50 protein-coding genes, 2 tRNA genes and 1 riboswitch (1 of these 53 running past the window's edge) are annotated in these 57,671 nt (G+C 60.2%); of the genes, 35 read left to right on the forward strand and 17 right to left on the reverse strand.

Annotated features, from left to right (window positions below; genetic code table 11):
• Positions 1-714: 714 nt before the first annotated feature.
• From DDF78_RS08375 to DDF78_RS08420, 10 genes are all read left to right on the forward strand, one after another.
• Positions 715-1,143, forward strand: coding sequence for a PTS sugar transporter subunit IIA (locus DDF78_RS08375; RefSeq protein ID WP_152580115.1), 429 nt, complete (start codon positions 715-717; stop codon positions 1,141-1,143).
• Entirely contained in the window at positions 1,143-1,634 is a 492-nt protein-coding gene (locus DDF78_RS08380; protein ID WP_152580116.1) for a PTS sugar transporter subunit IIB, read from the forward strand. The genes DDF78_RS08375 and DDF78_RS08380 overlap by 1 nt, the downstream gene beginning before the upstream one ends.
• 27 nt (positions 1,635-1,661) lie before the next feature.
• Entirely contained in the window at positions 1,662-2,480 is an 819-nt protein-coding gene (locus DDF78_RS08385) for a PTS mannose/fructose/sorbose transporter subunit IIC (RefSeq protein WP_152580117.1), read from the forward strand.
• A 9-nt stretch (positions 2,481-2,489) separates the two neighbouring features.
• Complete coding sequence (locus DDF78_RS08390; protein WP_152580118.1) at positions 2,490-3,365, forward strand: PTS system mannose/fructose/sorbose family transporter subunit IID; 876 nt, start codon at positions 2,490-2,492, stop codon at positions 3,363-3,365.
• A gap of 295 nt (positions 3,366-3,660) precedes the next feature.
• Positions 3,661-4,050, forward strand: a complete 390-nt coding sequence (locus DDF78_RS08395; RefSeq protein ID WP_152580119.1) for a hypothetical protein — start codon at positions 3,661-3,663, stop codon at positions 4,048-4,050.
• 116 nt (positions 4,051-4,166) lie between these two features.
• Positions 4,167-4,868, forward strand: a complete 702-nt coding sequence (locus DDF78_RS08400) for an HAD family hydrolase (RefSeq protein WP_237564615.1) — start codon at positions 4,167-4,169, stop codon at positions 4,866-4,868.
• A gap of 375 nt (positions 4,869-5,243) precedes the next feature.
• Positions 5,244-6,827, forward strand: coding sequence for a Re/Si-specific NAD(P)(+) transhydrogenase subunit alpha (locus tag DDF78_RS08405; RefSeq protein ID WP_152580120.1), 1,584 nt, complete (start codon positions 5,244-5,246; stop codon positions 6,825-6,827).
• A gap of 5 nt (positions 6,828-6,832) precedes the next feature.
• A complete protein-coding gene (gene pntB, locus DDF78_RS08410; protein WP_152580121.1) occupies positions 6,833-8,209 on the forward strand; it encodes a Re/Si-specific NAD(P)(+) transhydrogenase subunit beta in 1,377 nt (458 codons plus the stop codon).
• Between the two features lie 191 nt (positions 8,210-8,400).
• Positions 8,401-8,709, forward strand: a complete 309-nt coding sequence (locus tag DDF78_RS08415) for a type II toxin-antitoxin system RelB/DinJ family antitoxin (protein ID WP_152580122.1) — start codon at positions 8,401-8,403, stop codon at positions 8,707-8,709.
• Complete coding sequence (locus tag DDF78_RS08420) at positions 8,706-9,014, forward strand: type II toxin-antitoxin system RelE/ParE family toxin (RefSeq protein ID WP_152580123.1); 309 nt, start codon at positions 8,706-8,708, stop codon at positions 9,012-9,014. Before DDF78_RS08415 ends, DDF78_RS08420 begins: the two co-directional genes overlap by 4 nt.
• A 12-nt stretch (positions 9,015-9,026) precedes the next feature.
• Here DDF78_RS08420 and DDF78_RS08425 read toward each other — a convergent pair whose 3' ends face one another.
• Together DDF78_RS08425 and tgt are read right to left on the reverse strand one after the other, a co-directional pair.
• Entirely contained in the window at positions 9,027-9,830 is an 804-nt protein-coding gene (locus DDF78_RS08425) for a nitroreductase family protein (RefSeq protein WP_237564616.1), read from the reverse strand.
• A gap of 93 nt (positions 9,831-9,923) precedes the next feature.
• On the reverse strand, positions 9,924-11,279 hold the full coding sequence (tgt, locus tag DDF78_RS08430) for a tRNA guanosine(34) transglycosylase Tgt (protein WP_152580124.1): 1,356 nt from the start codon (positions 11,277-11,279) through the stop codon (positions 9,924-9,926).
• Between the two features lie 261 nt (positions 11,280-11,540).
• On the opposite strand from tgt, the gene DDF78_RS08435 reads away from it, so the two are divergent.
• Positions 11,541-13,643, forward strand: coding sequence for a trypsin-like peptidase domain-containing protein (locus tag DDF78_RS08435; RefSeq protein WP_152580125.1), 2,103 nt, complete (start codon positions 11,541-11,543; stop codon positions 13,641-13,643).
• 104 nt (positions 13,644-13,747) lie between these two features.
• Here DDF78_RS08435 and pdxR read toward each other — a convergent pair whose 3' ends face one another.
• The 3 genes from pdxR to pdxS form a co-directional block, all read right to left on the reverse strand.
• On the reverse strand, positions 13,748-15,286 hold the full coding sequence (pdxR, locus tag DDF78_RS08440; RefSeq protein ID WP_152580126.1) for a MocR-like pyridoxine biosynthesis transcription factor PdxR: 1,539 nt from the start codon (positions 15,284-15,286) through the stop codon (positions 13,748-13,750).
• A gap of 461 nt (positions 15,287-15,747) precedes the next feature.
• Complete coding sequence (locus tag DDF78_RS08445) at positions 15,748-16,473, reverse strand: pyridoxal 5'-phosphate synthase glutaminase subunit PdxT (RefSeq protein WP_152580127.1); 726 nt, start codon at positions 16,471-16,473, stop codon at positions 15,748-15,750.
• The gene (gene pdxS / locus DDF78_RS08450) at positions 16,473-17,348 is read right to left on the reverse strand and encodes a pyridoxal 5'-phosphate synthase lyase subunit PdxS (protein WP_152580128.1); all 876 of its coding nucleotides are present in this window, start codon (positions 17,346-17,348) and stop codon (positions 16,473-16,475) included. Before pdxS ends, DDF78_RS08445 begins: the two co-directional genes overlap by 1 nt.
• Positions 17,349-17,908: 560 nt before the next feature.
• Here pdxS and DDF78_RS08455 point away from each other — a divergent pair.
• The 4 genes from DDF78_RS08455 to DDF78_RS08470 all read left to right on the forward strand — a co-directional run bounded on the left by DDF78_RS08455 (position 17,909) and on the right by DDF78_RS08470 (position 23,433).
• Positions 17,909-20,224 carry an HAD-IC family P-type ATPase gene (locus DDF78_RS08455; RefSeq protein ID WP_152580129.1) on the forward strand — a complete coding sequence of 772 codons (2,316 nt, stop codon included), beginning with the start codon at positions 17,909-17,911 and terminating at the stop codon, positions 20,222-20,224.
• A 179-nt stretch (positions 20,225-20,403) separates the two neighbouring features.
• Complete coding sequence (locus tag DDF78_RS08460; RefSeq protein WP_152580130.1) at positions 20,404-21,411, forward strand: zinc-dependent alcohol dehydrogenase family protein; 1,008 nt, start codon at positions 20,404-20,406, stop codon at positions 21,409-21,411.
• Positions 21,412-21,630: 219 nt separating this feature from the next.
• A complete protein-coding gene (locus DDF78_RS08465) occupies positions 21,631-22,956 on the forward strand; it encodes an MFS transporter (RefSeq protein WP_152580131.1) in 1,326 nt (441 codons plus the stop codon).
• A gap of 75 nt (positions 22,957-23,031) precedes the next feature.
• A complete protein-coding gene (locus DDF78_RS08470; RefSeq protein ID WP_152580132.1) occupies positions 23,032-23,433 on the forward strand; it encodes a VOC family protein in 402 nt (133 codons plus the stop codon).
• A gap of 385 nt (positions 23,434-23,818) precedes the next feature.
• Here the strand turns inward: DDF78_RS08470 and DDF78_RS12215 are convergent, their stop codons facing one another.
• Together DDF78_RS12215 and DDF78_RS08475 are read right to left on the reverse strand one after the other, a co-directional pair.
• A complete protein-coding gene (locus DDF78_RS12215; RefSeq protein ID WP_272869811.1) occupies positions 23,819-23,950 on the reverse strand; it encodes a hypothetical protein in 132 nt (43 codons plus the stop codon).
• A gap of 232 nt (positions 23,951-24,182) precedes the next feature.
• A complete protein-coding gene (locus DDF78_RS08475; protein ID WP_202613250.1) occupies positions 24,183-25,325 on the reverse strand; it encodes an ROK family protein in 1,143 nt (380 codons plus the stop codon).
• A gap of 430 nt (positions 25,326-25,755) precedes the next feature.
• On the opposite strand from DDF78_RS08475, the gene DDF78_RS08485 reads away from it, so the two are divergent.
• The 5 genes from DDF78_RS08485 to htpX all read left to right on the forward strand — a co-directional run bounded on the left by DDF78_RS08485 (position 25,756) and on the right by htpX (position 32,002).
• Positions 25,756-26,277 (forward strand): DUF2269 family protein, encoded by a 522-nt coding sequence (locus tag DDF78_RS08485; protein WP_152580133.1) that lies wholly within the window; start codon positions 25,756-25,758, stop codon positions 26,275-26,277.
• A gap of 638 nt (positions 26,278-26,915) precedes the next feature.
• Complete coding sequence (locus DDF78_RS08490; protein ID WP_152580134.1) at positions 26,916-28,382, forward strand: FAD-dependent oxidoreductase; 1,467 nt, start codon at positions 26,916-26,918, stop codon at positions 28,380-28,382.
• A 72-nt stretch (positions 28,383-28,454) separates the two neighbouring features.
• A riboswitch (Fluoride riboswitch) is annotated at positions 28,455-28,528 on the forward strand.
• A gap of 57 nt (positions 28,529-28,585) precedes the next feature.
• Positions 28,586-29,095, forward strand: a complete 510-nt coding sequence (locus tag DDF78_RS08495; RefSeq protein ID WP_152580135.1) for an inorganic diphosphatase — start codon at positions 28,586-28,588, stop codon at positions 29,093-29,095.
• A gap of 175 nt (positions 29,096-29,270) precedes the next feature.
• A complete protein-coding gene (gene eno / locus DDF78_RS08500) occupies positions 29,271-30,560 on the forward strand; it encodes a phosphopyruvate hydratase (RefSeq protein WP_152580136.1) in 1,290 nt (429 codons plus the stop codon).
• Between the two features lie 491 nt (positions 30,561-31,051).
• Positions 31,052-32,002, forward strand: coding sequence for a zinc metalloprotease HtpX (htpX, locus tag DDF78_RS08505; protein ID WP_152580137.1), 951 nt, complete (start codon positions 31,052-31,054; stop codon positions 32,000-32,002).
• A 186-nt stretch (positions 32,003-32,188) separates the two neighbouring features.
• Here htpX and DDF78_RS08510 read toward each other — a convergent pair whose 3' ends face one another.
• The 5 genes from DDF78_RS08510 to DDF78_RS08530 form a co-directional block, all read right to left on the reverse strand.
• Complete coding sequence (locus DDF78_RS08510) at positions 32,189-32,920, reverse strand: DUF3021 domain-containing protein (protein ID WP_162000655.1); 732 nt, start codon at positions 32,918-32,920, stop codon at positions 32,189-32,191.
• A 2-nt stretch (positions 32,921-32,922) separates the two neighbouring features.
• Positions 32,923-33,378: a LytTR family DNA-binding domain-containing protein gene (locus tag DDF78_RS08515; RefSeq protein WP_152580139.1), complete on the reverse strand. Its 456-nt coding sequence runs from the start codon at positions 33,376-33,378 to the stop codon at positions 32,923-32,925.
• Entirely contained in the window at positions 33,341-34,342 is a 1,002-nt protein-coding gene (locus DDF78_RS08520) for an ABC transporter permease (RefSeq protein ID WP_162000656.1), read from the reverse strand. Before DDF78_RS08520 ends, DDF78_RS08515 begins: the two co-directional genes overlap by 38 nt.
• The gene (locus DDF78_RS08525) at positions 34,339-35,412 is read right to left on the reverse strand and encodes an ABC transporter ATP-binding protein (protein ID WP_162000657.1); all 1,074 of its coding nucleotides are present in this window, start codon (positions 35,410-35,412) and stop codon (positions 34,339-34,341) included. Before DDF78_RS08525 ends, DDF78_RS08520 begins: the two co-directional genes overlap by 4 nt.
• A 476-nt stretch (positions 35,413-35,888) precedes the next feature.
• Complete coding sequence (locus DDF78_RS08530; RefSeq protein ID WP_202613251.1) at positions 35,889-36,752, reverse strand: shikimate 5-dehydrogenase; 864 nt, start codon at positions 36,750-36,752, stop codon at positions 35,889-35,891.
• A 177-nt stretch (positions 36,753-36,929) separates the two neighbouring features.
• Here DDF78_RS08530 and DDF78_RS08535 point away from each other — a divergent pair.
• The 12 genes from DDF78_RS08535 to DDF78_RS08590 all read left to right on the forward strand — a co-directional run bounded on the left by DDF78_RS08535 (position 36,930) and on the right by DDF78_RS08590 (position 51,338).
• Positions 36,930-37,000, forward strand: a tRNA-Gly gene (locus tag DDF78_RS08535).
• Between the two features lie 102 nt (positions 37,001-37,102).
• Positions 37,103-37,900, forward strand: coding sequence for a YoaK family protein (locus DDF78_RS08540; RefSeq protein WP_237564624.1), 798 nt, complete (start codon positions 37,103-37,105; stop codon positions 37,898-37,900).
• A 125-nt stretch (positions 37,901-38,025) separates the two neighbouring features.
• The gene (gene mvk, locus DDF78_RS08545) at positions 38,026-39,222 is read left to right on the forward strand and encodes a mevalonate kinase (RefSeq protein ID WP_152580143.1); all 1,197 of its coding nucleotides are present in this window, start codon (positions 38,026-38,028) and stop codon (positions 39,220-39,222) included.
• A gap of 183 nt (positions 39,223-39,405) precedes the next feature.
• Entirely contained in the window at positions 39,406-40,581 is a 1,176-nt protein-coding gene (gene mvaD, locus DDF78_RS08550) for a diphosphomevalonate decarboxylase (protein ID WP_202613252.1), read from the forward strand.
• 233 nt (positions 40,582-40,814) lie between these two features.
• Entirely contained in the window at positions 40,815-43,199 is a 2,385-nt protein-coding gene (gene fni / locus DDF78_RS11995) for a type 2 isopentenyl-diphosphate Delta-isomerase (protein WP_152580144.1), read from the forward strand.
• A 309-nt stretch (positions 43,200-43,508) separates the two neighbouring features.
• Positions 43,509-44,144 carry a DNA-3-methyladenine glycosylase gene (locus DDF78_RS08560; RefSeq protein WP_152580145.1) on the forward strand — a complete coding sequence of 212 codons (636 nt, stop codon included), beginning with the start codon at positions 43,509-43,511 and terminating at the stop codon, positions 44,142-44,144.
• A gap of 491 nt (positions 44,145-44,635) precedes the next feature.
• On the forward strand, positions 44,636-45,634 hold the full coding sequence (locus tag DDF78_RS08565) for a LacI family DNA-binding transcriptional regulator (RefSeq protein ID WP_152580146.1): 999 nt from the start codon (positions 44,636-44,638) through the stop codon (positions 45,632-45,634).
• 255 nt (positions 45,635-45,889) lie between these two features.
• The gene (locus DDF78_RS08570; RefSeq protein ID WP_152580147.1) at positions 45,890-47,413 is read left to right on the forward strand and encodes a sugar ABC transporter ATP-binding protein; all 1,524 of its coding nucleotides are present in this window, start codon (positions 45,890-45,892) and stop codon (positions 47,411-47,413) included.
• A 1-nt stretch (position 47,414) separates the two neighbouring features.
• Entirely contained in the window at positions 47,415-48,413 is a 999-nt protein-coding gene (locus DDF78_RS08575) for an ABC transporter permease (protein ID WP_202613253.1), read from the forward strand.
• Positions 48,414-48,643: 230 nt separating this feature from the next.
• A complete protein-coding gene (locus tag DDF78_RS08580) occupies positions 48,644-49,594 on the forward strand; it encodes a D-ribose ABC transporter substrate-binding protein (protein WP_152580148.1) in 951 nt (316 codons plus the stop codon).
• 189 nt (positions 49,595-49,783) lie between these two features.
• Complete coding sequence (gene rbsD / locus DDF78_RS08585) at positions 49,784-50,179, forward strand: D-ribose pyranase (protein ID WP_152580149.1); 396 nt, start codon at positions 49,784-49,786, stop codon at positions 50,177-50,179.
• A 31-nt stretch (positions 50,180-50,210) separates the two neighbouring features.
• Entirely contained in the window at positions 50,211-51,338 is a 1,128-nt protein-coding gene (locus DDF78_RS08590) for a ribokinase (protein WP_152580150.1), read from the forward strand.
• 78 nt (positions 51,339-51,416) lie between these two features.
• On the opposite strand, the gene DDF78_RS08595 is transcribed toward DDF78_RS08590, so the two are convergent.
• Positions 51,417-51,502 (reverse strand) — tRNA-Leu (locus DDF78_RS08595).
• Positions 51,503-51,665: 163 nt separating this feature from the next.
• Between DDF78_RS08595 and DDF78_RS08600 the strand changes: the two genes are divergently transcribed.
• A complete protein-coding gene (locus tag DDF78_RS08600) occupies positions 51,666-52,523 on the forward strand; it encodes a DsbA family protein (RefSeq protein WP_152580151.1) in 858 nt (285 codons plus the stop codon).
• Between the two features lie 401 nt (positions 52,524-52,924).
• Positions 52,925-54,094, forward strand: coding sequence for an AbiH family protein (locus DDF78_RS08605; protein ID WP_152580152.1), 1,170 nt, complete (start codon positions 52,925-52,927; stop codon positions 54,092-54,094).
• A 189-nt stretch (positions 54,095-54,283) separates the two neighbouring features.
• Here the strand turns inward: DDF78_RS08605 and DDF78_RS08610 are convergent, their stop codons facing one another.
• The 4 genes from DDF78_RS08610 to DDF78_RS08625 form a co-directional block, all read right to left on the reverse strand.
• Entirely contained in the window at positions 54,284-54,688 is a 405-nt protein-coding gene (locus DDF78_RS08610) for a hypothetical protein (RefSeq protein ID WP_152580153.1), read from the reverse strand.
• Between the two features lie 157 nt (positions 54,689-54,845).
• Positions 54,846-55,163 carry a holin gene (locus tag DDF78_RS08615; protein ID WP_152580154.1) on the reverse strand — a complete coding sequence of 106 codons (318 nt, stop codon included), beginning with the start codon at positions 55,161-55,163 and terminating at the stop codon, positions 54,846-54,848.
• A 9-nt stretch (positions 55,164-55,172) separates the two neighbouring features.
• Positions 55,173-55,964, reverse strand: coding sequence for a C40 family peptidase (locus tag DDF78_RS08620; protein WP_152580155.1), 792 nt, complete (start codon positions 55,962-55,964; stop codon positions 55,173-55,175).
• A gap of 186 nt (positions 55,965-56,150) precedes the next feature.
• Positions 56,151-56,567, reverse strand: a complete 417-nt coding sequence (locus tag DDF78_RS08625) for a hypothetical protein (RefSeq protein WP_152580156.1) — start codon at positions 56,565-56,567, stop codon at positions 56,151-56,153.
• 56 nt (positions 56,568-56,623) lie between these two features.
• Between DDF78_RS08625 and DDF78_RS08630 the strand changes: the two genes are divergently transcribed.
• Positions 56,624-57,671, forward strand: partial view of an acyltransferase gene (locus DDF78_RS08630; RefSeq protein WP_152580157.1) — the 5' portion only. 5 nt of this gene lie beyond the right edge of the window; the window shows 1,048 of its 1,053 coding nt (coding positions 1-1,048); it begins with the start codon at positions 56,624-56,626; its stop codon lies beyond the right edge, outside the window.

Here is a 57,671-nt window from a genome sequence, read left to right on the forward strand (position 1 = left end):
CAACGCGGAGCGCATCAGGCAGGGCCTGGGCTACCAGAGCCCCGACCAGCACCGGCGCTCTCACGGCCTCATGGCATAATCACACGCAAGCAACAAAAAGCATCTCCAACATTCCGTCCGCACCCCCGACCCCTGCCGTGCACAATGTAACGTTCAATGGCAGTTTTGCGTAGCCTTTTATACGGTAGGGCCGCGTTAGCGTGTAAAACGCAACGGTTATGTGCTTTTCGCGTTACGCAAAACACACCGAATGCCTTGCAGGTTGCGAGCTGATGTTAACAAGGTTTATGATGACTTTTGATTTCAGTCTTGAGCTTCCCTGCTCTATCGTTGTGGCTCCCAAAGTCGGGGGTAAAGGTAGAGAGCGGAGGTCCTTGATTGGGATTGCATAGTTACTTACATGTGTTGTGTGTGCGGATGTGCTGTTCGTTCCCAGTGCTGGGTCGAGAAGCTGTCGGCGCGGGCGCAGCGCACTGCAGGAAAGAGGCAATGTATGCTCAAGGTTTGATGCCTTAGGGGCTCTGATGCCAACGTTGCCATAATGTGGGCTATAGGTCATATGTGGTTGCGGGCGGCGGTGAGCGAGCAGGTGCCCGTATAGGCTGCCAAGCCAAGTTTTACTGAACTTACTTAGTACAATGTTGTTTATGCCGGTTTTCACTGGCATGGGCGATGACGATGATGTCAGATCGCATCATACAAAAGGAGTGAGCAATGGTTGCTCTCATAATCGCTGCACATGGCGAATTAGCGCCGGCTTTGCTGGCTTCAACCCAGATGATCATGGGGCCTTTGGACAATGTGGAGGCGGTGGATTTCACCAAGTCCGAAGGGCCTGACGATCTTCTGGCCAAATACGAGGATGCGTACAAGCGGGTTGGCCCAGATGTGCTGTTCCTGGTTGACCTGTTTGGGGGAAGCCCCTTCAACGCGGCTGCCAGATTCGCGGCCGTCCACCCGGGAGTCGATGTGGTGACCGGAGTAAGCCTGCCGATGCTCATCGAAGTGAGCGCTGGCATGAACGGCGCTGATGTTCCGACGCTTGTCAAGGCTGCAATTGCGGCTGGCGGTTCGGGCATTCGCACGTACAGCCAGATGCAGACCACAGTTTCAACAGCAGATGAAGAAGGAGATGAACTGTAATGAAGATTAAATTACTGCGTATCGATTCGCGCTTGATCCACGGGCAGATCGCCAATAATTGGGTGGGTACTGTCGGCGTGCAGACGATGATTGCGGCTTGCGATAGCGCGGCCCATGATAACCTGCGCAAGACACTGCTCATGCAGGTCGGTCGCGAGCCCACGAAGACTTTCGTGCTCGACATCGCGAAGACCCTTCGCGTGTACAACAACCCGAAGTACGCCGATCTCGATGTACTCATGGTGGTGGAGACTCCGCAGGACGTCATTCGCCTGATGGATGGCGGCATTCCCGTCACCGAGGTGAATGTGGGCGGCATCACCTACAAGGAGGGGATGACGCGAGTCACTGAGTCCGTGTCGGTCGGCAAGGCTGAAATCGAGGCGTTCCAGGAGCTCCATCGTCGTGGCATCAAGCTAGAGGTTCGCCAGCTGCCCAGCAGCTCGCACTCCGACATGATGGACGATCTCAAGGCCAAGAACCTCATTTAAGAGAAGATCTAAGAGAAGGATAGGGATATGTCCGCAGTACAAATGGTGCTCGTCATCCTCGTCTCGCTGGTCGCCGGCATGGCGAGCGTATGCGACGAACGCCAATTTCATCGTCCGCTGGTAGCTTGCGCCCTTATGGGTCTGGTGCTCGGCGACTTGTCGACTGGCGTTGCGCTGGGTGGTTCTTTGGAACTTATCGCGCTTGGCTGGATGAACGTCGGCGCCGCTATGGCACCTGACGCTGCCTTGGCTTCGACCATCGCGTCCGTCGTCGTCATCTCCACCCACCAGAGCGTGGGCACTGGCATCGCCATCGCGGTCCCGCTGGCCGCAGCCGGTCAGGTGCTTACGATCTTCGTGCGTTCGATCGCGGTGTTCTTCCAGCATCAGGCAGACAAGTTCGCTGAGCAGGCCAACTTTAGAGGCATCGAGATAATGCACTTTAGTGCCCTGCTGTTGCAGGGCCTACGCGTCGCCATTCCGACCGCCGTCGTGGCGGCCGTATCGGGAACGAGCGTGCTTAACGATGCACTTAATGCGATTCCGAAGGTGGTGACCGGAGGCTTGCAGGTGGCCGGTGGCTTCATCGTGGTCGTCGGCTACGCCATGGTGATCAACATGATGCAGGCCAAGTCGCTGATGCCGTTCTTCTTCCTCGGCTTCGTCATCGCCACGTTCAGCAATTACAACCTGGTTGGTCTCGGTATTATGGGCGCCTGCCTTGCAATCATCTACGTTCAGCTCAACCCGATCTACCATAACGCCATCCAGATGCCTCAGCCAGCTGCCGCCGTGGCCGCGGGCGGCTCTGAGCTTGATGACGATCTTGACGACGAATTGAATTAAGGAGTAATCATGAGCACAACAACTACCACGGCCGCCGTGACCGAAGCCAATCCCGCATCCCATGAGGGCGGATTGACGAGGCGTGATTATATTTCGACGTATTTCCGTTCGTCCTTCATGCTTGGATCGTTCAATTTCGAACGCTTCCAGGCCATTGGTGTCGCCGTTTCGCTGATGCCGACGATCAAGCGCTTCTACCACACCAAGCATGATCAGGCAGAAGCGCTCAAGCGCCATCTCGAGTTCTTCAACACCACCCCGTGGATCGCCTCCCCGATTTACGGCGTAGTGGCTGCTATGGAAGAGGAACGCTCCAAGGGCGGAGAAATTGAAGACTCCGACATCACCAACGTGAAGATCGGTCTGATGGGCCCCCTCGCGGGCGTCGGCGATCCTGTCTTCTGGGGCACGGTCCGCCCGGTGCTTGCTGCATTGGGTGCTTCGCTGGCCCTCGCGCATTCAATTCTGGGCCCGCTGCTCTTCTTCTTCGGCATCAACATCATCCGTATCGCGACCCGTTGGTATGGCTTCAAGTTCGGCTACCAACGCGGCACGTCCATCGTCAGCAATCTTGGCGGCGGACAGCTCAAGAGGCTCACGGCGATAGCTAGCGTGCTGGGTCTGTTTGTCATGGGTTCCCTGGTGTCCAAGTGGACGACCATTAAGTTCCCGCTGATCATCGCCTCCTACCATGCCGCTGGCGGGAAGCTGGTCACCACCACACTGCAAAGCGTGCTCGACCAGCTGTTGCCAGGCATGGCGGCGCTGCTGCTCACCTTCCTGTGCATGTGGCTGCTGAAGAAGAAGATCAACGCAATATGGATCATCTTCGGCATGTTCGTTATCGGTATCCTCGGATACTGGAGCGGGTTCCTCGGCCTGTGAGATTGAGTATTCACTCGGCTTGAAAAGCCGAGCAAGGTTGCGGGCTGTGCCATCACCATCGGTGGATGTAATCGGTGAATGGCACAGCCCGCAACCTGCGGCAGGGTGTCAGGAGTCATAATGACTTGCCGACACCCTGCCTTCAACCTTGTATAACAATAAAGAAGGAATCGTGAGGTCACCCATGATATGGAAGCGTCGCAGCACGCAGTCAGGTACTACGAAAGAGGAGCGCCGCGCCAACGCTGCCGCTTGGATGCGCGGTGAGTACGGGCCCGCCGGCTACACGTATGGAGTGAGCAAGCTCGTCACTGGTCTCATGGTATTAGGTGGGGTACTGTATCTGCTCACCCCGTGGGCACTGGTGGTATGTCTTGGTGTTGCTTTCATAGCAATGATTGGCCGTCTGTTGATTGAACGACAGGCTGGTGCCGATTTTTCCGATCTGCATGAGGCAAAGCGGCAGTTCGAGCGCACAGGTCGGCATGATTACCTGGACTTCATTCAGGCGCGTGGCAATCAGATGCTCAGCGACAACAAGGCTTTGCGTCCGACCAGCAAGGCCGAGATTAGCGAGCTGCTCCAATGGGCGGACCGGTATGATCGTAAGGCGTCTGCACACCCCGAAAATCCCAAGCGTGCTAAGCGTTCCAAGAAGCGTGGCGCATCAGCTCAGCAGAATTGATTCATTTGCCGCGTGCCGTTGTTACGCTGATGTGAAGGTATCCGCCGAACGGGTACTGCGGTGGGGCAAGGTGCAGTGGTTGAGATACGGCAGCGACCGAAGGAGTTTAGTCTGACATGGCGAAAGCAATGATGCTCAAGGCAGTGCTATGGGATTTGGATGGCACATTGATCGACTCTGAGCCGGTCTGGCATGAGGCTGAGATACAGCTCGCCCGTGCGCATGGCGGGCAGTGGGACGAGGAACTCGCCTGGGCGGACTCGGGCAAGCCGATACAGGTGGCGGCGCAGCATATGGTCGAAAGGGGTACGCAGCTCACCGTGGACGAGATCTCTCAGGCCTTGGTCGACAAGGTGTATCAGCTCGAGGTGGAGTGTATGCCGTGGATTGAGGGCGTCGAGGACGTGCTCAAGCAGCTGGTCGAGGCGGGGATTCCCTCGGTGCTGGTGACTGCATCGCCGCGCAAAATGGCGCAGAACTTGGTAGATCATGCCCCGAAGGGCGCGTTCGTCGGTTTCGTGTGCGGGTCAGACAACTTGCCTAAAAAGCCCGATCCGGCCCCATATTTGGCCGCTGGGCGTTTGGTTGGTGCTGCTGAGCAGGACATGCCGTATTGCATCGCAATCGAGGATTCCGTCCCCGGGCTTGCCTCTGCCACGGCTTCCGGCGCGACGACGCTGGCACATATCGGATCCACTGGCACCGATGTGTCGGATGGCCCGCAGTTCGCTTCGATCAACGGGTATGAGGGGCTGGGCGTGGCTGAGCTCGAGCATTACGTGCGGCTGAGGTTGGGTGAACTCGACGCTGAGCGTTAAAGGCTGAGTGCTAGAGGCTGGGCGTCAAATATTGGGTGCGTTCGTAACTGGGTGCGTTCGTGACCGAGTCGGTTAGTGGCTGAATGCCTTAGCGACTCGGCGCTGGCAGCCCGGCGTTGTCCGTTGGACGGTTGCAGATAGCTATAGGCAATGCATGTAATGTGCACTTGGGCGAGTCTGACTTGGGAGAACGCGCGAGCTGGCATATCCGGGTCGAAGCGACAAGCATGCAACTATACTGTGAGGCAGTTATGGCGAAGCGCTGCGGCATTGGCCATACGGCGGATTTCAACTCACCGGCTGCCTCTCAGCCGGTAGGGCGGAGTTGCGCCGTGGCACGCTGCAGCGAGCTGTGGCAGGAAGGAGTCAACGACGATGATGATAGGAATACCGAAGGAGACGCTCGCAGGTGAGCGGCTGGTGGCGGCCACGCCCAAAACCGTCACGCAATTGCGTGCGCTGGGCTATGAGGTCGCGGTGGAACGAGGTGCAGGGGTCGAGGCGTCCTACAGCGACAAGGCATACAGCGACGCCGGGGCGTCCATCGTCGACGCCGCTGCGGCATGGGGCTGCGGCATCGTGACCACGGTGAACGCACCGGCCGAGCAGCAGGTTGCGCAGCTGCGCGACAAAGCCATGCTGATTTCCCGGCTGGCGCCGCATACCAACAACGAGCTGCTGGATGCGCTCGCCAGTCGCGACGTGACCGCGCTCGCGCTGGATGCGGTTCCGCGCATCTCCCGCGCGCAATCGATTGACGTGCTCTCGACCATGTCGAATGTCTCCGGCTATCGCGCGGTGATCGAGGCGGCTGAGGAGTTCGGCGGCATGTTTACCGGGCAGGTCACTGCGGCGGGCAAAACCCAGCCGGCCAAGGTTTTCGTGATCGGCGGCGGCGTGGCAGGCCTCGCGGCTATCGGCGCGGCCGTGTCGCTGGGCGCGGAAGTGCGGGCTTTCGATGTGCGCCCGGAGGCTGGCGAGCAGATCGAATCACTCGGCGCGACCTTCGTGCAGGCGAAAGCTGCCCAGCAGGAGCGCTCGAGCACCGGGTATGCTAAGGCGCTGAGCGATGAGCAGGAACGGGCGACGCTGGCGCTCTACGCCGAGGAAGCCGCGAAGGCCGATATCATCATCACGACCGCACTGGTGCGCGGCTCGGCGGTGCGTACGATCACCAAGGAAGCCGTGGCTGGCATGCGCTCCGGCTCGGTGATTGTTGACGTAGCGGCCACCGGCGGCGGCAATTGCGAGCTGACCGTACCGGGCAGCAAAACCGTTAGCGACAACGGTGTGACCATCATTGGTTATACGGATCTTGCCAGTCGCATGCCGCGGCACACCTCGCAGCTCTTCGGCACCAATGTCGTCAATCTCATGAAGCTGCTCACCTCCGCCAAGGATGGCAAGCCCGCGCTCAATCTGGACGATCCGGTGCAGCGCGGCATGACGGTGACCAACGAGCACCAGATTCTCTGGCCGCCGCCAGCCGTGGCGGTATCCGCAGCTTCGACGCAGGCCGCCACGGACGGCTCGCCCGTTGCTCCTAGCTCGGAAGAGCTCAAAGAGGAGGCGCGCCGCAAAGCCGCTGCACAGGAAGCCGAGCTGACCGCCAAACGCAAGCGCAATACGGTGCTTATGGCGATTTCCGGCATTATCCTTGCTGCGGCGCTCGCGTTCACTGATGCCGCGTTCCTTGCAATTTTCTCGATCTTCGTGCTGGCCATATTCGTGGGCTACTACGTGGTCTCCAACGTCAGCCATTCGTTGCACACGCCGCTGATGTCGCAGACGAACGCGATTTCCGGCATTATCCTCATTGGCTCGCTGCTGCAGATCGGCTCCGAGAACCCGGTCGTGACCATGCTGGCCGTGCTTTCCGCTGCCATCGCGTCGATTAACGTCTTCGGCGGATTCCTCGTCACCTATCGCATGCTGAGCATGTTCAGGAAGGACGCGTGAGCGCCATGAGCATCACCATCGCTTCGCAGGCCGCGTATCTCATCGCCGCCGTGCTGTTCATTCTTTCGCTGGCCGGACTTTCCAAGCAGGAGAACGCCCGACGCGGCAATATCCTCGGCATGATCGGCATGGCCGTGGCAATCATCGCGACCATCGTGCTCGCGCTCGTCGATTCGGTGCGGCCCGTCTGGGTGACCGCGCTGCTCATCGCGCTCGTGTTCATCGTCGGCGCTGCGGTGGGCACGTGGCGCGCCCGCACCGTCGAAATGACGCAGATGCCGGAGCTGATCGCCATGCTGCACAGTTTCGTCGGCGCTGCGGCCGTGCTCATCGGCTACAACTCCTTCCTCACGGAGCATGATGTCGCGCATCTGTCCGAGATCTACCTGGGCGTGCTTATCGGCGCGGTGACCTTCACTGGCTCGATCATCGCCTATCTCAAGCTGGCTGGGCGTATCAAGTCCAAGCCGCTCGCGCTGCCCGGGCGCAACGCCATCAACGTTGGGCTGCTGGTCGTCATGGCCGCCATGCTCGTATGGTTCCTGATGACCGACTCGCTGTGGGCCTTGGCGCTGATGACGGTGCTCGCCCTGCTGCTCGGTCTGCATTTGGTCGCTTCGATCGGCGGCGGCGATATGCCGGTCGTCATCTCGATGCTCAACTCCTACTCCGGCTGGGCGGCTGCGGCTGCCGGCTTCATGCTCGACAACAATCTGCTCATCATCACCGGCTCGCTCGTCGGCTCCTCCGGCGCGATCCTGTCGTACCTGATGTGCAAGGCGATGAACCGCAAGTTCATGGCTGTCATCTTCGGCGGATTCGGCGACGCTCCCAAGGCGGCTGCGGCGAAGGTCGAGGGCGAATACCACGAAGTGCAGGCCGCCGATGTGGCCGAAGAGCTCAAGGAAGCACATTCGGTCATCATCGCGCCGGGCTACGGCATGGCCGTCGCCAAGGCGCAGACCGCCGTGGCGACGCTCGTCGAGCGCCTGCGCGCGCAGGGCATCGAAGTGCGCTTCGCCGTCCACCCGGTGGCGGGACGCTTGCCGGGGCATATGAACGTGCTGCTCGCCGAGGCGAAGGTGCCGTACGACATCGTCCTGGAAATGGACGAAATCAACGGCGACTTCCCCGATACTGACGTAGTACTCGTCATCGGCGCCAACGACACCGTCAACCCCTCGGCCGCCGAAGACCCCAATTCCCCGATTGCCGGCATGCCCGTGCTCGAAGTGTGGAAGGCGAAGCACGTCGTTGTGCTCAAGCGCTCGATGGCGACCGGCTACGCCGGTGTGCAGAACCCGCTGTTCTTCCGCGACAACACCTCGATGCTCTTCGGCGACGCCAAAGCCAGCGTGGAAGCAGTGCTCGGAGCGCTGTGAGGCGTTGCCGAGCCGTTGCAAGTCATTGTGTGGGTCGGCTTGCTGAGCTGTCAGAGCGTTGCGCGCATCCATTTTTGCTTCCATTTGATACCAGTAAGTTCGGTATCTAAAAGGTGCTGATAAGTATCCAATACTATATCGTTCTGATATAGTTATGGTATAGTATTGGGTACTTTGAACTGAGGTGTGATATGGGCAAGCTGATAGCGACGGTTGATGACGATATTAAGGCTGAGGCGGCGGCGCTCTACGAATCGTTAGGCATGAGCCTGAGCACCGCTGTGAATGTGTTCCTGCGCCAGTCGATTCGGGAAAATGGCATGCCGTTTGAGCCGAAGCGGACCATTCAGCGGCAATATGTGCCGAACGAGGAAACCAGGCGGGCGATTGTCGAAGCCGAGGCGAAAGAGCTGGGGCTTATCGCCGATGACGCCGCGGCAAGCACCACGAGGGAGGCGACTCGTACGCATCTGCGCGAGTTAAGAAAGTCCGCGCAGTGACATATATCATCAAGTTCGATTCGCGCTTCGACGCAGACTACGCGAAATTTGCCAATGAGCATCCGGAACTGGTGGATGATTTGGATGACGCTCTTGATTACCTCCAAGAGCATGGAACCTTGCCAGACGGATACTCGCCGCATGTTCTCACCAATCCGGGTGGCAACTATAATGGGCATTGGGAATTTCATGTAGCGGGTGATATTGATGTGCTGGTGCTGTATTGGCACCGTCAGGGACGCTCGATAATCCGCCTGGTTCGTATAGGATCCCACGCTGAGCTCTTCCAAGGGGAGTTGCAATAAGGCGTACGAATGCTAGCGCCAGACGACGTGGTGCGGGGCGGTGCCGATTGCGAAGTTGCACATCGCGCAGCCGAGGCCGACGTGGGCGAAGAGGCCTTCGGTGGCGCGGGCGCTGACGGTAGTGTCGCGGTGCAGCTCGATGACGAAGGGCTGCTGGCTGAGCGAGGTCGGCGCGAGCATAGCCGCACCCATGCCCTGCGCAAACCATTCGGGTGCCTGTGCGACCTCCATGCCTTCAGGCAGCGCGCATAGCTGCTCCATTGGCTTGGTATGATGCTTCGCGCCGGGGCGTGCGGGGTGGCCAAAGGCCAGCGCCCAGATCATGTGCTCGCCATCGCCTAGGCTCCACCAGCCTTCTCTCGCGTTGTCAAGCACGGCCCATGAGGTTCCTAGGCCGAGCTGGACGATGCGTAGGGAGAGCAGCTCGCCGTAGTAGCCGACTTTGGTCTGCAGGGCGATTTCCTCTGCGTTGCTTGCTGCTTGGCTGCCGTGAGTTTGGCTGCCACTCTCATGGGAAGCCATATTATTCGCAGACGCGCTCAGATCAGGGATGCCGCTGCCTGCACCAATCAGGGCGATGGCGTTATGGACTCCGCGGAATCTGCCGTAATGGGTCGGATAGCCGCAGAATGCATCATCCAGTCCGCTGATCAGCTGGATATGCAGGCTGGATGCCGCATTGCAGGCCGTGATTTCTTCGTGCAGCGTCGCCAGGGCTTCATCGGCTACTGGCTCATCGGTGTACATGCGCACGGAGTGGCGCTCGGCTATCGCACCGCGCAAGTCGCTGTCGCCAACCAAATCACGCAGAACCATGATTCCCCTCTCGCATATGGGCTATGACCATATCTCTTCTGCTTCGATTCTATTAGACCGAGATTGCGCGACGGCTCCCCCAATGAGTTGATGTCATCCACGGCTGCCGTTGGCATAGAACCGCGCGAGCGACTCATCGCGGAATTCGTCGAAGTATCCGCCGTCAATCGAGGCGCGGATATCGTCGAGCAGCTTCACGAAGAAGCGCTCATTGTGAATCGTGGCAAGGGTGAAGCCGTTCAGCTCATGCGCACGCAGCATATGATCGATGTAGGCACGCGAATAATGCGTGCAGGCGTAGCAGTTGCAGCCCTCTTCGAGCGGCCCGAAGTCGTGCTTGTAGGCGGCGCGCTTGATGTTGTAGCGGCCGTCGCGCGTGTAGATCGCGCCGTTGCGGCCGGTGCGCGCGGGTGCGACGCAGTCGAAGGTGTCGCCGCCGTTCTCCACGCAGGCGAAGATATCGTCCACGGCTGCGATGCCGAGCACATGCCGGGGGCGGCTTTCCGGCATTTCGTCGCAGATCCAGGCGCAGGTGTCGCCGATTACGCGCTTCTCGATGGCCCCGCCGATGCCGACGCCGTCGAAATCAAGCGAGGCGATCTGCTGCGCCGCATGACGGCGCAAGTCCTCGTAATTCGCGCCCTGCACCACGCCGTAGAGCGCCTGATAGGGCTTGCCGACGCGCGTCTGCGTCAGCCGTTGATGCTCGGCGACGCAGCGCCGCGCCCATCGGAAGGTGCGCTCGACCGAACGCTCCTGATAGCCGCGCGTGTTCATCAGCGTCGTCAGCTCGTCGAAGGCGAACATGATATCCGCCCCGATCCTATGCTGGATGCCCATGGAAATCTCGGCGCTGAAGCGGTGTTCGGAGCCGTTGAGCGGCGATTTGAAAGTCACGCCGTCCTCGTCCACGAAGGCCAGCCGCTCCTTGCCTTTGGCGATCACGTCGTCCGACTTCATGCCCTTGACATCCATCGCGAGCGTCTTCTTGAACCCCGCGCCCAAGGAAAGCACCTGAAATCCGCCGGAATCGGTGAAGGTCGGGCCGTCCCAGTTCATGAACCGGCTCAAGCCGCCAGCTTCGTCAAGCACGTCCTCGCCGGGGCGCTCGAAGAGATGGAAGGCGTTCGATAGCAGGCATTGCGCGCCCAGCTCGCGCATCTGCTCGGGCAGCACGGCCTTCATGGCGGCCTGCGTGGCGACGGGCACAAAGGCGGGGGTTGTGATGTCGCCGTGCGGGGTGTGAATGACGCCGGTGCGGCCGTAGCGGGCCCCGCCGCGCCCTTTGCCTTGTGCCGAATCAGGTAGCCGCGTGGTTGTTTCGAAGCTGAAAGCGCTGCGGTCGCCGGGCTGATCGGGGTGCTCGGGCTGGGGCAGCTGGGTAGACTGGTCCGGCTGATCGGGGTGCTCGGGCCGCGCTGTACGAGGGCGCTCAAGAAGACTGGTCATATCGTTCACTGTAGGCGAAGCCATGCCGCAGCGCATGTGCGGATGCAGCATTGGCCGTAATCGTGAGCAATATCGGGTGCAATCGCACGAGAAACGATGCCAAGCAAGCCCGGTTTTGCCAACATGCCGAGGATTGGTGTATTTCTTCCAACAAACATTCAGGAAACGCCCAGAGTGGCTATCTTTACTTATGGATAGCGATGAACAGCGACGATACGTCCGAAAGGCCGTTGGAGTCGCATCTTATGCAAAGGAGTAGCTATGGCTGAAGAACACGACGGCGACTGGAACATCCAGAACGCCGCGCACGACGCCGAAGAGCACAATCGCCCAGAAGGGGGAGTCGAGGGCTTGGGAGAGGCTCAGAGCGAGCAGCCGACAGTTTCTTTGCAGCCGCTCGGCTTGAATCCTGAGGAGACGGTGGATTTTGCAAGGTCTCCGGACGGGCAGAACGGGCAAGACGTGCAGAGTGAGCAAGGGCAGGAATCCGCGCAGAGTCCCAGCGTATATGGCGATAATGCGGGCGAGCCTGGCACGTCCAACACATCCGGCGATGGCGCAATCAATGCGGATGGCGACAATGCCGATGCCGGCTCTGATGGTTCTAAGAACTCTGAGGATTCCAATGGTTCCAACGGCGCAGATCAAACCGCCACGGGCGAACCAGTCCCTGCGACCACGAGTTTCGCCGCGCAGGAGACCGCGCCCATTCCTACCGCAGGCCTTGGCGTAGAGCAGCCGACGATGCCCCTCTACCGCCCCGCCCCGGAATACGGCGCATACGGCCCGGTGCCTGGGCAAACGCAGAACGGCGACGGCAGCGCAGCTGCTTCCGACGCCCAGCAGACGGGTCAGCCCGGTGGGCAGCCCAATGCCGGGCAGCCGGGAACAACGCAGCCGGGAACGCAATCGGGGAACCAGGGGAATCGTAACCCGTACTTCGGCTCCAATCCTTTCTTCAACCCCGGCGATCAGCGTCCGAACGGCCAGCCCGGCAACGCAAGCCAGGGGACGCCGAGGCCTTATGGTGCAAGCAACCAGCCGCAAAGTCCGCAAGGCCCGCAACGATCGCAGACTCCTGGCTATCCGCCGCAGGGATCTTTTGCCGGCAACCAAGCGCCTGCGGGCGCAGCGCCGAATCGGCCTGCGAATGCGATTGTGGTCGCGGTCGTCGCCGCGCTGGTCGCCGCGGCTCTGTGCCTCGGCGTTGGCTATGCTGCGATTACCAACGGCTGGGTGAGCGTACCCAGCGCCAGCTCGATGAGCGAGGTCGGTTCCAGCCAGGCTAGTGCCGGAAGCGCGCCCTTGAAAGCGGGCAAGGCGGCTGATTGGACTGCGGTGGCCGGTTCGGTCTCCGGTTCGGTCGTCTCCATCCAGGTTCAGCTCGCTAATGGATCAGCCAAGGGGTCGGGCGCGATCTTCGACACCAGCGGGCATATCGTCACCAACAACCATGTGATCTCAGGCGCGCAGCAGATTCAGGTCACTCTGGCGAATGGCCAGATGTACACGGCCAAGGTCGTAGGAACCGACGCCACCACCGACCTGGCTGTCATCAAACTCGATAATCCGCCGAGCGATCTCAAGCCGGTGCAGTTCGCCGATTCCGACTCTCTTGCTGTGGGGCAGGGCGTCATGGCCATCGGCAATCCGCTCGGCTACGACGATACGGCCACGACCGGCATCGTCTCGGCGCTCAACCGCCCCGTTTCGGTTCTCGATGACAGCGGCAAGGCTCAGATCGTGACGAATGCCGTCCAGATCGATGCGGCCATCAACCCCGGCAACTCGGGTGGCCCGACCTTCGATGCGGCAGGCAATGTGATTGGCGTCAACTCCTCGATTGCCTCCACGGCCACGTCCGGTTCGCAGGCAGGGTCCATCGGCATCGGCTTCGCGATTCCGTCGAATCTCGTCAAGCGCGTCGCGCAGGAGATCATCGACAATGGCTCGGTCAAGCATGTGCAGCTCGGCGTGACCATCGGGGATGCGACCGCCCAAGCCGATGGCGTGACCCGTGGCGGCTCGAAGATCGCCAAGGTGGTCTCCGGCAGCCCAGCCGACAAAGCGGGTTTGAAGGTTGGTGACACCGTCGTCGCGTTCAACGATAACGCGGTGAACAACACCTACTCGCTGCTGGGCTTTGTCCGCGCATCGGCGCTGGGCAGCAAGGTGAAGCTCACGGTCGTGCGCGATTCCAAGGCCATCGACGTCGAAGTGACGCTGGACCAGCAGGAATCCACCTCCGCCAGCACCCAGTCCGGCAGCGGCAACCAGAACGGAAACGGCGGCAATGGCAGCAACGGCGGCAGCGGCGGGAGCGGCAACGGTGGCGGCTTCAATGACCCGTTCGGCCTGTGGTAACCAGACCACCAGCGCCCGACCGGCTATGACAGCCGCGTGATACGGCTGCATACCGGTGGTGAATGAGGGGGCGGCAGGCTATGTGCTTCGCCCCTCGCTCATGCTTATGCTCGCTCGCTGCTGTTCATAGCGGAGCACAGCAGCCGGATGCCGTCGTCAATCTGGTCCATATGCGGACGCACGAAATTGAGGCGGATGTGGCGGGTATCCGTGCCATCCACGTCGAATACCCCACCCGGCATGAAGGTGACGCCTAACGGTCGTGTGGCTTCCAGCAGCGCTTGCGAACGCTGGCCTTCGGGTAGGCTGAGCCATACGTAGTAGCCGCCTTCGGGGACGTTCCACTGGGCGGTTGGCGGCGCATAGCGTTGCAGGGCATCGCACATCGCGTCGCGCCGCAGTCGGTACGTGCCGGTAATTTCCTCGATATGCCGGCGGATGCGACCGCCGCGCAGCAGCTCGATGCAGATGCGCTGCGAGGACGAACTCGTGTGCTGATCGACCATCCGGCGCAGTGCCGCGAGCCGCGCGACCACATGCGTGTCGGCGATGAGCCAGCCCGTGCGCAGGCCGGGCGTCACCGTTTTCGAAAAGGTCGACAGGTAGATCACGTATCCGGCGTTCTCCATGCCTTTGAGCGGAGTCGGCGGCATTGAAGTTCCGTAATGCAGCTCCCCGTAAGGGTCGTCCTCAATGACGAGGCACTGGTATTTCATCGCGGTCTCGATGAGCTCGCGGCGGTGCTGGGCCGGCATCGTGGAGCCGGTGGGGTTGTGGAAGGTCGGGATGGTGTAGATCAGCTTCGGATGGAAGCGCGCGCAGAATTCCTCAAGCAGCTCCGTGCGCATGCCCGATTCGTCCGTCGGCACGCTAATGATGCGCGCGTCAGCCGAGCGGAAGGCCTGCAACGCCGGGAAGAAGGTCGCGCTTTCGACGAGCACGCAGTCGCCGGGATTGACGAATGCTCTGACGCACAGATCGAGGCCTTGCTCCGAGCCGGAAAGCACCATCACATTGTGGGGCGAGCAGTGGATCATCCTATCCTCGCGCATGTGGTCGGCGAGCAATGTACGCAGCTCGGTGAAGCCTTCGATAGGCGATTCCGGCTGGCCGTCGAAATCGTGCGAGGAGAAGGCGTGCAGGCTCACATCGCGCAGCAGATCGTCCGGGATATCATGCGGGTTCGGTGAACCGGTGGCGAAGTCGATGGCGCCGTCCATGCTCTGCGCCCGGTCCGCCGAGGCGATATCGTGGTAGGTGAAGCGGTTGGAATAATCGCTGAAGAGCACCGGCCACGGCGGGCTAAGCGTTAGCGGGCTAGGTGTTAGAGGACAGAGCGTTGGCGAAGCGTGTGGTGATGGCGCAGGTGGCACGGTGGTTGGGGCTGCGATGGCGTGTTCGTTGGCGCGGCGTTGCACGAAGGTGCCTTTGCCGACATGCGAGGCAATGAGGCCTTCGTCCTTGAGTTCGCTATACGCCTGCAAGACGGTGGTGCGGTTGACGGCGAGCAGCTCGGCCATCTCGCGCTCCGAAGGCAGCCGGTAGCCGGCGGCCAAACGCCCCGCGACGATCTGCTCGCGCAGCTCGTTGACGAGCTGGCGGTAGAGGGGCACATCGCTGCGCCGGTCGAGTGAAACCTGCATGGCGTCGTTCTCCTTTCCGGCTCCTTCGAATCAAAACTGTGAAATCAGGACTGTGACGATTCTACGGTTGTACGTGCGCCACGGTGTTTCGGCGATGCAGGTGTTTCGGTGGCGCGGGCGTTTCGTCCGAGCGGCTGGGGGCTCTGCGTCTCGTGGTCATATCCCACGTGCCGGCTATCTCGCTTATGTGTAGTGCTATTCGGGCTTCGCAGAGGGCTATCTGCGTTATGAGAGGCACTAATCCCATGGCACTCCAAGTAGCGCTGGCCGAAAATGGCGGTTTCTGGCCGTCGGTGCTCGGGCCTTCGCAGAATAGCGCCTCATATAACACAGATAGACCTCCGCAGCACCCCAATAACGCCTCACATAACGTAGTTACATCCAGATACGCTCATGAAACGGGAAATCGCACAGGCGCAAACACGAAAACTGGCCACCCGGCACCCAACCGCTTTGCGTCTTCACAGCGAAAGCAGCAGTTCGTGCACTCGGGTGTCATCCGTCAGCTCGGGATGGAAGGCGGTAGCGAGCAACGACCCTTGCCGCAGGCCGACCACATGCCCGTCCACTCGTGATTCAACCGTGGCTTTCGGGCCGACTTCGGTGACATATGGCCCTCGGATGAATACCAAAGGCAGATCGTGGATATCGCCGAATGAGCCGATGGTTTCGAAGCTGCCCAGCTGACGACCGTAGGCGTTGCGGCGCACCACGGCGTCAAGCGCACCGAAATACGCGGTGCTTTCATGTGCAGCATGCCTATGCACGCTGCTGCTAGACGCAGTGTCGTCAGCTGCAGTGTCGTTGCGCGCAGCGGCGGCAAACGCAGCGCCTTGCGATGCCGTGTCTGCCGCGCCTTCGTTCTCGATTGTTCGAGCGAGCAGAATCATCCCCGCGCAGGTGCCGAGCACGGGCCGGCCTTGCGCGATATGCTCCGCAATCGGCGTGAACAGTCCAGTCAGGCGCAGCAGCCGACCCTGTACCGTGCTTTCCCCGCCCGGAAGAATCACCCGCGCGATAGAGTCGTCCCAGTCGTTCGCCGAATGCAGTAGCCGCCACGGAGCGCCAAGGCGATCCAGAATCTCCGCGTGCTCCGCGAACGCGCCCTGCACTGCGAGGATGCCCGTCACCGAGCGCGACTGGTCACCTGAACTGCGCTTGCCGATGTATTGCGCCGCGACGACCATCACTCGCCTCTTGCGGCCATAAGTGTGGTGATCTCGTTCTCGTTGATGCCCACCATCGCCTCGCCGAGATTCTCCGAGAGTCGCGCCAGCAGCGCGGCATCCTGCCAGTTCGCAGTCGCCTGAACGATGGCGGCCGCGCGCTTCGCCGGGTCGCCCGACTTGAATATGCCCGAGCCGACGAACACGCCTTCGGCACCCAGCTCCATCATCAGTGCCGCATCGGCGGGCGTGGCGACGCCGCCGGCCGCGAAGTTGACCACGGGCAGGCGGCTGTGATCATGCACGTATTGCACCAGATCGTAAGGCGCGGCGAGACGCTTGGCCTCCTCGAAGACCTCGTCGTCGCGCAGTGAGGCCAGCGCGCGAATCTGGCGGTTCATGGTGCGCATATGGCGTACGGCCTGCACCACGTCGCCGGTTCCCGGCTCGCCCTTGGTGCGAATCATGGCCGCGCCCTCGCCGATGCGGCGCAGCGCCTCGCCAAGATCCTTTGCGCCGCACACGAAGGGCACGTCGAAGCCGGTTTTGTCGATGTGATGGACGTCATCGGCGGGCGTGAGCACTTCGGACTCGTCGATGTAGTCGATTTCAATGGCTTGCAGAATGCGGGCCTCGGCGGTGTGCCCGATGCGCACCTTGGCCATGACGGGTATCGATACGGCCTCCTGGATGCCGCGCACCATGCCGGGGTCGCTCATGCGCGAGACGCCGCCCGCAGCGCGGATATCCGCAGGAATGCGTTCCAGAGCCATCACGGCGCAGGCACCGGAATCCTGGGCGATGCGCGCCTGCTCCGGCGTCGTCACATCCATGATGACGCCTCCCTTGAGCATCTGGGCGAGGTTTCTGTTCAGTGATACGCGGTCGCCATCCATAAGGCCGCTCCTTTCATGTCGATGTCGCGCTCGCGCCCGTGGCTAGCGCCTGGGTCTAGCCTTGGTGCGGACGGAATCGGGCGCACTTGTCCCGTTCGAGCGACAGTGTACGGTCGCAGCGTGGCATTTCGATAGGGCCAATCGGCCACTTTGCGCACCAGCCAATCGCGGGGTGGACGGTGGCTGCGTCTCAGCCTGCCTACTCACGGCTCGTCAGCGTACGTTTTATGGCACCTTGCACGAGTCCATAATGGAAAACGTACGCTGAGCGGTCGTTATCGTACGTTTTCTGATATGCGTCTCGTGATCATGGCGTAAAACGTACGCTTAGTTCGGCAACGGGGTTGTCGGAGACCCGTCTGCGGCTTGTCGGCGGCGATTTGCTGGTAAGCTGGTTCCCAACCGTACGAACGGTTGATGATGTGCAATACAACTGAATATGTCTATCTTTACGCCGTGTATCGCGATGCATTCTTTCGAAAGCCTCCGGTGGGTTAACAAGGCGTGATTGCAGTGCTGTGCTTTGCCGCGCAGCCCGTATGCGAGCGTAAGGAGAAACGATGCGTAACGCCATCGCTCTTATTCAACGAGTCCCACTACTTCCTCTCACCGTGCTCTGCGCGATACCCCTCGCTGTGCTGAGCGACGTACATCTGTGGCAGCCATGGTTCGGCGTCGTGAATCCTTCGCTGGGCCAAGTATTCGTCATTGCCTTGGTGGCCTACACCGTTGTGGACGCGCTCGCCGGCATGATTCGGGACTTGCGTAGCGGCCGCGTCGGCGTGGATGTGCTCGCCGTGCTCGCCATACTCTCCACGCTTGCCATGCAGGAATACTGGGCCAGCTGGGCCGTGGTGCTCATGGTCTGGTCGGGCGAGGCAATCGAGGAATACGCGCAGGCCAAGGCGGAAAGCAGCCTGAGCGCGTTGGCCAGCGCCGCGCCGCGCAACGCCCATGTGGTCGACCTGCCGGGCATCGGGGTGCGTTCGGATGCAGATAAGGCTGGCAATGGGCGGGCGGCGTTCCGTGCGGTTGCGGGGGCGGGAGCTGGCGTGGCGGATGCGCCCGTCGAGAAGGCCGATGCCGAGCCAGAATCCGAAGCATCATCGCATTTCCACACGCTGCCTGTCGAAGAGGTCCGGCTTGGCGATGTGCTCGTGGTGCTGCCCGGGGAGACGGTGCCGGTTGATGGTGAGCTGCTCAGCGCCTCGGCCACGCTGGACTTGAGCACCATCAACGGCGAGCCGGTGCCGCGCGAAATGTACGCAGGGGCGCGTGTGATGTCCGGCGCGGTCAACGGCTCGAACACGCTCACTATGCGCACGACGCAGCTGGCCCAGGACTCGCAGTATCAGCGGATACTCGATCTGGTCACCTCCGCCAAAGAATCCCGCGCGGCCGTGGTCAGAACCGCCGACCGGCTGGCGGTGCCCTTCACCGTGCTTGCGTTGCTGATCGCAGGCGTGGCGTGGCTCGTTTCCGGCGATGCCACGCGATTCGCGCAGGTTTTGGTCTTGGCGACGCCCTGCCCGCTGCTCATCGCGGCTCCGGTGGCCTATATGGCTGGAACCGGGCGCTTGGCGAAATCCGGCATCCTGATCAAGACGCAGGATGTGCTGGAAAATCTCGGTCAGGTCTCGCATGTGTTCTTTGATAAAACCGGCACGCTGACCGTCAAGACGCCGCAGGTCGCGCGCGTCGATCTGGTTGGTGGGTTCGGTGGCGGTCAAGTCGGCAGCGCCGGCATCGGCAGCGATGGCAGTAATTACAACGATTATGGCGATTTCGACCAGGATCACATCCTCGCGCTCGCCGGCGCGATCGAGACGTATTCGGTGCACATCCTTGCCCAGGGCATCGCTGCGGCGGGGGAGCAGGCCCGGCATCGCCTCGCGGAGCAGACCGGCGGCCAGTATGATTCGCCCCGAGGCTATCCGGTCGTCAGCCATGTCAGCGAGGATGCCGGCAACGGGGTCTGCGGCGAGGTCGACGGCGTGCCGGTGCGCGTCGGCCGCTTCGATTACGTGATTGCGACGCAGGATTCCGCGCAGGATGGCGGCGCAGACAACGTCAGCAGCCCCGCCGCTGCATTTCCGGTGACGCGATTCGGGCAGCGCGCGCCCGACGAGATGGTCACCTATGTGGCGGTGAACGGGCGGCTCGCCGCGCGCATCGTGCTCAAGGATGTGCCGCGCGCCAATGCCCGAGAAGCCTTGGATCAGTTGCGCTCACTTGGCGTTGAGCGCCTAACCATGCTCACCGGCGACCATGCGGCTTCGGCCCATATCGTTGCCGACAGCGTAGGCATCGCCGACGTGCACGCCGACTTGCTGCCGGAAGACAAGCTCAGAGCAGTCGCCGTGCGCGAACAGCCCGTTGCGCAGGCGAATCGAGCCGAAGCCAGCGGGCGTGGACGAGGTCGCGCAGGAACCAGCGAACGCAGCCGTAGCGGAGGCAGGAGCCTTGGCTTTACGGCGTCAATCCGTGCGCGGCTGCGCGGCGAATCGACCGCCAGTCCCATCACCATGATGGTTGGTGACGGGGTGAACGACGCCCCGGTGCTGGCTACCGCCGATATCGGCGTGGCCATCACTGACGGCACATCGACCGCCGCATCCCAGTCGGCGCAGGCGGTGATCATGAATGACGACATCGCCGCCGTGCCGCGCGCCATCGCCATCGCGCGGCGCACCAAGCAGGTCATGCTGCAAGCCGTCATCATCGGACTCGCGCTGGCGTTTCTCGGCATGGTCGCCGCCGCTTTCAATCTCATCCCGGTGGTCGTGGGCGCCTTCCTGCAGGAGGCCATCGATGTCGTCTCGATCCTGTGGGCGCTCACGGCACTGCTTGAGCGCGACTGGGTGGTGGAGAGATAATTCCAACGATTCCCAATATACAAATACACTTTTGAAAAGTATATTTGCATAATTAATTTTTCGAGTGTACTATCACAATCAATGGCTTCGAACCGCAGTTGATTCGCAGCCGTTACAACCGCTCTTTTGACAATGCAGTTAGTTAAAGGGTGGAAACCATGACGGTAGAAAGGAATGCCATGAAAGCTCTTGTGCTCACTGGTATCAAAGAGTTTGCTATTCAGGATTTGTCCAGTCCGCAGATCGCGCCGAACGAGGTTCTGGTCAATACCGCATACGCGGGCGTATGTGGTACAGACCATGATCTGTATGCCGGCCGGCCGGGTTCGGCTCCCGCAGTGCCGCCGATCGTGCTCGGCCACGAGAATTCCGGTGTCGTCGCCGCGGTCGGTTCCGAGGTCGCCAATGTAAAGCCTGGCGATCGGGTCGCAGTCGATCCGAATATCTATTGCGGCCAATGCGAATTCTGCTTGACGCAGCGTCCGGAGCTCTGCGACCATTTGTCTGCTGTCGGCGTCACGCGCAACGGCGGCTTAGCCGAGCAGTTTGCCGCTCCGGCCACCGTTGTCTACAAGCTGCCGGACAATGTCTCCCTGAAAGATGCCGCTGCCATCGAACCTATCTCCTGCGCCGTGCACGGTGTCGACCTGCTGAAGTTGCGCCCCTATCAGAAGGCGCTTGTTATCGGCGACGGCTTCATGGGCCAGCTGTTCGCCCAGATCGTGCAGGCGTACGGCGTGCATCAGGTGGATTTGGCGGGCATCTTCGACGAGAAACTTGAACGCAACCAGAAGCTGTTTGGGGTCAAGGAGATTTACAACACCACCCGCGAGGACATCCCGGAGGATTCCTACGATGTGATCATTGAGGCGGTGGGCCTTCCGCAGACGCAGGCTCAGGCAGTCAAGGCAGCCAAGAAGGGCGCTCAGGTGCTGATGTTCGGCGTCGGCTCGCAGGAAGCGCACTTCGAGATGAACACCTATGACATTTATAAGAAGCAGATGGCCATCCAAGGGTCCTTCATCAACCCGCTCACTTTCAAGGATGCCATCAGCCTGCTGGAAAGCGGCAAGATGAACGTCGATCCGCTGATCAGCCACGAGCTTGAGCTCGAAGAGGTGCAGGACTTCCTGGACGGCAAGATCAAGGGCGTCTCCAAGGCCGTCGTCAGGGTTCACACCGAATAATTCGTTCTCGACGCTTTCCCATCGACGATTCTCGTACGGGTCGGCTGCGATGTCGTGCAGCGATGCATTGTTCGCTTGTTCGGCCCGTTCCTTCGGGACTCTATGGTTGCCTTAACGATTTAGTCCTTTCTTTTTCATGGTCTTGCAGCAACGGCGCTGTCCGCAAGTCTCCGGTCGATTATCTGTATCGACATAATTCAATAATTTGTAAGGTCAAAGATGATTACATTCTTCGAACGATTCGGTATACCCCGTATGCTGCTGCTAGGATTTCTTGCCGTCGCGATTTTCATGACTGGTGACGGCTTCGAGCTAACCTTCCTGACCAAATTCATGGTGGATCAGGGTTTTGGTGAGACGCAAGCCTCACTGCTAATTACTGTCTACGGCTTATTCGCCGCCCTTGGGGGCTGGTGCGCAGGCGTGCTCGCTGAAATGTTTGGCGCGAAACGCATCATGATGTTCGGAGCATGCTGGTGGATCGGGATCCACCTGCTTTTCCTTGGGGTGGCTATCCCCAGCGGTATCTATCCGTTGATTCTATGCACATACGCCCTGCGCGGCATCGGCTACCCACTCTTCATCTACAGCTTCGTGGTGCTGATGGCGCAGCACATCCCTCCCGCCCGCCTCGCTTCCGCTACCGGTTTTTTCTGGACCTGTTTCTCGCTGGGCATTGGAGTGTTCGGCGCGTACCTGCCGAGCTTCATCATGCCGAAGGTCGGTGAATACCCGACCTTCTGGTATGCGTTGCCATTCTCGATCATTGGCGCGATCATATGCTTCTTCTTCGTGCCTAGGAACAAAGTTGTCAAAGCGGAAGGCTTGACGCGCAAGGAGCAATTTGCCGAACTCGCCGAGGGCGCGAGCATCCTGGTCACCAACCCGAAGATTCTGATCTGCGCAGTCATCCGCATCGTCAACAATCTGCTGCTCTATGGCTTCCCGGTCATCATGCCGTTATACCTGTGCCGTCCCAATGCGGAAAACGGCGGTCATCCATTTTTCGAGACCACGCAGTGGATGCAGATCTGGGGTTTCGTGTTTGTGGTGACGCTGGTGTTCAACACCTTCTGGGGCTGGTTCATGGATCGTTTCGGATGGGTATGGCCGATGCGCTGGTTCGGTTGCGCAGTGCTTGCCGTGGGTTCGGTGGCCTTCTATTACGTGCCGCAGTGGTTCGGCGCCAACGTGATGATGATGATCGTCGCCGCCATCATCGTCGGCATTGGCACCTGTGCGTTTTCCTCGCTGCCCACGATCATGACGTTGTATGCCAATGGGAAGCAGGGGGCGGCATTGTCCGCCTACAATTTGGCGGCTGGACTGACCACGTTCGCCGGACCGGGCATCGCCACGCTCCTTATGGAGCGCACTGGCTATGTCGGCGTCTGCTGGACATATGCCGGACTCTATGTTCTCGCCTTCGTGCTCACATTATTCATCCGCCCGAAGCAATTTGGCTTCGACGAGAAAGGACATCGCATCAAGACCGCGAACGTCGCGTCAAAGGGATCTACCGACCCTGCCGGCGTCGCTGCGTAGAGCAAATGCAATCCGCTGCAGACTCAATGATCTGATAATCCAATATCAAACATCATCAATCGAAGGAGTGTCATCATGGTTTTGCCGATGACTCGTTTTACGACCGATTTCCAGCATTCCGGCATGCCTGCCAAGGATCTGGACGAGACGATCAAGTTCTATACCGAAACACTTGGCTTCGAGCTGGCCGGATTGTTCCGCAATGGCGAGAACCGTTGCGCGTTCCTGCGCTACGGCCATCTGACCATCGAGACGTGGGAGGGCGATCCGGCACCGATGACCACCGGCGCCATCAGCCACTGGGCGTTCGACACCCCCGACATCGAGGCGGCGTTCAAGAACGCGCAGGAGCTGGGCCTGAATTTCAAGGACACCGAGATCCAGTCGATTCCGACGTTCTGGGAGAAGGGCATCCGCTACTTCAACATCTACGGCCCCAACGGCGAGACGATCGAGTTCTGCCAGATCGTCAAGTAAGTAGTCAAGTAGCCCAGTATCCAAGCGACCGGCCGGCAATCCTCGGATAGCCGAATCCTCAGATAGCCGCTTGAAACGTCACGACTCCCGCACTATTCCATATACGCAGCGGGAGCCGTGACGTCTCAGGCGTCCCAAACATCACAAAACCCGCAGTGCCCCGGCAATCATGCGGGAATAGTGACGGTCTGAGATAGCGCTGGATATATCGCTGTAGGCACAGCAGCGGCAGGAATACTTAAGAAAATATGAAAACTGAAAATACGAAAAGATAAAACAAATACATGGAAGGGGACGCCGTTGTCCGGCTTCTGCATCACGTGCCCGACTTCGGCACTTTATTGATACATCATTACTTCTTGTTCAATTATTGATTATATACTTTTCAGCGCGTTTCGATGGTCTCGATGGCGTTGACGACGGACTCGCTGTAGCCGGCCTGGGACAGGGCGCTCATGCCGCTGACTTCTAAGCCGCGCATCACCGCTGCTATGAGACTCTTTTTGCTCATCATCATGGATTCCTTTCGCTATCGCGCCAATTGGCGCTTCGGTCGGACTTTCCGGCTGGCGACACTCAATATAGCCGCCCACGATGACTTTTGAAAACCAAATTTATAAAAGATATGTTTCGCATCTTCAGCGGTTTCGGTGCAAGGCTCCCATACGGCTTTGGGCTACTGGCATCCGTTCGGGCCGACCCATGCCCTCTTTTCGGCTGAGAGATGTCCCGCCCCTGCCGTGGATGCGTTACAGTGCCCGCAGCCCGCAGATCGTGTCCACGTGGCCTTCAATGAAACGCAACGCGGCGCCGATGATATTTTGATTGGCTGCGCAACGGCTTTTCTTCAGCTTGAAATTGGTGGTGCCGAACGGCGTGCGGTCCAGCACGCGGCGTTGTATGCCCGTCATGTCGTCATCATCAAGGTATCGTGCGGTTTCGCCGCCGATGATGATGTCGCCTGCGATTACCGAGCGTGTATTGATGATCGTTTGGGCCACGTAATCCATCCATGTGTTCATCCGCCGGAGATGACCCGGTTCGCCCTGTCGTATCATTTTGAAAAAAAAGGGGATGCTTTCATGATCTTCAAGCAATGCCTCGGGCGAACAGTATGTGTCCATGCACCCATTCTGGCCGCAATAGCACCTGCGCCCGCCTGGCACCAGCAGCATGTGCTCGAGTGTGCCGTTGCACTGGTTCGGACCTTGGTACAGTTTGCCATTGACGATGACCGCTCCTCCTGGCCGACGTTCCAAATAAAGGCAGACGGCATCGCTGATCGTCGGGTCAAACCACAATTCGGCCATTGCCGACGCGTCGGAGTCATGGATCATGATGCATGGATAGTGCACGGATTGACTGATGATGTCCAAAGTAAGCCCCGTATTGCCCATGATCTCGCCAAAGATGATAGTGGTAGCGTCCGCAGACAGTATGCCTTGGATTGAGAAAGCGACGCCGAGAATAATGCTGCCGCCCTTTTCGATGCCGGACGCAAACCTATTGATTATGCCGCCGACCTGTTGATAGTACTTGCCGGTATCCCGGTAAAGGAGTGCATGGTTCTCTTGCGATATAATACCCCCGTACAGATCGACCGCGCATATCGTAAGCTCGGTCGAATGCATGGCCACGCCGATTGCAGCGCGATACTGCGGTACAAACTCGTAAGATCGCGCCTTGCGTCCGCCGGTGGACTCCTGCAATTCTCCTTGAGTGATCATGCCGTTCTGTTCCATGACGCGTAGATTCTGGGTGATTGTCGGCAGGCTGAGCCTTAGCTCGTCTCTTAGCATCTGCTTGGTGACATGGTTGCGGCGACGATACATGAATTCGGTCATGGCATTGCGGTTGTGTGTTTTAACTGCTGCCGATGGCATGGCCTTCATGATAATCTCCCTAAAGCGCTGGTAAGACTGCATTCTACAGTCTTTGCCTAAAAGAGTTGTTTTGCGACGCATTTTGATTGATGCGATAGCAGCCAAGACTCTTCTGCATCAAGTTTTCCGCCAGGGCGTGCAGCACTGGCTATGTGTGTTGCTGGACGTCCGCCTAGGCGCGGTCATGCAATAGCGCATATTCCGGGAGCGAAACGTTATCTCCAAAACAGTTTTCGGCGGCCGCGGTTTGCGCGATCTCGAAGTCAACTCGAGTCTCACCTAGGAACAGGTCAGCGACGTGGATTTGCGCGAAGAGAGACGATGCGCTTTGCGCCGTTGCCCCACTCAGCGTCGCACCGCGCAACATGAGCTGGGTCCGTGCTGAAACGGATATGTGGCTACCGATTTTCGATGCCGTCGCAAGCGTATAGTGGCAGGCATGAGTTGGATTATTGCGCTGCATGTCATCGGTTCCGTGTTCATCATCGGCCCGCTGGCCGTGCTGCCTATGACCGGGCTGCGCGCCATCCGCGAGGGCAGCTCGGCGCAGGCGCGCAGTCTGTCGCGCACGGTGATGGCGCTCGGCTGGCTGACTGCGTTGGTCAGTGCGTTCGGCGTGGTCGGCTTCTATGTGATGAATCCGGCATACCGCAGCAAGCTCGGCACGGCTTGGCTCGTATGGTCGGTTGTGCTGACGCTGATTGCCCTCGTGCTCACGCTCGCCGTCGTCGTGCCGCAGATGAACGCCGCCGCCAAGGCGATTGAAGGGCGCAAAGCTCCTACTGCTGCAACGTTCGGCTCGGACGCCTCGCGCCCAAGTGACTTGGGCAGCTCGGCTATCGCAGCCGACTCAGGCTTCGATTCGGCTGTAGTTCATCGCCAATACGTCGTCATCTCAGCTGTCTCAGGCATCGTCTCGCTGCTGTTCGTCGCAGTAGCCGTCCTCATGGTGATTCGATAGCGTATTTTTAGCGGATTTCCCGTTGAAAATTTCATTAGGCACATTTTGTGATTTTTGTCGGCATTCGCATCGCGATGCACGCGCTGGTGGACTTAACAAACGGTGGTATTCCGCCAAAACAGTGTGAGTTGGATGAGGCGTCTACTTTATGAAGGGCCTAATGAGCGAAAATCTGCCTAATGAATGACGATGGCTTGAATTGACCAAGGGAGCAACAGGGTGAACTGCCATGAATAGCCAATGCAGTGCCATAAACGCGCGATGGGGTTTCAAGTTGCGAGAATTTTCGTGCTTTTGCCTGCCAATGCGTTCATTAGGTAGTTTTTTCGTTCATTAGGCCCTTCGCAAAGTATAACCAGTGTGCGGTGTACAGAAGAATGGCGGAATATCAACGTTCTTCTGATAAGTCTGACTACCGTGAAAAGGGGTGGAGCACTAAAACCGTCTATGAAGGGCCTAATGAATGCAAAAGCGGGCGAATTTTGCTTCACTAAGGCGTGCATAAGACGCAATATGTGCAGAGATTGCGTGCCGACGTGTGGCGGAACGGTGGGTGATGCATGCGAAAGAAGTCGCTGACAGCGCTGACGGCAAAGAACCCCTGTCGTCGGCGCAGGGTTTGCGATAACCTAGAGCGCGTGACTGAGAATGTGAACGAGAATAACGAATTGCGCATCGCCGTCGTCGGTGCTGGCCCCGCCGGCGTCTACTCCTCCGACATCTTCCTGCGCCAGTTGAAAAAAACCGGCGAGGAACTCGGTCTGGGAGCCAAGGCGCGCATCGACCTATTCGAGAAGCTGCCGGTGCCTTTCGGCCTCGTGCGTTACGGGGTGGCTCCCGACCACCCGAGCATCAAATTCATTGCCGATGCGCTTGAGAAGACGCTCGACAACCCGGACATTCATCTGTATTGCGATGTTGAATTCGGCAAGGACATCACGCTCGACGACCTGTTGGCCCGCTATGACGCGGTGCTCTTCGCAACTGGAGCCGTCGCGGACAAGCCGCTGCTGATTCCGGGCGCCAATTTGCAGGGAGTGTTCGGAGCCGCGCGTTTCGTCGAGTGGTATGACGGCTACCCCACGGGCGCGCGCGAATGGCCGCTCGATGCCGAGCAGGTCGCGGTTATCGGCGGCGGCAATGTGGCGATGGATGTGGCCCGTGAGCTTATGCGCGATGCCGAGGATCTCAAGGCTCGCACCGACATCCCCGACAACGTGTACGAGGGCATCAAAGCCAACAGGGCCAAGGAGCTGCACCTGTTTGTGCGTCGCGGCGTGGCGCAGACGAAGTTTTCGGTGCAGGAGCTGCGCGAGATGGAGAAGCTGCCCGGCGTGCAGCTCGTCATCAACGAGGATGATTTCGACTTGGATGATGAAACCGTCGAGAGGGCAGGCGCGAACAAGCTGACCCGCCAGATGGTCGAGGAGCTGTTCTCGATTCGCGAGATGGCCGAGGATATGGAGGATGACGGCGGCGCTGATTTCGAAGGGAATCCGGCGAAACGCAAATACTATCTCCATTTCAACGCTGATCCGGTGGAGATCATCGGCGCTGATGGCAAGGTCGAGGCCATCCGCGTCGAGCGCACCGAAACCGGGGCCGATGGCACGATGCATCGCACCGGCGAGTTCGAGGACATCCCCGTGCAGGCCGTCTATCATGCGATTGGCTACAAGCCGGCCAGCGTGCCGGACGTCGCCTACGACGAGGCTCGCACGGTGCTGGCGAACGATGGCGGCCGGATTCTTGCTGCTGCATCAGGTGAGATTGGACTGTCGGAAGTGCTGCCGCGCCTGTACGCGACCGGCTGGGCGAAGCGCGGCCCGAGCGGCCTTATCGGCTCGACCAAGTCCGATGCGCTGCTCATCGTGACCAATATGCTCGACGATTTCTCGAAGGATGGCGCTGCCGGCCGCGTTGCGCCAGACCGCGACCCGGCGTCCGTCGACCAGCTGCTTGCCTCACGTGGGGTTGCGCCGATCGATTTCGCCGGATGGAAGCGCATCGACGCCTTCGAACGCTCCGAAGGCGCCAAGGAGGGCCGCGAGCACAAGAAGGTCGTGGAGCCCGAGGAGTTGCGGCGTCTGGCGCGTGGTGAGTAGCGCGCTGTACGCTCTGAAGCGGTGCGCTCCAAACTCCGCACTCTAAACTGTGCACTCCAAAAAAAGTGGTAGCATAAAGGCGGGTATGAGGTTCACCCTGGGCACACGGCCCGAACCGCCTTCGGGCTGATGACTTCTGCAGGGATGCAGAGTCATGTCATGTCCTCTCCTCCCTGGAATGATTCCCAAGGAGGGAGTGAGCAATGGCTGATACGTTCACCGTCACCATTGAAATTCCGCGCGGTTGCCGCAATAAATACGAAGTGGACCACGAAACCGGCAGGCTGCGCCTTGACCGGACGCTGTTCACATCGATGGGCTATCCGGCGGATTACGGCTTCATCGACGGCACGCTCGGGCAGGATGGCGACCCACTTGACGCCCTCGTGCTGCTGTCCGAATCGGTGTTCCCCGGCTGTGCGGTGGAATGCCGGCCGGTGGGCATGATGGTGATGACCGACGAGCACGGCCCGGACGCCAAGATCCTGTGCGTGCCTGCGGATGTGCGCTATGACGCGATTCAGGACATCGACGACATCGGTGACTTCACCAAGGCCGAAATCGTCCACTTCTTCGCGCAGTACAAGGTACTCGAACCGAACAAGCATGTCGATGGCGACATTCATTGGGAACCGCTGACCAAGGCGCTTGACGAGGTCGCGGCGTCGTTCGAACGCGCGAAGACGGCTGAGTCCGTGGCTGCGACTGCCTAGCTGGCCGCCTGAAACTAGCTGTCTAAAGTCGGCTGCCTAAAGCCTGCTGTTTGCAACACGCTATCTACAAAGCAAAATCGCAATCAGCGGGTTTCGCAATCATCCATATTCAATATTCACAACGTTTGTTGCACACACAACACGCGCAACAAACCACTACAAAGGAGTATCCATTATGAGCAACATCACCAATATTCACGCACGCGAGATCCTCGATTCGCGCGGCAATCCGACGCTCGAAGTCGAGCTGACCACGGCCGACGGGCAGTTCGGGCTTGGCTTCGTGCCTTCGGGCGCGTCCACCGGCGAGGCCGAGGCCTGGGAGCTGCGTGACGGCGACAAGCAGCGCTATGACGGCAAGGGCGTGCTTTCCGTCGTCGATAACGTCAACACGACTATCGCGGACGCGGTGCGCGGGCTGGATGCCGCCGATCAGCGCGGCCTCGACCGTGCGCTCATCGAGCTGGACGGCACGGACAACAAGAGCAAGCTGGGAGCGAACGCGATTCTGGGCGTCTCGCTCGCGGCGCTGCACGCCTCGGCGCAGTCGGCCGGGCTGCCGCTGTACCGCTACTTGGGCGGCACGAACGGCTTCACGCTGCCCGTCACCTGCATGAACGTGCTCAACGGCGGCGCGCACGCCGATTCGAACGTCGACATTCAGGAGTTCATGCTCGCGCCCATCGGCTTCGACACGTATCACGAGGCGCTGCGCGCGAACGTGGAGACCTATCACACGCTCAAGTCGATTCTCAAGGACCGCGGCCTGGGCACCGGGCTGGGTGACGAGGGTGGTTTCGCGCCGAATCTCAAGTCCAACGCCGAGGCGATGGATTTGCTGGTCGAGGCCATCGACAAGGCCGGCTACCGCCCGGGCGAGCAGATCGCGCTGTGCTTCGACGCGGCGGCGAGCGAGTTCTACGACAAGGAGAAGGGCGTCTATCGCTTCGACGGCGATGAGCGCACTGGCGCGGAGATGGCTGACTACTATGAGAGCCTGCTCGCCAAGTACCCGATCATCTCGATGGAGGATCCCTTCGAAGAGAACGCTTGGGGCGACTTCGCCGCGCTGACCGCGAAGATTGGTGACAAGATGCAGATCGTCGGCGACGACATCTTCGTGACCAATCCGAAGCGGCTGCAGCGCGCCATCGAAGAGAAGACCGCGAACTCGCTGCTGGTCAAGCTCAACCAGATCGGCACCGTGAGCGAGACGCTCGACGCGATGAATCTGGCCTATCGCAACGGTTTCACCACTATGGTGTCGCACCGCTCGGGCGAGACGCCGGACGCGACGATTGCCGATCTGACCGTCGGCATGAACGCCATGCAGCTCAAGTCGGGCGCTCCGGCGCGCGGCGAGCGCATCGCCAAGTACAACCAGCTTCTGCGCATCGAGGAGCGGCTGGGCGGCGACGCACAATACGCAGGCGCGAAGGCCTTCCCGCGCATAGCTGCTAAGTGAGGCTGACGTGGGTGATGCGGTCGATGGCATCGGTCGCTCGCTGATATGCGCGGCAGGCGTTTGGACCTTGAGGCTGCTGCCCCTCCCTCGGTCCAGGCGCCTGCCGTTTTTCATATGCATCTTCCACTAAGACGTTCCGCTCAAACGTCACAACGCCCGCAGTATCCGGCACCTAGTGCGGGCGTTGTGGCGTTTCCCTGCGTTTATACGTCACGATTCCCGCACTATATCGACCCTCATGCGGGGCTTGTGATGTTTCAGCGCCGTCAGACGTCACAACCCCCGCATAGGGCCCGTTATCATGCGGGGAATGTGACGATAACCGTTGCCTTTTATACGGTAAATCGACCCTAACGTGCAAAAAGCAACGTTTCCCAAGTCGGTTTCGTGACCTTGTGCACGTCAGGGTCGAGTTAGCGTACAGAATGCGACGCAGCAGCCTGCAGCGAACATTCAGCAAAAGTCCAGAGGGATTCTTTATTCTGCGGAGTATGACTGGGAATGTGAAGGTGCACGGGCATTTCAACGGACTGAAAACCACGCTGCTGTTCGCGCTGATGTGGGCCGTCATCATGCTGATTTGGTGGCTCACCGACGGCAGTCAAGGCACGCTCGGCATATACATTGTCATCGGCCTGGCGACGACCTTCGGCTCGTATTGGTTCTCCGACAAGCTGGCCATCGCCTCGATGCACGCGCGCGAGGTCTCCGAGCAGGAAGCGCCGGTGCTGTACCGCGTGGTCCGCGAGCTGTCCGCCAAGGCCGGCAAGCCCATGCCACGCATCACCATCGCCCCGACCATGAGCCCGAACGCTTTTGCCACCGGCCGCAACGAGCGCCATGCGGCGGTGTGCTGCACGCAGGGCATCCTGCAGATGCTCAACGAGCGCGAGCTGCGCGGCGTGCTCGGACACGAGCTCATGCACGTCTACAATCATGACATTCTCACCTCCGCCGTTGCGTCGGCGATGGCGACAGTCATCACCTATCTGGGGTATTCGCTCATGTACTTCGGCGGCGGGAACAGCCGAGACAATCGCAATGGCTCAGGCGGTGGCGGCCTCGGCGCGATCGGCATGCTTGTTAGCATGATTCTGGCCCCAATCGGCGCTTCGCTGATTCAGATGGCCATCTCCCGCACCCGCGAATTCGACGCTGACGAAGACGGCAGCCGACTGACCGGCGACCCCGAAGCCCTTGCTTCCGCGCTGAACAAGATCTCCACCGGGGCGCAGGCCGAGCCGATGCCGCAGACCGCCGGCACGCAAAGCGTTTCCGCTATGATGATCGCAAACCCCTTCTCCTCGCAGGGTTTCAGCCGCCTCTTCTCCACGCACCCGCCGACCGACGAGCGCATTTCGCGCCTGATACAGATGGCGCAGGAGATGCGCGAAAGCGGCGTCGAGGCCGGTGGCCCGGGCGGTCCGCAGGTGGGGTATTGAGGTGCGGCGCGCACTACTGCGATCCCCGTTGGCGTAGTGCGAGCGAAACGCACACTGTGCATGGTAGCTTTTTGATGCTGGAACGTTGAAATTTCGCCGATTAGCTTCTATAACGACACAACATGAAATGTGCGTTTTCTACGCACTATGTAAAGCCGGCCCGCCGTAGTGCGCATCGATTATCGGTTACTCATCCAAATCATCGCGCTGATTGCGATGCCGCAACGTTCTGTTCATGCGTTCGGTGAGCAGCCAGCCGTGCAGCACGACGCCCAGCCAGATCAGGATATAGATGCCGACGAATGACGCGGCGAATCCGGGGAAACGCTGCGGCGAAAGCATGACGTACCAGCGATTCGTGAGCAGCCAGCCGACCACGAGGGCGAAGGTGAGCGGGCAGTGGATGAGCAGAATCGCCCAATACGGGATCTGCAGTTTGAACAGCAACGTCAGCTCGCCGATCAGCGCGGACATGACGAACAGGGAAACCACGCTCAGCGGCGTGATGGGAATTGGCCGTTGATCGAGGATCTCGTCGAACAAAAAAACGAAGGAGCCGACTCCGATGCCAATCATGGCATTGATGATGAGCTCGCGCAGCACCGATGCCACGCGCGACGGCTCGCGCGATGACGACGACATCTGCTGTTCCGCTGCGACCGGCGTCAGACCGGAAAGCTGCGACAGGAGTTGCTCGCGGGACTGGATGGAGCCGGTCCCCGCTGCGGTACTTTCTGCCGCGTTGCGTTCGAGAGTGCCGGTCTCCGCCGTGTCAATTGCGCCCGTACCGATTCCTGCCATGTAATCCAGACTTGCTGATGTCCCTGATGTCTCGTCCATGCTCAACTCGTTCATGTCGTTGCCGTTCGCGTTCTCTGCCGCAGCGGCATTCGTATTCGCGTCAATATTCGCATCCATGCTCATGCCTCCAAAGCCTCGCGCAGCGCGGGCACGTACCTGCGGCTTACGGTTTCGCGGATATCGCCGGACAGCCGCGCGGTCATATTGCCCGAGTAGCTCGCTTCCAGCGATTCCAGATGGCGCAGGTTGATGACGGCCTGGCGCGATATCTGCACGAAATCGCGCGCGGGGAGCTTCGCCATGAGTTTGACGAGCCGATTTCGGGTGGTCAGCGTCTGCGATGTGGTGCGCACTAGCAAGTCCTCGCCGTGAACCGCGATGGTGACGATTGCTGATTTGCGCACGATTTCCAAGCGATTCGCGGTTTCGATGGGAATCGTGGCCGAGGCGGTCTGCCCTATAGCCTCCACGGAGCGCATAAGCGCGGAAACCGCGGGCGTGGGGCTGGCCGCCTCGACGATGACGTTCACCTCGCCATCAGCGAGCTCGGGATTCGCCCTGAAGATAATGCTCACCGCGCCCTCGCCTCTGATTCGTTGCGGACAATTGTCTTGTCCCCAATCGTACGAGGAGAACGGCCAATACGATAATCACGGTGATGCCGGCGAGCAGCGCGAGGTCCTGGGCGGGCGTGGTGAGCGAGCCGCCGATCTCGTATCCGATGCCCATATCCTTGCGGAAGTTCTGCGCGGCGGATGCCGGAACCGCGCTGAATGCGTCCGATATGGTGTCGCCCAGCAGCAGCCGGCGGAAGAGCGAGGCGGAGTATGCGCCCGGCCAGAGCTTCATGACATGCTGTGCGCCGGCGGGCACTGCGCCGAGCGGTACGTAGACGCCGCTGAGGAAGCCGGCCGCCGTGCCGATGACGGTGCCCAGACTCGAATTCGCGCGCTGTGTCGAGACCGACACGGTGAGGGCGAAGGCCAGCGCCGCGCCGAAAATCGCAGCAAGCGCTATCAATCCGAGCAGCTTCGCGTCGGTGGCCGCGTTGCGCCAGGGAAGCGTCACATGGTCGATCACGGTGAAATACGCTCCGGTGACGGCCAGCACGATGAGCTGCATGACGAAGCCGATGATTGCAGAGCTGGCGAGATAGGAGGCCTGTATCCGCCACGGCGAGCGGCAGGCGAGGCGGAAGTCGTCGGTCAGGCCGTTTTCGCGGTCGTAGACCATCTGGCTCATGCCAGTCAGGGGCGTAGTGATGGCGGTGATTGACAGGATGCCGCCTATCAGCCACGGGTCGAGCAGGTCGCTGACGGTGACGGGGGTTGCCGTGCTTGCTGCGGCTGAGCCGTGTGCGGCGGCCGCGCTGACGGCTGCGTTGCCGGCATTCATGGCGTTGGTCCAGTTGCCTTCCAAAGTCTGTTTGAGGAAGACGATATACAGCACGAAGGCGATAAGCGCGCCGAGCAGCGAGAACAGCATATTCGTGCGGTTGCGGGTGAAGAGCAGCAGGTTGCGTTTGGTGAGGGCGATCATGAGCGAGACTCCTTGGAAGTGGTGGCGGGTGTGGGGTTTGGGGTGGTGATTTGGTCGGCATCGACGGTGCCATTTTCGTTGTGGCCGGTGAGCGTAAGGAACACGTCGTTCATCGTGCCGCGCAGGCAGCGGAAATCGAGTATGTATGGTCGCATCGCTGTCAGTAGTCCGATGCATTCGTCGGCGCTGGACACGCTCAGATGCAGGTGATTGCCGTCGATTGTGGCAGTTGTGGTAGTTGCGGCGGCCTTTGTTGCTGTGTCTGGCTGGCTTGCCGCAGTCGAAGTCGCAGATGCAGACGCTCCGTCAGCATCATCGAATCGCTGCGCACGAGCCACATAATCCCGCGCAATCTGCTCGATTTCCTGCCGATGTTCCGGGCTGAAGGTGATGTCCAACGTGTACTGCGTGTAGCGCTGGATCAGCTCCCGCGCCGAGCCCTGCGCGTGGATGACACCGTGATCGATAAGGTAGACCTGCTGCGCGTAATTGGCCTCCTCAAGATAATGCGTGGTGAGCAGAATTGAGAGATTCTCGCGCTTGCGCAGCCCGTCGAGCATCGTCCAGAGCGTGCGCCGCGTCGCAATATCCAAGCCGGTCGTAGGCTCGTCGAGTATCAGCAGCTCGGGCTGATTGATGAGCGCGCGGGCGATGTCGATGCTGCGACGCTGCCCGCCCGAAAGTGAGCCATATTGCTGGCCCGCGAAGGATTCGGCGCCGACCAGCGCAATGACTTCGTTCACCCGGCCGCGCGGCGTTCCCGGATACAACCGTGCGCGTATCGAGAGATTCTCGCGTACCGTCAGCGTCGGGTCGAGCACGCTGCCTTGGAACACGACGCCGAGGCGCGGTGCGGGGGCGTTCGACTGAGACTGAGCGCCATATTCGATTTCGCCGCCATCGGGCTTGGCCAGCCCGGTCAGCATGCTGATCGTCGTGGACTTGCCGGCCCCGTTCGGCCCGATCACCGCTGTCAGCGCGCCCGGCTCGATATCCAGCGAAACATCGTGGACGGCCTCGTGCTTCCCATACCATTTGGACAGATTGCGTGCCCTCATCACCGTGCTCATCGCTTCCTCCCTCATACTGTTGCGTTGTTGCGCGAACATTTGCGTATCGCGTATCCGCGTGACGTTTTCTTTGACGGTTTCATTGTGCGATGCGCCGTCCGTCGCCGAAAGCTGAGAGCGCCAAGCGGTGCCAAGAGCGCGGTGAGTTGCGGCTGAGCGGCGGTGAATGCCACAAAGTGAGGTTGAGTTGCGGCTGGACCGTGGTGAGCGTTTGTTGCAACCGCCATGACGTATCCGAGTTGAGATATACAAGTTGGTTGGTAGCGATTTCGAGTGGCGGAATTCCGCGGTTGTGAAATACTATGCCTCGATATGCCCCGACTTGCATCCCGATTTACGCAAGAGTCACTGCAGCTGCACGAGCATAGAGATGCCGTGATCTTCCCGGTTGCAATAGGTGGCAGCGCTGCCACCTATTGCAACCGATACAGTCCTCATTGACGCATAATCAAGGCTCGCCGGCGCACTAATGCGCGTTAATGCGATGTTGCGAGCGTGTGCGTTGCCAGATACGCATCGGGGTCGGCTGAGAATTCCTCCGCCTGCTCGATTTGCTCCGCGCTGGGGCGCACTCCAGTGTACAGCTCGAATTGCGCGGTCGCCTGCCGTACCATCACCTGATCCCCCGTGATCACCGTTTTGCCAAGCGAGCGCGCGAGATTCACCAGCGGTGTAGTCGGCGGCAGGTAGACGACTTCGAACACGCAATCGGCGGTGCGCACAACACTTTCGTTATATGCCAGCGAATCAGCCTCCGACCCGCCTGCCATGCCGATCGGCGTGGCGTTGATGATCAGCGCCGGCCGACGGTCTCCTAGCTCGACATCGGACTCGACGCCGTACCGTGCGGCGAGCTTCGCACCGCGCTCCGGGTTGCGCGGCGACAGGACGACGCCATCCGTGTATCCAACTTCGATGAGCGCGGCAAGCACGGCCTTCGCCATCCCGCCGGCGCCGAGCAGCGCAAACGACTTTGTGGTCGGCACAGGGCAATCGCGAAGCAAATCGCGCACGGCTATGAAGTCGGTATTGTATCCGGTGAGCTTGCCATTGTCGTTGACGATCGTATTCACCGAATCGATCGCCTTCGCAGACGGGTCAAGCGCATCAAGAAACGGCATGCACGATTCTTTGTACGGCATGGACACGCTTGCGCCACGAATGCCCAGCGACCGAATACCGCCAATCGTGGCTCCAATATCGGACGAAGTAAACGATTTGTATAGGAAATTCAGTCCGAGTTCGGCATAGAGGAAATTGTGGAAGCGGTTTCCGTGATTACCGGGTCGCGCCGCCAGTGATATGCAAACGGCAGTATCACGATCGATAATGTTGACCATATTTGAGCTCTTTCGACTATGTATGTTGCATTCCCGCACCGCTCGGGACCATTACCTGCTTACGTTTGTATTGTATGTGCTCAAGTATAAGCAAAGCATGGCGCTCCTATTGAGAATTCGGAAGGCCGGAAAGACGACAGGGCATGTGTTACACTGGTCGCTTGTGCGCATGCACATGCGGATGTAGTTCATCGGTAGAATGGAAGCTTCCCAAGCTTCAGAGGCGGGTTCGACTCCCGTCATCCGCTCTTTTCGAATGATGCCAAGAATGGCGGAATAGCAATGGCGCGGCGGCTTCAGGCCTCCGAAATGCGACGCTCTGGCAACGGGGCGACAACAATGTGACAACAATGCATATTGGTCGCTCCGCGCTCGCTGGCGATGCCGGCGATATCGACCGTACTGACGCGAAACGTGTCGTGAAAACCGTGCATGGTATCGTGGCGCACCGTACATCCAGCATAGAAAGGCAGAGCGTGAACGAGCCGCAGCGCGATATTCCCGTATACGAGAGCCTCGCCTTTGCCGGGCTGCTCACCATGATCGCGGGCAGTATCGATGCCTACTCCTACCTGTTTCATGGCGGGGTGTTCTCCGGGCTGCAGACCGGCAACATAATTCTGCTGGGCATCAATCTTGGTCACGGCGATATCTCCGGATGCGCGCGCTATCTTATTTCGCTTGTCGCGTTCATGCTCGGCACCGTCATCGCGCACGGCGTGCAAAAGCATTTCGGACGCAAGCCGATTCGCGTGCCCGTTCCCCAGCTCATTCTCGGCTACGAATTCGTGCTGCTGCTGGTCGTCGCCCTCACCGATCAGCTGGTTCCCGACTTCATCTCCACCGCGATACTGTCCGCCGCTGGATCCGCCGAACTGCAGGAATTCCGACGGATGAAAGGCCGTCCGTTTGCGCCGCTGATGATGACGGGCACATTGCGCGCATTGACTGAGGGGCTATACGACGGCGTACATTACCATGACCGTGCTGGCCTGCGGCGGTCATTCGATGCCATCGTGGTGCTTGCCTGCTTTGCCTGCGGGGTCGTACTCGTCACGCTCACCCGATATATCGCCGGATCGCTGTCAATCGCCGTGCCCATGGTGCTGATCACGGCTGCGACGCTGATGCTCAGCGTGAGGCGATAGCGCGGGAACCCGACAGCAATCTCCGCACTATCTCTACGGGTCTGCACGACTGCGACAACAACGCTCCATTAGAATCCCTATATAGAGGACAGCGGGAGAGTAGGTCGGATTTGACAACAACATCTTTGCCTGCAACGCAGATGCAGGGCGAACGTGGCGGTGAGCCGCGGCGCGGATTCGGCGAGACCTGGGCCAAGGCCATCCTGATGGGCGAGCACTCCGTGGTCTACGGGTATCCTGCGGTGGCGGTGCCCATCCAGACGCTGAAAATGCGCGCCTGGGCTACGCCGGTTCGTGGGGGTTTCAGTGAGCTTTCAGATGAGATTTCCGGCGATGTTGCTGTTGAGGGCGTAGGCGCAGATGGGTTCACGCGCAGTAGCAATGATAACGGCAACGGCAATAGCGTCAGCAAGGGTAACGGCAAGGCCGGCCGCAGCGGACAGGGCAACCTCGATGGCAGGGACAATCGCAGGCAAGGCACCTTGCGCGCGCTGGGCTATTACGGTCCGCTCTCACAGGCACCCGCGCAATTTGGCGGGCTGGTTCGGGCGGTGCAAGTCGCCAGCGAATTCGCCGGATGCGCAGACCGCAGTTTCGACATCGTCACCCGTTCTGATTTTCCTGCTGGACGGGGATTAGGATCTTCTGCTGCGGCCTCGGGAGCCGTCATCCGCGCGGTGCTTGACGCCTGCGGTGCCACGGCGAGCGCCGAACAGTTGGCAGCGCTGACCAATGAGGCCGAAATTGTCACCCACGGCAATCCTTCCGGACTGGACACCGTCACCACCTCCGGCAGCCATCCGGTGCTGTTCACGCGCGGCGACATGCGGCGAGTGGATGTGCACCTGCCGGCATATCTGGTGATTGCGGATTCAGGGATTGCGGGAAGCACCAAGCAGGCCGTCGAGGGTGTGCATGGGCGGTATGAAAGCGATCGCAGCCGTGTTCGCGCGATTCTTGAAAGCCTAGGTGATTTGGCGCGGCAATCCGCCAACGATCTTGAGCAGGGCAGGCTGGATTCGCTGGGCCGGTGCATGGATGAGGCCCACGGTCTGCTTGACACGCTGCGCGTGAGCCACCCAGTGGTCAACGCCTTGGTGCACACGGCGCGGGCGAGCGGCGCGTTGGGTGCCAAGATGACCGGCGGCGGTCTCGGCGGATGCATCATCGCTTTGGCTCCCGATGATCGTTCGGCGGAGCACGTGCGCCGGGCGCTACTCGCAGCCGGGGCGCCGGCCGTGTGGGTGCATCCGCTCAATCAGCTCGATGTCGAAGTCGCGCAGCATGCCAGCCGGGAGTTCGACACCTCGATCAGCGGCTGATTGGGGCGGTATAGGTTGTGCGCGATGCTGAAGGTTGCTGCATGCAGGGTGCCGACTGACGCTGCGTGGTGCGCGGATTTGTTTCGTTTCCGGGCGGGCGGGCAGCCGGGTGGCGGGCGGCGGGAATATATATTAGGAATGGCAATATATACGTAAGGTCTCATAACGGCGTAAGGGGGAACGATGGGCGAGCGGGAAGCTTTACGGCGTGGCGAGGCTATGGACGGCATAGAGGCTAAAGGGCCGGCACGAGCGATTGGGCGTAATGCCAGCAATTCGGCGACGGCCTGCGCGCATGCGAATATCGCGCTGATCAAGTACTGGGGCAAGGCCGATGAGGGGCTTGTCATCCCCACTACGTCCAGCCTGTCGCTGACTCTTGACGGTCTGAGCACGCAGACCACGGTGGAGTTTCTGGACGGTGACGAGACGTTGGCTGGTGGCGATGGAGCGCGAGCCGATGGCGATGAGGTGCGAGCTGATGCTGCCGGTTCCGATGGCTCAGCTACTAAGTCGGACGCTACTCCCGACACCATCTCTGACACTGTTCCCGACACGCTGACTATCGACGGAGTCCTGCAGCATGGCACCTCGCTGGCTCGCGTCTCGCGCTTCCTTGACCTGATTCGCGAGCGTGCGGGAATAGCTGCGCCTGCCCGCGTAACATCGCGCAACACCGTGCCTTTCGGCGCAGGGCTGGCCAGCTCGGCCTCGGCCTTCGCTGCGCTCGCCGCCGCAGCATCACGCGCTGCCGGACTTGAGCTGTCGGGTCGTGAACTTTCGAGGCTTGCCCGGCGCGGCTCAGGGTCGGCCTGCCGTTCGATTTACGGCGGACTGGTCAAGTGGAATGCTGGCCACGACGACGCCACGTCATACGCGCAGCCGGTGGAATGCCCTATGGATCTGGCGATTATCGTCATCCTGATCTCCGCGAAGGAGAAGCCGATGTCGAGCAGGGAGGCCATGCGTCTGACGATGCGCACTTCGCCGCTGTACCCGGCCTGGGTGCGTGCCAGCGCCGACGATATGACCCGCGCGCTCGCGGCAGTGGCGGCAAGCAATTTGGATGCGCTCGGCGAGGTAGTCGAGGCGAATGCGCTGGGCATGCACGCCTCGATGATGGCCGCGCGCCCGGCGGTGATCTACTGGCTTCCGCAGACCATAACCGCACTGTCCGCAGTGCGCGACCTGCGCAAGCACGGCTACAGCGCGTGGTCCACGATGGACGCGGGCGCGAATGTCAAGGTGCTGACCGCTGCCGCCGACGCCGAGCAAGTCGCTAGCGAGCTGCGCGACCGTCTTCCCGGCCAGACGATTGAGATTCACCATATCGGTTCTGGTGTGCGCGTGGTTGAGTGAGCGGAAGGGTGGGCGGTGCGGTGCGTCTGCGACCGTACGGATCGAATCGTCTGAGCGGGCTGATTGATTGTGTCAATCGGTTACTTATTCGATTGTTCCTAGTATTGGTATTGCGCAACGCGGCACTCGCTTTGCAGACATCATGAAAGTTCGTGCAGTTGCCGGCATTCGGGGCATGTGTGCCCCTAGCATGGAACGGTACGAGACAGGTGCCGGACACGAATGGGGCAGGGATGGCTGAGCGGGAACAACATCGCATGATCGCCGAGGCGCAGGCGCCGGGAAAGCTGTATATCGCCGGCGAATACGCAGTTGTCGAGCATGGGCATCCGGCCATTCTGGTCGCGGTGAATCGCATGCTTACCGTGCGGGTTACGGGGCATGAGGAAAATCCGGGTGAGGGTGCGCTGAGTGGGGATGTGCTGAGTGAAGATGCACTGAGGAATACGCCGAACGAGTCGGTCGCTGCGGCATCGTTACCGCTTGATTCGCGTGCCACCGGGAGCATCCGCTCGCAGGGCCACGACGAAGCCGCAACGACGTGGCATCGGGATACCCACGGGCGGTGTGTGCCGGACGAGGAGCGTCCGGGGGCGGCGTATCTTATCGCTGCGATTCAGTGCGTCGAAGAGCTTGCGCATGCTGCTGGCGTTGGGCTTCATGTTTTCGATATCGATGTGACCAGCGATTTGGACGACGTTTCCGGACGCAAATACGGCCTCGGCTCCTCTGCTGCGGTCACTGTGGCGGCGATGCGGGCGCTGCTTCGTTTCTATGGTCTTGAGTCTGCGTTTGAGCCGCTAGAGCAATACAAGCTGGCGTTTGCCATCGCCTGCCGCGCGGGTAACGTCGGCTCAGGCGGCGATTTGGCTGCGAGCTTGTTCGGCGGTTGCATCCGCTTCTGCTCGCCTGACCGCGACTGGGTTGGGCAGCGTCTGGATGACACCGCACTGCCTGAGCTTATTCGCATGCCGTGGCCCGATTTGAGCGTGACGCGGCTGCCAGTGTTTGGCAGTGGTTCCGTGGCGGTTTCGCCTGCCACGCTCCGACTCTTGGTCGGGTGGACCGGCAAGCCGGCCTCCACCGCCGACTTGGTCACCAACGTGCAGCATCACAGCACTGACGAGCGGGAGCGGCGCTATCGCGAATTCTTGGAGCACAGCGATCGCTGCGTCGATGCGCTGTGCGAAGCGCTCGCGCAGTCGGATATGGCTGCTGTCCGCGAGCATATCGCTCGGGCTCGCGAACTGCTGCGCGGGCTGTCATCGCTGACCGGCACGCTGATCGAAACCTCTCGGCTCACAGCGCTGGTCGAGACGGCCATCGCCCACGGTGCTGCGGCGAAAAGCTCGGGTGCAGGCGGCGGGGACTGCGGCATTGCGATTATTGGTGTTGAGAGCGATATGGCGGCTGCTGACGGATCGGACGCAGAATCTGCCGAGTCTGCAGTTTCCGCAATCTTCCAGGATTGGCGCTCGGCAGGCATCGAACCGCTCGATTTGACGGTGTGCAAGCCGCTAGCCGAGGCTCCGCAATGGCAAACCAAGCGTTCGAGTCGCAAAGACGACCATGTGCGATTGGCCTTGCAGCAGCATGAGCAGGAGCCAGCCAACGCTTTCGATGACGTACGTTTCATCCATCACGCCCTGTGTGGGGTATCGGTTTCGCAAGTCGATATGTCGACGACGGTGTGCGGCTCGCGCTGGGAGCTGCCGTTCTATATCAATGCGATGACCGGCGGCTCGCAGCGCACGGGCAGCATCAATGCGTCTCTTGCGCGCGCCGCGCAGTCCACAGGCATCGCCATCGCCTCCGGTTCGCAACATGCGGCGCTGCGCGACCCGGAGCTCGCCGCGACCTTCACCGCCATCCGCGAGCAGTCGCAAGGCTTCGTCTTCGCGAACGTCGGATCAACCGTCACCCCGCAGCAGGCCGTGCAGGCCGTTACGATGCTCAACGCGAATGCCTTGCAGATCCACGTCAATCTCGCTCAGGAAATCGTTATGCCTGAAGGTAACCGCGACTTCTCCGGCTGGCCGCAGCGCATCCGCGAGATCATCGCGGCCTCGCCCGTGCCCGTGGTCGTCAAGGAGGTGGGCTTCGGCATGAGCCGGCGCAGCGTCGAGCAGCTCGCCGCACTCGGCGCTCGAACCGTCGACGTCAGCGGGCGCGGCGGCACTGATTTCGCGGCCATTGAGAATAGTCGGCGCTCAGCGCGCGAGTACGGGTATCTCGACGGATGGGGCCAGTCCACGGTGCTGTGCCTGTTGGATTGCTGCGGCTTTGACGCTTCTGGCGAAGACTCTCTCGGCTCTGTTGACATCCTGGCCTCGGGCGGCGTGCGCAATCCGCTCGATGTGGTCAAGGCGCTCGCCTTGGGAGCGAAGGCCGTGGGCGTGTCCGGCCACTTCCTGCGCGTGTTTGAGGATCGCGGCGAATCCGGCCTAGTTGACGAGATCAACGCTTGGGCCGAGCAGCTGCGCTCGCTGATGGCCCTGCTCGGCGCCACGACCGTCGCCGATCTGCAGCATACCGACCTGCTGCTTGGCGGCATGACTCTTGAGCAGACGACATTGCTGGGCGTCGACGCTGCAGCGCTGGCGCATCGCTCGGCGTGATTCTGGGGAATCTGCCGACGCGCGGATCAGCTAGGCCGTTGCTGGTTGTTGGTTGCTGGCTGCTGCTCCTCAGCCCTTTGTCTTCGTGTGACTCCACTCTCGCAGCCGACGTTGCAAAACCCGCACTAACGTGAAGATGCTGCGGGAGTTGTGACGTTTCCGCACGATTATTCGTCACAAACCCCGCACCGACCTCGTAATAATGCGGGAAATGTGACGTTTGAGAATGGGGGTGTAGGTGAGTGCCGTATGCCTCAGATCGCAAACGCACGCTAGTGGTTATCCACGCGAAGTACTTGAATGGCAGGCATGTTCCCGCAATTTCTTGCTCAGGACGCCGATAGCGTCGCTCGCGCCCTGCTCGGCTGCCATATCGTGCGAATTCTTGACGATGAGCCCGTTGATGAGCCTGTTGGCGCGCATGATGCCGGGCGCGTCTCCGGGCGCGCCGATAAGCATACACCCGAACGTATCGTCGTGCGCATCGTGGAAACCGAGGCCTACGACCAGCTTGACCCGGCCAGCCACACCTTCCATGGCAAAAGCGAACGCAACCGGGCGATGTTCGGCCCGGCGGGCCACGCCTACATCTACTTCACCTACGGCATGCACTACTGCCTCAACGTCACGGCCGCGACCGAAGGTTTTGGGGCCGGCGCACTGATTCGTGCGGTCGAACCCGTTGAGGGCATGGAGATCATCGAACGCCGACGCGGGCGCAAGGGTGCCGATTGCGTCAACGGCCCGGCGAAGCTGTGCAAGGCCCTCGACATCGATAAGACGCTGTATGGCCACGACCTGCGCCTGCCTCCACTGAGTTTGGAACAGGCCGAACTGCGTCCCGGAGAGCGCATCGAAGTCACTCCGCGCATCGGCATATCGAAGGCGGCCGAGCGCCAGCGTCGCTTCGTCATCGCGGGGAACCCATACCTGTCGCGGCGGTAGGAGTGGCCGCTGAAACCGTGTCTGTTCTCATTCATATGGCTATGGCTGCTACAGCGACCGCGGAGAGGGAATCTCAACGGTCTCATGGCACCGATCGGCAGTGCATGCTGCTGGCGCGCGAAGGCATCTAGCGAGGGGTGCGCAGGCGCGACACGCACGGCAGCCAGGTTGATACGCGATGCTGTCTGAGATACAATTGCGGCAACGTTACCGCAAGGAAAGACTTGACGAAGAATCTTTTGTGCGGAAACGTTACTGCATATGAAACAACGTCGTTGCACAGCGCAGGCAAAGGCGATGCTTCACCAACAACACGGGATCACATGAGGTCGCACAGACGACACAGATCCCCACTCCGGGCAACGAGGCCAGGTGCGCTACCGGTCTCTGCCTCGAATAAGTACATAGATAACGATTCACGCTGGCTGACGCTGGTTCGCGCCGATTGCGGTGGGCTCCGGTGATGCTAGGTTCTTAGGAAAGGAGGTGTGATGGTATACGTCACGATTCGCGATGTCGCGCGACGCGCAGGAATCTCCGTTTCGACGGTTTCCCGCGCGCTGAACGAGACCGGCAGGATTTCGCCCCAGACCAAAGCCGCTGTGGAGCGCGCGGTCGAGGAGCTGCATTACATACCCGACTCGCGCGCCAAAGCGATGCGCTCGCTGAGCACGCAGACGGTCGGTCTGCTGGTCCCGGACATCCGCAACGGCTACTTCGCCGATTTGGCGTATGCGATTCAAGACACCTTATTCAATGCAGGCTATTGCACATTCATAGGTACCTCGTCGGAAAGCGCTACGCGGCAGGACGCGTTCATCACCAGCATCCTGTCGCAGCGCATAGATGGCGCCATCATCGTGCCGCAGGGCGAGCAGTCCGATGCCCTGCGACTGCTGCTGGGCACGAAGCTGCCGGTGGTGTTCGTAGACCGCCAGGCCAAAGGGCTGGGCGGCGTGCCGGTCGTCGATTCGAATCCCGAACCGGGGCTTGCGGCGGCATTGCATGACATTCAGCGCCGAGGCTTCGCCAGGGTCGGATATGTCTCCGGACCGGTGCTCGACTCGCCGTCGCTGCAGGAACGCGAATCCGTATTCCGCGTGATTGCCGCAGGCATTTTCGGCGAAGAGAACGTTTTCGTCGAATCGACGAGCTTCGAGCGAGCCTCCTGCGAATCCGTCCTCAGGCGGATGCACGGCTCCGGTGTGGACGCGCTGATTTTCGGATACTCGCCGGATGCGGTGAGTGCCGTGTCGCTGCTCGCCGATTCGGCGGTGCGGATCGGCCGGGACATATCGATCGTCTCTTTTGACGATTTGGAATTGTTCCGACTCACCAGCCCGCAGATTTCGGTGATTTCGCAGCAAGTGCAGGAGATCGGGCAGCGAGGGGCGCAGTTGTTCCTCGATATGCTCGCCGGCGAGACGCAGGCTGCATCGCAGCGTGTGGACACGGTGTATGTGCCGCGCGCCTCGGTGGGCAAGGCATAGCGCCAAACCCGCTAGGGCCGAGCCGAGCCGAGCCAACCCAACGCGCCTATGAAGCCAGTGCAGCCTATGCGCCAAGCGTCCGTAAGCCTGTACCTATAAACCGCATGCTATGCCATGCCCATGCCACGGCATGCCGCGCGAGCCAGCTATATGCAGATGGCCCGCAGCGGCGACAACGACGACGACCGTGGCGTGATGAATACGCGACGTCGGATCCGGCAGCGAAGCCGGTTCCGGCAAGGAAAGCGAGAGAATATGACCCAATTATCCCTTGTGGGGGTGTCGAAGATATTCGGCAGCTCCAAAGTGGTCGATAGGGTTTCGGTCACCGTCGAACCGGGCAAGGTCCACGTCCTGCTCGGCGAGAACGGCGCCGGCAAATCGACCGTAATCAAAATGATGAGCGGCATCTACCAGCCCGATGGGGGCCGCATCGAAATCGACGGCAAGGAGGTTCGCATCCCGAATGTGGATGCCGCGCGCCGATTCGGCATCGCCGTGATTCATCAGGAGCTCAACATGGTTCCCGAACTCTCCATCATGGAGAATCTGTTCCTGGGCGCGCTGCCGACCAAAGGCGGGTTTGTCGACCGCGCCACCATGAAACGCAAGGCACGTGAGGCCCTTACGCTTATCGGCCTCAACGAGGATGTCTCGACGCCGATGGGAGCTTTGGGCGTGGCCCGCCAGCAGATGGTGGAGATCGCCAAGGCGCTGATGCAGGATGCGTCGATTCTGATTCTTGACGAGCCGACGGCCGCGCTGACGCGCAAGGAGTGCGAGCAGCTCTTCTCGATCATGGCCGATCTCAAGGCCAAAGGCGTGGGCATGGTGTTCATTTCGCACCATTTGGACGAAATCGCGCGCGTCGGCGACGTCGTCACTGTATTGCGCGATGGGCAGTATGTCGGCACTGTGCCGGCGTCGACGCCGGAGGCCGAACTTGTGAAGCTCATGGTCGGCCGGAGCATCGAGAACCAGTATCCGCGCGTGGCTGGCAAGCCAAGCAAGGTCATGCTCAAAGTCGACGGGCTTACGCGAGGCGATGAGATCAACAGCGTCTCCTTCGAAGTGCGCGCTGGTGAGGTCGTTGGCTTGGCTGGACTGGTGGGTGCAGGCCGTACCGAGGTGATTCGCGCGATTTTCGGCGCGGACCCCTACGATTCCGGCAATGTCACGGTTGATGGCAAACCCGTGCCCAAGGCATCCATCGCCAGAACCATCGTCGCCGGCGTCGGGCTGGTTCCCGAGGATAGACGCGATCAAGGGCTGATACTCGACGCCTCGGTGGCCGAGAATCTAGGACTGGCCACCATGATTCCCACCTCGCGCATGGGCTTTGTCGACCGCAATGGTCAGCGCAAGCGCGAGAAGGAAACAGCGAGCAAGCTGCGCATTCGCATGGCCAGCATCGACCAGCGCACGGGCGCGCTTTCGGGCGGCAACCAGCAGAAGGCCGTCTTCGGCAAATGGTCGATGGCCAAGGTCAAAGTGCTGCTGCTCGACGAACCGACCCGAGGCGTGGACGTCGGCGCTCGCGTCGAGATCTATGAACTCATCAACGAAGTGACTGCCAAAGGCGGCGCGGTGCTGATGGCCTCCTCCGATTTGCCCGAGGTGCTGGGCATGTCCGACAGGGTCCTGGTCATGAGCAACGGGCATATCAGCGGCGAGATGCCGGCGAACGAAGCCACCCAGGAGAAAGTCATGGCGCTGGCCGTATCGCATATGCAGGAGGCTGCAACACCTGAAATCAACGAGAATAAAGGAGAACACTGAAATGACTGCCGTGCAACAAGCGCAACCCAATGAAGGGTATGAATCCGGCGCAATCAGCACCGCCGACAAGGTCAAGAAGTTCGTGGCGCGCAACGGGGCGCTGCTCGGCCTCGTCGTCCTGTGCATCATCTTGTCGATTGCTACGCCCGCGTTCCTGACCGGGCCGAACATCCTCAACGTAGGCATTCAGGCCGCGACCGTCGCCATACTGGCATTCGGGCAGACCTTCGTCATCGTGGCTGCGGGCATCGATCTGTCCGTTGGCTCGGTGGCGGCCGTCTCAAGCATGATGGTGGCTTATACCGGCGCTTCCATGGGGCTGCCCGTGTGGCTCACGATTATCGTCGGCCTGCTCACCGGAGCCGGTTTCGGCGCGTTGTCGGGTCTGGCCAACGCCTTCCTCAAGCTGCCGTCCTTCATCGCCACGCTGGCCATGATGTCGGTCGCGCGAGGACTGACGCTGGTGATCTCCGACGGTCGCCCGGTTTCGACCTCCGGCATGGTCAACTTCTTCGGCAGCACGGCGCTGGGCATCCCGGTTCCCATCGTCATGATGGTCATCATGGGCGTCCTGGCCGCAGTGATCCTGAATTTCACGAGCGCTGGCCGTTCGATGTATGCGGTGGGCGGCAACATGGAGGCCTCGCGCCTTTCAGGCATCAACGTGCATAAGACGCAGGTCATGGTGTTCGTTCTCTCGGGCATCTTCGCCGCAGTCGCCGGCCTGGTCATCGCGGGGCGCTTGCATTCCGCGCAGCCGCAGGCCGCCACTGGCTATGAGATGGACGCCATCGCCTCCGTGGTCATCGGCGGAGCCTCCCTTTCCGGCGGCAAAGGCAAGGTTTCAGGCACCTTCATCGGCGCGATTCTGCTCGCCGTCATCCGCAACGGCCTGAACATCCTCAACGTCTCCTCCTTCTGGCAGCAGGTCGTCATCGGTCTGGTCATCGCCTTCGCGGTGAGCTTCGACACGCTGCGTCGAAAGGAGGATGCGCACTGATCGGGAGGGCGTACTCCGGGCGGCGTCGGTCGCTCTGGCTGGCTGAGGCTATGCAGCCGGCCGGGACGATCGGCTACCTGCCTATCGCGCGTCTGTCACTCGGTCGTCAGTCATATGAACCCAGTCATATAAACCCAATCACATAAATTACGTAACCGCGTAACTACCAACCAACAAATATCACAAGAAACAATCAGAAACAAACAGAATAATTAGGAAAGAAGCACATCATGATGAACATTTCAATGAAGAAAGGCATCCGTGCCGCACTTGCCCTCGTCTGCGCGGGAACGCTGATGGTCGGGGCCAGCGCTTGCGGCGGCTCCGGTTCCTCGTCCGGCGGCAACGACAAGGTCGCGCTGCTGGTTTCCACGCTCAACAACCCCTTCTTTGTGGATCTGCGTGATGGCGCGCAGGCCGAAGCCAAGAAGCTCAACATCGACCTGCAGGTCTCCGATGCACAGAACGATTCCGCCACCCAGCAGAATCAGGCGCAGAACGCGCAATCCCAAGGCGCGAAGGCCGTCATCATCAACCCTGTGGACTCCGATGCGGCCGGCCCAGCCGTTGCGCCGCTGCTCTCCGCGAAACTCCCCGTCATCTCTGTGGACCGCTCGGTGACCGGCGAGGACGTCAACTCCCACATCGCCTCCGACAACGTGGCTGGCGGCGCTCAGGCGGCGGACCAGCTCGCCAAGTCCATCAGCGAAAAGGGCAAGATCATCATCCTGCAGGGCACTCCGGGCGCCGCTTCCACGCGCGACCGCGGCAAGGGCTTCAAGGATGAGATCAAGAAGTACCCCGGCATCACCATCGCCGCCGAGCAGACCGCGAACTTCGACCGTTCGCAGGCGCTTGATGTGGCGACGAACCTGATGCAGTCCAACCCCGATGCGGTCGGCATCTACGCCCAGAACGACGAAATGGCGCTGGGTGCGATTCAGGCCCTCGGCTCCAAGGCCGGTGGCGATGTCAAGATCTTCGGCTTCGACGGCACCGATGACGGTCTCAAGGCGGTCAAGAGCGGCAAGATGGTCGGCACCATCGCGCAGCAACCCAAGGAACTCGGCAAGAAGGCGGTCGAAGCTGCGTCGAAACTCATCAAGGGCGAGAAGGTCCAGAAGACCCAATCGATCGAAGTGAAAACCGTCACCAAGGAGAACGTCGCTGATTTCGAGTGACCCGAATCTGGTGGCCCGTGCGTGATAGATGGTATCCGGTGATTTCCGGTAGCTGATACCGGGCATAGGTAGCTGATATGGCCCGGCCAGGCAGGTATTGCCTCGCCTGGCCGGGCCGTATCGGATCGCCCGCACCATACTACTTATTATATAGTGCGCGTCATCAAGGAGTGTCACCAAGGAGGAACTATGCTGACACATGGAATTTTGAACGCCCAACTCGCCCACGCTCTTGCCAGCTTGCGGCATAAGGATCTTTTCGCGATCTCGGATTGCGGGCTGCCGGTGCAGCCGGGCATCGAGGTCATTGATCTGGCGGTAGCTTTCGGCGTGCCGCGTTTCGAGCAGGTGCTCGACGCGCTGCAGTCCGAGCTGATCCTGGAAACCGGTCTTATGGCACAGGAGGCGCAAGGCACTGTCGCCGAATCCTGGGTCAGTGATCGCTTCGCCGTTCCGCTCGAATATGTGCCGCATGACGGTCCCGAAGGATTTAAGGCCCGCGTCAAAGATGCGAAATTCGTGATTCGCACGGGGGAGACAACCCCGTATGCAAACGTTCTCTTCCGCTGCGGCGTGCCGTTCTAAGGTGCCGGGCGGTAACGAAAGGAGCTTTTCTATGGATGAGAATGTGAACGCGCATGCAGCTGCGTTTGCGAGCGAGGGCGCGCATGCGGTTTCGGCTGCGAACGAGATTGCGCATGTGGCCGCAGCTACGGCTCGGGCTGCGGATACAGCTCAGTCTGCGGCCCCAGCTCGAGGCCGTGACGAGGCATTTCGTCTGCTGAACGTCATCGCGCAGACGCATGCCGGCGTCTCGGTCATCGGGTCGATGAACGCCGATTACACGGTTGTGGCGCAGCGGCTGCCGAAGCCGGGCGAGACAATCAACGGCGGCCCGCTGCGGCTGCTGCCTGGCGGAAAATCGGCCAATCAGGCTGCAGCAGCTGCCAGAATCGGTGCCGATGCGCGGATGTTCGGGGCTGTCGGGCAAGATGATAACGCCGATTTTCTGCTCGGATGCCTTAAGGATGCGGGCGTGGATGTGTCGCATGTCGATGCGGTTCCCGGGCCTAGCGGCACGACGGTGATTACGGTTGACGCGCACGGGGAGAACACCATCGTCTACTCCGCAGGGTCCAATGCTTCGGTGACGACCGAGTACGTCCGTGAGTCGCGCGATGCCATAACAGGTTCCTCGGTGCTAGGGCTGTGCTTGGAAAGCCCGATGGAGACGGTGACCATGTGCGCGCGGATATGCCATGATGCGGGCATGCTGGTGCTGCTCAACGATTCGCCATTCACGGCGCAGCTGCCGGCCGAACTTATCGCGGCATCAGATATTCTGCTGGTGAACGAGCACGAGATGTCGCAGCTGCTAGGCATATCCGAACCGGCGGATGGCGATTGGAGCTTGGTTGATTGGCGCGATCTGGCCGCAGCAATGACTCGTTACGGCTTCAATCGGGCGATTGTGACCTTGGGAGCGGACGGCTCCGTGGTGCTGGACCAGTGTTCGGTGCATCGGATACAGCCGGTCCGCGTGGACGCGATCGACACGACCGGATGTGGCGATGCCTTCATGGGCACCGTACTCGCCGGGCTCGCCAGCGGATTGTCCCTGGCGCAGAGCGCGCAATGCGCCTCCTACGTCTCAGCCTACGCCGCGACCGGAGCCGGAGCGCAGAATTCCTACGGCACCACAGCGCAGATCAAGCAGTATTTCGGGGGTGGTGCGGCGATGTGAGCGCGTGTCTGCACCGGGCAGCGACTCGGATGTAGATATGCGAAGGCCCTGCAATCATTGTGATTGCAGGGCCTTGTCTGGTGCGAGTAGGGGGAGTTGAACCCCCACGAGCATTCGCTCACTACCACCTGAAGATAGCGCGTCTACCATTCCGCCATACTCGCAAACAAATAGCTAACTTACTACGTCTTGCTCGTGACCGCAATTCGGTGTGTCGCACTTGGGCTTCTCGTGACTCTATTACCCAGCCCAAGGCGGTACCATAAGTGCACAAACTATGTGCGCACAACGGTACACAACGACGCGCAGCGCGAATGGAGATGGGGCATGGAATTAGGCAAAGACGGCTTTTCGCAGAAGGAGCGTCGTCAGCAGACGATTATCGGCGTGATTGCTTCGGTTCTGGCCGTCGTGCTGGTGGCGGTTATCGCATTCGTAATTTATAGGGCGAATCACCCCACGGTGGTGTCCGAGGGCAGCGAATACGCACAGTTGCAGAAAGTATCGGACAAGCCGAAGAATGCCAATGTTTCCGGTGGTTTCGTGGCCTCCAAGAGTGCCGACCCGAAGAAGGTTCCCACGGTCTCGGTGTTCTTCGATCCGATGTGCCCCTCATGCGGCATGGTGGACCGCGCGCTGAGCCCGACCCTGACGAAACTGTACAACGCTGGCCAAGCCAACATCGAGCTGCATCCGCTCGCTTTCCTCGACCGCAGTTCCAGCGACCAGTATTCCACGCGCGCGGCGAGTTCCTTCGCCTACGTTGGCGAGCACGATCCGGAGCATCTGCTGGCATACATGAGCGCCTTGTACGACGAGAAGTTCCAGCCTTCGGAAACGAATTACCAGCCGGTCAGCGACGCGAAAATCGCCCAGCAGGCCATCGCTGCCGGGGTTGACAGCGCGGTTGCGAGCCAATCCGTGAAAGGCCAGTACAAGGGACTGGGTTGCGAAGGTCACTGCGTACACGATATCGCGCAAGGAGCTGCAGCGTTCGAGCCAGGGAACCTTCGCGACGCCCACGATTCTCATCAACGGCCATTACTGGGCGATGAACGATGCCTCGATAGGCGACCTTCCACACGATTTCGTCGCGGACATAGGTCTCCCCGATGCCGCAGTCGGCAGCAAAACAGTCATGCCCTCCATCGGGTCGGACGGCAAGCCGGTGGAGTGATTTGCTAGAAGGGCTGCTTGGGTTTGGGCTTACGGCGAGAGGGCCGCAAAGGCACCAAGCTATGAAAATGGGAATCGAACCCGCCGTGTTGGCGGTTCGATTCCCATAAGGCCTGTGGAGCTGATGGTAATCGGTATGTTTCTAGTGGAAGTGTTTGATCGCAATGGGTTACAGACTGTGTATGAATATGTACCACACCCATTACCACATAAATGGTGTGTTGTAATGGTCACTATTTCTATGCGTCGTGTTCTCCCGTAGTAAGCATGTATATAGCGGTTGAGAGTTTCAGTGCGGCCTCGTGCGAACACAGTGAATTATATACGTTCGCAAAGCTTGTAGAATTCCAAACGTAATTGGTGGGGCAATTGTCGCTGCGAATGATGTTCGTGAAGGTCAGGTAGAGTTGATGCATCAATTAATAGTGATTGGGAATGGGTTCGATCTGCAATGCGGTCTTCCCTCTAGGTTCAGCGACTTTCAACGGTATAGAGCTAACAGGGTTTCTTCGCTTGGGGTGTTACTGCAGCAAGAACGCGGGGCAGAACAGGATGATGGAGAGCGCGAAAAAAAGGTATCCGGCAAGGACCTGTACAAAGAAGGCGCAACCATCTGGGAAGTTTTGCTCGCGTGTCGGGATAGCAGCCTATGGCGCGACATCGAGGGTGCCATCAGGAACTTTCTTGTGGAAAGTTCAAATCCTTTTGAACGGAAGTTATCCCCTCGACTTTTGCTAAGCTTGCGCTCGGAACCGATGGAACATGAACGGGCGTCACAGTTGTCGAGATTAGGGGAGGCCGGCCCCTTAATATACGATTTTTTAGAAGCCTACCTTACCGACCAAGAATTACAAGTCATCGACATCCATAAGGTGTTGGCATTCCTCTTAGACCAACTCCATAATCTCGAAGCCGAGTTCGGAGAATATCTGGGTGGGTGCTGTCGTCAGGACTACAGATATGCACTCAACGCCAGTGACCTGATCGAAGGACTTTCCTTATCCGAATTGCCCCGCGAGCAAGGGGACTCCATCGAAACGTCGGTCCTTGATTTCAACTACACAGATCCGCTTTCCAGATATACGAGTGAGCATGATAACTTCCATTTGGTCAACATCCATGGGAATGTGAACCGCCCGGTCTTTGGCATAGATGGTAAGGATCTGATGTCCGACCCGGATCTGGTCCAGTTCACGAAGACGTACCGCATCCTTGTATTCAAGAATCGCGAGCAGACAAGAATCATCCACACGGCTTCGGTGGACCATGCGGAACCCACCGAGCTCATAAAATTCTACGGTCATTCCCTAGGGGAGGCTGATTACTCCTACTTCCAGGCGATCTTCGATGGAGTTGATCTGTACTCTAGTAATGCCCGTCTGATCTTCTACTACAATATATGGTCCGAAAGCCCTGGTAATTGGTGTTCCGAAGAGACCGCACAGGCGGACATGTTCCAAAAAGTTACTAGGCTTATGAACGAATACGGGAAGACGATCACCAACAAGGATCATGGTAAGAATCTCATGCACAAGCTGTTGCTAGAGGGTAGACTCACGATCAAACGTTATAATTACTAATCGGCCATCAAACACGAAAGTCATCCCCACCCCCGTAGGAGATGAGGACCATTGTGAGTAGTTCTCTGATGCTGTGCCGTTGGCGGGTTTGGGGATAGAGGTATTCCCTGCCGAAAGTAGATTTGATCACGATGACAGCAGACTCACCCAATCACCTTGAAGAAGTGCATGGAATTATTGAGGAGTCTTCTAGCGTCGTTCCCAAAGTGTTATCTGGTGTTTCGGTTCGCCGAACAACGCCTTGATAACGAACGATCCCAGATATTCGTATCCGGCGTCGGGGGCTCTTCTGACGAACGTGTGACGTAGGAAGCCAATGTCACCATAGCTTCTGGAGCCCTCCCACTGTTCGAGGATATATTGTCCTCCATTGGGTATCGTGGACACGTAGTCCCACCTGTCGGAACTCTCCGTGAAAAACACGACGTGCGTCGGATCGTCGTTCTCCTGCTCTTTGAGCGTGTACGCGGCGTTGCCCGGCCTCGCATCATCGGACGTGACGACGCCCATGCGTCTTAACCCGTCAGCCTGCGTTCGCGCCTTGAATCCTATCGGCGGGATGCTGATGTGATCGACGGTCCAATCTCTTTGCATGTAATCCTCCTTGAAAAAGAACACATTGTTGTGGCTCCTATCGCGTAGTCTACTCACTATTTGTCCCCACACAACGCGGCTAGCAAACGCGAAAATCGCCCCCACCTCCCGTAGGAGATGAAGGCGACACGGGTGATTGTGGAATTCGTGGACTTACTTATTTGCTGGTGATTTGTCTGATGCTGTCTCCGTCACTGACTTCGGGGATGCCGGTGATGCTGTTGAACAGGCTGAGCACCCCGGCCAACGCGGCGGCTCCGGCTACCATTATCCAGTCGACGCCGCCGATGGTGACGGCGCTCACGGGAATGATGGCGATCGCGGACTGGGCCGCGGTCTTCAACGCGCGGATGCCGGCGGCCTTTACCCAGTCGGCGAGTTTCCTCGTGGTTTTGTCCTCCGCCGCGCTGGCCGAGGCGTTGTCGGTGTTGTATTCGGACTGGTCCTGTGCGTCCGGTTTCGTTTCCTCCGTCATGATTGCTCCTTAGAAGGTGTTGGTGTTGAGTCTGGATTGCAGTGCGCGCACGGTGGCGGGGCCGAAGCTGCCGTCAGGGGTGACGCCGAGGTGTCGTTGGATGGCCTTGATGGTGCCCGGGCCCATGAGTCCGTCTGCGGTGAGTCCGAGCCTGCGTTGCACGGCGCGGATCAGGTCGCTGCCGCCCGGACCATAGGCGACGGCGTACAGGTTCGGCCGCGCGTATGTGCCGTCCGGGTGTAGCTGGCCGCTGATCACCCCGTCGGCCGTGGTGCCCATGACCTGCTGCCAACGGCGTACCGTGGCCGGCCCGCAGTCGCCGTCAACCGTGAGTTTGTTCGACGCCGCCGGTGTTGGCGTGGGCGTGGTGCCGCCGGTGTATCTGAGGTAGCAGTTCCAGGGGAAGTCGTAGTAGGCGCGGATGTTGGTCTCCTGGCCGGTCTGGTCGCCTCCCTGCCCGGTCGCCGTGCGGTGCTCGGAGTAGCTGGCCTGGGCGAGTTGCCCGCCGCCGAGGTATACGGCGACGTGGTCCCGGTCGTTGAGCAGGATGTCGCCCGCCTGCGGGTTCCCGTCGTTCGCGATTCGACTCCAGCCCCGGGCGGTGAGCTGGGCGCTCATGTTGCCCGTGTATGTGGCCGATCCGGTGTCGAACCCGGCTTCGCGCAGGCACCAGATGACCAGGCTGGAGCAGTCGCAGTTCCCGCCTGGTCTGATGTTCCACCGGTCGTTCTGGCTGTAGCCCAGGCTCACCGTCTGGCACCAGTAGCGCATCCGGTTGATGAGCGTGTTGAGATTGCCCATGATCAGTCCTCCTTCGTTTCCTCGAGTGCGGCGAGCGAGTCCTGTTCGCTTATCGGCGTGATGTCGGGCGGCATGGAGTCGCCCTGCGGTTGTGTGATCTCGGCCATGATGGTCTCCTTATGGTTGGTTGTTTTGGGGTATCAAAAGGCCGCTCATGATGAGCGGCCTTGGATTGGGTGAGGATGGCTAGGGTCGGTCGTGGGTGTAGTCCCAGTCGTCGTCGTGCGCGCGGCGCGCGTAGTTCTCCTCGAGTTGTGACAGTCTGATGTGACCGACCCCGTTGCCGCCGATCCTGCTGTATTCACGGCCCGACTGGATGGCGCTCTCATGGCTGTTCTGATCGAACGGGTGCGCGAAGAGGCATTGGCGCAGCACGATCAGCTTCAGATCATGGATTTCCTCGCCGAGCTGTGATTCCTGCCGGTCGAGGACGTCGAAATGGTGGTCGCCCTTCTCCAGCTGCCGGACGAACACCTCGAGGTCGGCTTTGGTGACCGTGCCACGGCGTTTGGCCAGGTGCTGGGTGGTCCAGCCGACGAGGCTGCTGAGCGCTCCGCTCATGATGATCGCGGTGACGATGGCGACGATGGAATCCTCGGACATGGGGCTCCTTGAGAAGAATTCTTGTTTCCCGCTGCCCAGAACCATGATGCGAGCTGGTGGCACGGGATTGGTTGGATGACGACTGGGAGTATGCTGATGCCATGACCAAGCAGCGTGACTCATACTGGGATCTATGGCGGGGCGTGGCGATCATTGCCGTGGTGTGGATCCATACGAAATCAGGGGAATCCTACGCCGGCTGGGGGCATGACTATTGGGTCGTCGTCAAGAAGCTCATCGACTTCCCGGTGGCGCTGTTCCTGTTCATTTCGGGCTATCTGGTCAACATTGACAAACTCCGCGCACCCGGAACGTGGATGAAGACGCGGATGGTACGGCTGCTAATCCCGTTCTTCGTCTGGTCGGGCGTGTACACGATCATCGAGACCGTGAAAAGCCAAGGGGCGGTACGTCCCTTGGCGACGCTGGTGAAGTTCGTGTTCGGCTTCTCGGCCATGCCCCTGTACTTCATCCTCGTGCTCGTCCAGCTCACAGTGCTCACGCCGCTGCTGGTGCAGGCGCTGCACACCCGATGGGTCTGGGCATGGTACGCGCTGACGCCCGCATACGTCGTCCTGCTCTACGCCTGGACGATCAGGACCGGCGGCATGCCTCCCAAATACTACTGTCTGTTCCCCGGCTGGCTGTGCTTCTACCTGATGGGCCTTCATCTTCGTCAAAACCAGACGAGCATCCCCGCCGCATGGATGGCGGCGGGCTTCGCGGTCAGTACGGCTGCGGGCGTCGCCGAATCATACGCGCTGCTGCATGCGGGGGCGTCGCCCGAACTGGCCGGCAGCCAGCTTTCGGCCACGTCCGTCGTCGGCTCCTGCTTCCTGCTGCTGCTCGTATACGCGATGCGTCGGCCAGCCAAGCCCTCGCCGTTGTCCGCGCTGGGAGTGGATTCCTACGGCGTGTACTACCTGCACATACTGTGGATGGGGTTGATCAGCCCTGCGTTCGACGTGGGCGGCATGTTCGTCTCGGCCCCGCTGCCCGCGATACAGGCCATGCAGGTCGTGACCGTGGTCGCGGCGAGCCTGTTGACCATGATGGCCGTCAGGAAGCTCGCCGGCCGCCGACCGGCGTCGCGGCTTCTGGGTT

This window comes from Bifidobacterium tibiigranuli (genome assembly GCF_009371885.1).
Classification (GTDB): Bacteria; Actinomycetota; Actinomycetes; order Actinomycetales; family Bifidobacteriaceae; genus Bifidobacterium; species Bifidobacterium tibiigranuli.

What these genes read in the sequence shown, in the direction of transcription:
- DDF78_RS08375 (WP_152580115.1), top strand. Translation starts at nt 715, where the DNA reads ATGGTTGCTCTCATAATCGCTGCACATGGCGAATTAGCGCCGGCTTTG.
- DDF78_RS08380 (WP_152580116.1), top strand. Translation starts at nt 1,143, where the DNA reads ATGAAGATTAAATTACTGCGTATCGATTCGCGCTTGATCCACGGGCAG.
- DDF78_RS08385 (WP_152580117.1), top strand. Translation starts at nt 1,662, where the DNA reads ATGTCCGCAGTACAAATGGTGCTCGTCATCCTCGTCTCGCTGGTCGCC.
- DDF78_RS08390 (WP_152580118.1), top strand. Translation starts at nt 2,490, where the DNA reads ATGAGCACAACAACTACCACGGCCGCCGTGACCGAAGCCAATCCCGCA.
- DDF78_RS08400 (WP_237564615.1), top strand. Translation starts at nt 4,167, where the DNA reads ATGGCGAAAGCAATGATGCTCAAGGCAGTGCTATGGGATTTGGATGGC.
- DDF78_RS08405 (WP_152580120.1), top strand. Translation starts at nt 5,244, where the DNA reads ATGATGATAGGAATACCGAAGGAGACGCTCGCAGGTGAGCGGCTGGTG.
- pntB (WP_152580121.1), top strand. Translation starts at nt 6,833, where the DNA reads ATGAGCATCACCATCGCTTCGCAGGCCGCGTATCTCATCGCCGCCGTG.
- DDF78_RS08415 (WP_152580122.1), top strand. Translation starts at nt 8,401, where the DNA reads ATGGGCAAGCTGATAGCGACGGTTGATGACGATATTAAGGCTGAGGCG.
- DDF78_RS08425 (WP_237564616.1), bottom strand. Translation starts at nt 9,830, where the DNA reads ATGGTTCTGCGTGATTTGGTTGGCGACAGCGACTTGCGCGGTGCGATA.
- tgt (WP_152580124.1), bottom strand. Translation starts at nt 11,279, where the DNA reads ATGACCAGTCTTCTTGAGCGCCCTCGTACAGCGCGGCCCGAGCACCCC.
- DDF78_RS08435 (WP_152580125.1), top strand. Translation starts at nt 11,541, where the DNA reads ATGGCTGAAGAACACGACGGCGACTGGAACATCCAGAACGCCGCGCAC.
- pdxR (WP_152580126.1), bottom strand. Translation starts at nt 15,286, where the DNA reads ATGCAGGTTTCACTCGACCGGCGCAGCGATGTGCCCCTCTACCGCCAG.
- DDF78_RS08445 (WP_152580127.1), bottom strand. Translation starts at nt 16,473, where the DNA reads ATGGTCGTCGCGGCGCAATACATCGGCAAGCGCAGTTCAGGTGACCAG.
- pdxS (WP_152580128.1), bottom strand. Translation starts at nt 17,348, where the DNA reads ATGGATGGCGACCGCGTATCACTGAACAGAAACCTCGCCCAGATGCTC.
- DDF78_RS08455 (WP_152580129.1), top strand. Translation starts at nt 17,909, where the DNA reads ATGCGTAACGCCATCGCTCTTATTCAACGAGTCCCACTACTTCCTCTC.
- DDF78_RS08460 (WP_152580130.1), top strand. Translation starts at nt 20,404, where the DNA reads ATGAAAGCTCTTGTGCTCACTGGTATCAAAGAGTTTGCTATTCAGGAT.
- DDF78_RS08465 (WP_152580131.1), top strand. Translation starts at nt 21,631, where the DNA reads ATGATTACATTCTTCGAACGATTCGGTATACCCCGTATGCTGCTGCTA.
- DDF78_RS08470 (WP_152580132.1), top strand. Translation starts at nt 23,032, where the DNA reads ATGGTTTTGCCGATGACTCGTTTTACGACCGATTTCCAGCATTCCGGC.
- DDF78_RS12215 (WP_272869811.1), bottom strand. Translation starts at nt 23,950, where the DNA reads ATGATGATGAGCAAAAAGAGTCTCATAGCAGCGGTGATGCGCGGCTTA.
- DDF78_RS08475 (WP_202613250.1), bottom strand. Translation starts at nt 25,325, where the DNA reads ATGAAGGCCATGCCATCGGCAGCAGTTAAAACACACAACCGCAATGCC.
- DDF78_RS08485 (WP_152580133.1), top strand. Translation starts at nt 25,756, where the DNA reads ATGAGTTGGATTATTGCGCTGCATGTCATCGGTTCCGTGTTCATCATC.
- DDF78_RS08495 (WP_152580135.1), top strand. Translation starts at nt 28,586, where the DNA reads ATGGCTGATACGTTCACCGTCACCATTGAAATTCCGCGCGGTTGCCGC.
- eno (WP_152580136.1), top strand. Translation starts at nt 29,271, where the DNA reads ATGAGCAACATCACCAATATTCACGCACGCGAGATCCTCGATTCGCGC.
- htpX (WP_152580137.1), top strand. Translation starts at nt 31,052, where the DNA reads ATGACTGGGAATGTGAAGGTGCACGGGCATTTCAACGGACTGAAAACC.
- DDF78_RS08510 (WP_162000655.1), bottom strand. Translation starts at nt 32,920, where the DNA reads ATGGATGCGAATATTGACGCGAATACGAATGCCGCTGCGGCAGAGAAC.
- DDF78_RS08520 (WP_162000656.1), bottom strand. Translation starts at nt 34,342, where the DNA reads ATGATCGCCCTCACCAAACGCAACCTGCTGCTCTTCACCCGCAACCGC.
- DDF78_RS08525 (WP_162000657.1), bottom strand. Translation starts at nt 35,412, where the DNA reads ATGAGCACGGTGATGAGGGCACGCAATCTGTCCAAATGGTATGGGAAG.
- DDF78_RS08530 (WP_202613251.1), bottom strand. Translation starts at nt 36,752, where the DNA reads ATGGTCAACATTATCGATCGTGATACTGCCGTTTGCATATCACTGGCG.
- DDF78_RS08540 (WP_237564624.1), top strand. Translation starts at nt 37,103, where the DNA reads ATGCATATTGGTCGCTCCGCGCTCGCTGGCGATGCCGGCGATATCGAC.
- mvaD (WP_202613252.1), top strand. Translation starts at nt 39,406, where the DNA reads ATGGGCGAGCGGGAAGCTTTACGGCGTGGCGAGGCTATGGACGGCATA.
- fni (WP_152580144.1), top strand. Translation starts at nt 40,815, where the DNA reads ATGGCTGAGCGGGAACAACATCGCATGATCGCCGAGGCGCAGGCGCCG.
- DDF78_RS08560 (WP_152580145.1), top strand. Translation starts at nt 43,509, where the DNA reads ATGTTCCCGCAATTTCTTGCTCAGGACGCCGATAGCGTCGCTCGCGCC.
- DDF78_RS08565 (WP_152580146.1), top strand. Translation starts at nt 44,636, where the DNA reads ATGGTATACGTCACGATTCGCGATGTCGCGCGACGCGCAGGAATCTCC.
- DDF78_RS08570 (WP_152580147.1), top strand. Translation starts at nt 45,890, where the DNA reads ATGACCCAATTATCCCTTGTGGGGGTGTCGAAGATATTCGGCAGCTCC.
- DDF78_RS08575 (WP_202613253.1), top strand. Translation starts at nt 47,415, where the DNA reads ATGACTGCCGTGCAACAAGCGCAACCCAATGAAGGGTATGAATCCGGC.
- DDF78_RS08580 (WP_152580148.1), top strand. Translation starts at nt 48,644, where the DNA reads ATGATGAACATTTCAATGAAGAAAGGCATCCGTGCCGCACTTGCCCTC.
- rbsD (WP_152580149.1), top strand. Translation starts at nt 49,784, where the DNA reads ATGCTGACACATGGAATTTTGAACGCCCAACTCGCCCACGCTCTTGCC.
- DDF78_RS08590 (WP_152580150.1), top strand. Translation starts at nt 50,211, where the DNA reads ATGGATGAGAATGTGAACGCGCATGCAGCTGCGTTTGCGAGCGAGGGC.
- DDF78_RS08600 (WP_152580151.1), top strand. Translation starts at nt 51,666, where the DNA reads ATGGAATTAGGCAAAGACGGCTTTTCGCAGAAGGAGCGTCGTCAGCAG.
- DDF78_RS08605 (WP_152580152.1), top strand. Translation starts at nt 52,925, where the DNA reads ATGCATCAATTAATAGTGATTGGGAATGGGTTCGATCTGCAATGCGGT.
- DDF78_RS08610 (WP_152580153.1), bottom strand. Translation starts at nt 54,688, where the DNA reads ATGCAAAGAGATTGGACCGTCGATCACATCAGCATCCCGCCGATAGGA.
- DDF78_RS08615 (WP_152580154.1), bottom strand. Translation starts at nt 55,163, where the DNA reads ATGACGGAGGAAACGAAACCGGACGCACAGGACCAGTCCGAATACAAC.
- DDF78_RS08620 (WP_152580155.1), bottom strand. Translation starts at nt 55,964, where the DNA reads ATGGGCAATCTCAACACGCTCATCAACCGGATGCGCTACTGGTGCCAG.
- DDF78_RS08625 (WP_152580156.1), bottom strand. Translation starts at nt 56,567, where the DNA reads ATGTCCGAGGATTCCATCGTCGCCATCGTCACCGCGATCATCATGAGC.